The 55,421-nt window shown below is 64.0% G+C and carries 59 protein-coding genes, 2 tRNA genes and 1 pseudogene (2 of these 62 only partly in view); 26 read left to right on the plus strand and 36 right to left on the minus strand.

All coding sequences use genetic code 11. From position 1 onward, the window contains the following. The 3 genes in view from leuS to holA are tightly spaced (at most 5 nt apart) and all read left to right on the plus strand, a layout consistent with a single transcriptional unit that may run on beyond the window. Positions 1–728: the 3' end of a leucine--tRNA ligase gene (leuS, locus tag L2I41_RS07665; protein WP_237152943.1), read on the plus strand. The gene continues 1,891 nt to the left of window position 1, outside the view; 728 of the gene's 2,619 nt are visible here — the last part of the coding sequence; its start codon lies off the left edge, out of view; the stop codon is at positions 726–728. After that, a complete protein-coding gene (gene lptE / locus L2I41_RS07670; protein ID WP_237152944.1) occupies positions 715–1,239 on the plus strand; it encodes an LPS assembly lipoprotein LptE in 525 nt (174 codons plus the stop codon). The genes leuS and lptE overlap by 14 nt, the downstream gene beginning before the upstream one ends. A 5-nt stretch (positions 1,240–1,244) precedes the next feature. After that, on the plus strand, positions 1,245–2,282 hold the full coding sequence (gene holA / locus L2I41_RS07675) for a DNA polymerase III subunit delta (protein ID WP_237152945.1): 1,038 nt from the start codon (positions 1,245–1,247) through the stop codon (positions 2,280–2,282). A 148-nt stretch (positions 2,283–2,430) separates the two neighbouring features. Here the strand turns inward: holA and L2I41_RS07680 are convergent. Then, positions 2,431–2,505: transfer RNA gene (locus L2I41_RS07680), tRNA-Gly, on the minus strand. Between the two features lie 201 nt (positions 2,506–2,706). Between L2I41_RS07680 and L2I41_RS07685 the strand changes: the two genes are divergently transcribed. The 4 genes from L2I41_RS07685 (at position 2,707) to L2I41_RS07700 (ending at position 5,350) form a co-directional block, all read left to right on the plus strand. Then, positions 2,707–3,222, plus strand: coding sequence for a prolyl-tRNA synthetase associated domain-containing protein (locus tag L2I41_RS07685; RefSeq protein WP_390633956.1), 516 nt, complete (start codon positions 2,707–2,709; stop codon positions 3,220–3,222). A gap of 79 nt (positions 3,223–3,301) precedes the next feature. Further along, positions 3,302–4,234 carry a thioredoxin gene (gene trxA / locus L2I41_RS07690; protein ID WP_237152947.1) on the plus strand — a complete coding sequence of 311 codons (933 nt, stop codon included), beginning with the start codon at positions 3,302–3,304 and terminating at the stop codon, positions 4,232–4,234. Between the two features lie 25 nt (positions 4,235–4,259). After that, positions 4,260–4,940 (plus strand): LON peptidase substrate-binding domain-containing protein, encoded by a 681-nt coding sequence (locus L2I41_RS07695; protein WP_237152948.1) that lies wholly within the window; start codon positions 4,260–4,262, stop codon positions 4,938–4,940. Between the two features lie 173 nt (positions 4,941–5,113). Then, a complete protein-coding gene (locus L2I41_RS07700) occupies positions 5,114–5,350 on the plus strand; it encodes a Trm112 family protein (RefSeq protein ID WP_390633958.1) in 237 nt (78 codons plus the stop codon). Between the two features lie 17 nt (positions 5,351–5,367). On the opposite strand, the gene L2I41_RS07705 is transcribed toward L2I41_RS07700, so the two are convergent. Together L2I41_RS07705 and L2I41_RS07710 are read right to left on the minus strand one after the other, a co-directional pair. Further along, a complete protein-coding gene (locus L2I41_RS07705) occupies positions 5,368–5,682 on the minus strand; it encodes a DUF167 family protein (protein WP_237152949.1) in 315 nt (104 codons plus the stop codon). Positions 5,683–5,686: 4 nt separating this feature from the next. Next, the gene (locus L2I41_RS07710; RefSeq protein ID WP_237152950.1) at positions 5,687–5,977 is read right to left on the minus strand and encodes a YggT family protein; all 291 of its coding nucleotides are present in this window, start codon (positions 5,975–5,977) and stop codon (positions 5,687–5,689) included. Positions 5,978–6,213: 236 nt separating this feature from the next. Here L2I41_RS07710 and L2I41_RS07715 point away from each other — a divergent pair. Beyond that, positions 6,214–6,289: transfer RNA gene (locus L2I41_RS07715), tRNA-Ala, on the plus strand. A 198-nt stretch (positions 6,290–6,487) separates the two neighbouring features. Here the strand turns inward: L2I41_RS07715 and L2I41_RS07720 are convergent. The 6 genes from L2I41_RS07720 to L2I41_RS07745 form a co-directional block, all read right to left on the minus strand. Then, positions 6,488–9,376: an FtsK/SpoIIIE family DNA translocase gene (locus L2I41_RS07720; protein WP_390633961.1), complete on the minus strand. Its 2,889-nt coding sequence runs from the start codon at positions 9,374–9,376 to the stop codon at positions 6,488–6,490. A 14-nt stretch (positions 9,377–9,390) separates the two neighbouring features. Beyond that, the gene (locus L2I41_RS07725; RefSeq protein ID WP_237152951.1) at positions 9,391–10,584 is read right to left on the minus strand and encodes an aminotransferase class I/II-fold pyridoxal phosphate-dependent enzyme; all 1,194 of its coding nucleotides are present in this window, start codon (positions 10,582–10,584) and stop codon (positions 9,391–9,393) included. Between the two features lie 191 nt (positions 10,585–10,775). Continuing rightward, positions 10,776–11,114, minus strand: a complete 339-nt coding sequence (locus L2I41_RS07730; protein WP_237152952.1) for a P-II family nitrogen regulator — start codon at positions 11,112–11,114, stop codon at positions 10,776–10,778. Positions 11,115–11,384: 270 nt separating this feature from the next. After that, the gene (locus L2I41_RS07735) at positions 11,385–12,794 is read right to left on the minus strand and encodes an ammonium transporter (RefSeq protein ID WP_304610548.1); all 1,410 of its coding nucleotides are present in this window, start codon (positions 12,792–12,794) and stop codon (positions 11,385–11,387) included. A gap of 101 nt (positions 12,795–12,895) precedes the next feature. Continuing rightward, the gene (locus L2I41_RS07740) at positions 12,896–13,234 is read right to left on the minus strand and encodes a P-II family nitrogen regulator (protein ID WP_237152953.1); all 339 of its coding nucleotides are present in this window, start codon (positions 13,232–13,234) and stop codon (positions 12,896–12,898) included. 340 nt (positions 13,235–13,574) lie between these two features. After that, positions 13,575–14,453 (minus strand): acyl-CoA thioesterase, encoded by an 879-nt coding sequence (locus tag L2I41_RS07745; RefSeq protein ID WP_390633964.1) that lies wholly within the window; start codon positions 14,451–14,453, stop codon positions 13,575–13,577. A 152-nt stretch (positions 14,454–14,605) separates the two neighbouring features. On the opposite strand from L2I41_RS07745, the gene L2I41_RS07750 reads away from it, so the two are divergent. Next, entirely contained in the window at positions 14,606–15,847 is a 1,242-nt protein-coding gene (locus L2I41_RS07750) for a ubiquinone biosynthesis hydroxylase (protein ID WP_390633966.1), read from the plus strand. Between the two features lie 12 nt (positions 15,848–15,859). Here L2I41_RS07750 and L2I41_RS07755 read toward each other — a convergent pair whose 3' ends face one another. Then, the gene (locus L2I41_RS07755; protein ID WP_237152956.1) at positions 15,860–16,411 is read right to left on the minus strand and encodes a L,D-transpeptidase family protein; all 552 of its coding nucleotides are present in this window, start codon (positions 16,409–16,411) and stop codon (positions 15,860–15,862) included. A 202-nt stretch (positions 16,412–16,613) separates the two neighbouring features. Between L2I41_RS07755 and L2I41_RS07760 the strand changes: the two genes are divergently transcribed. Continuing rightward, entirely contained in the window at positions 16,614–17,297 is a 684-nt protein-coding gene (locus L2I41_RS07760) for a response regulator transcription factor (RefSeq protein ID WP_237152957.1), read from the plus strand. 154 nt (positions 17,298–17,451) lie between these two features. After that, on the plus strand, positions 17,452–17,910 hold the full coding sequence (locus L2I41_RS07765; RefSeq protein ID WP_237152958.1) for a Crp/Fnr family transcriptional regulator: 459 nt from the start codon (positions 17,452–17,454) through the stop codon (positions 17,908–17,910). A 54-nt stretch (positions 17,911–17,964) separates the two neighbouring features. On the opposite strand, the gene L2I41_RS07770 is transcribed toward L2I41_RS07765, so the two are convergent. The 7 genes and pseudogenes from L2I41_RS07770 to ffh form a co-directional block, all read right to left on the minus strand. After that, entirely contained in the window at positions 17,965–18,777 is an 813-nt protein-coding gene (locus L2I41_RS07770) for an exodeoxyribonuclease III (RefSeq protein ID WP_237152959.1), read from the minus strand. A gap of 187 nt (positions 18,778–18,964) precedes the next feature. Beyond that, positions 18,965–19,410 (minus strand): annotated as a pseudogene (rplS, locus tag L2I41_RS07775) (50S ribosomal protein L19); the annotation flags it as partial. 128 nt (positions 19,411–19,538) lie between these two features. Then, a complete protein-coding gene (gene trmD, locus L2I41_RS07780; RefSeq protein ID WP_237152961.1) occupies positions 19,539–20,246 on the minus strand; it encodes a tRNA (guanosine(37)-N1)-methyltransferase TrmD in 708 nt (235 codons plus the stop codon). After that, the gene (rimM, locus tag L2I41_RS07785) at positions 20,243–20,800 is read right to left on the minus strand and encodes a ribosome maturation factor RimM (RefSeq protein ID WP_237152962.1); all 558 of its coding nucleotides are present in this window, start codon (positions 20,798–20,800) and stop codon (positions 20,243–20,245) included. Before rimM ends, trmD begins: the two co-directional genes overlap by 4 nt. A 127-nt stretch (positions 20,801–20,927) precedes the next feature. Then, complete coding sequence (gene rpsP, locus L2I41_RS07790; RefSeq protein WP_237152963.1) at positions 20,928–21,275, minus strand: 30S ribosomal protein S16; 348 nt, start codon at positions 21,273–21,275, stop codon at positions 20,928–20,930. Positions 21,276–21,307: 32 nt separating this feature from the next. Continuing rightward, entirely contained in the window at positions 21,308–21,601 is a 294-nt protein-coding gene (locus tag L2I41_RS07795) for a chorismate mutase (protein ID WP_390633969.1), read from the minus strand. After that, positions 21,598–23,142 carry a signal recognition particle protein gene (gene ffh / locus L2I41_RS07800; RefSeq protein WP_237152965.1) on the minus strand — a complete coding sequence of 515 codons (1,545 nt, stop codon included), beginning with the start codon at positions 23,140–23,142 and terminating at the stop codon, positions 21,598–21,600. Before ffh ends, L2I41_RS07795 begins: the two co-directional genes overlap by 4 nt. Positions 23,143–23,420: 278 nt before the next feature. Here ffh and dapF point away from each other — a divergent pair, with 278 nt between their 5' ends. The 7 genes from dapF to L2I41_RS07835 all read left to right on the plus strand — a co-directional run bounded on the left by dapF (position 23,421) and on the right by L2I41_RS07835 (position 28,894). Then, positions 23,421–24,281 (plus strand): diaminopimelate epimerase, encoded by an 861-nt coding sequence (gene dapF, locus L2I41_RS07805; protein ID WP_237152966.1) that lies wholly within the window; start codon positions 23,421–23,423, stop codon positions 24,279–24,281. Positions 24,282–24,393: 112 nt separating this feature from the next. Further along, entirely contained in the window at positions 24,394–24,684 is a 291-nt protein-coding gene (locus tag L2I41_RS07810) for a hypothetical protein (RefSeq protein ID WP_237152967.1), read from the plus strand. A 90-nt stretch (positions 24,685–24,774) separates the two neighbouring features. Beyond that, complete coding sequence (gene mtaB, locus L2I41_RS07815; protein ID WP_237152968.1) at positions 24,775–26,031, plus strand: tRNA (N(6)-L-threonylcarbamoyladenosine(37)-C(2))-methylthiotransferase MtaB; 1,257 nt, start codon at positions 24,775–24,777, stop codon at positions 26,029–26,031. Further along, a complete protein-coding gene (gene ftsY, locus L2I41_RS07820; protein ID WP_237152969.1) occupies positions 25,955–27,142 on the plus strand; it encodes a signal recognition particle-docking protein FtsY in 1,188 nt (395 codons plus the stop codon). Before mtaB ends, ftsY begins: the two co-directional genes overlap by 77 nt. A 227-nt stretch (positions 27,143–27,369) precedes the next feature. Continuing rightward, positions 27,370–28,110, plus strand: a complete 741-nt coding sequence (locus tag L2I41_RS07825; protein WP_237152970.1) for a heme ABC transporter permease — start codon at positions 27,370–27,372, stop codon at positions 28,108–28,110. Further along, on the plus strand, positions 28,107–28,310 hold the full coding sequence (ccmD, locus tag L2I41_RS07830) for a heme exporter protein CcmD (protein WP_237152971.1): 204 nt from the start codon (positions 28,107–28,109) through the stop codon (positions 28,308–28,310). Before L2I41_RS07825 ends, ccmD begins: the two co-directional genes overlap by 4 nt. Further along, complete coding sequence (locus L2I41_RS07835; RefSeq protein WP_237152972.1) at positions 28,307–28,894, plus strand: DsbE family thiol:disulfide interchange protein; 588 nt, start codon at positions 28,307–28,309, stop codon at positions 28,892–28,894. Before ccmD ends, L2I41_RS07835 begins: the two co-directional genes overlap by 4 nt. A gap of 68 nt (positions 28,895–28,962) precedes the next feature. Here L2I41_RS07835 and L2I41_RS07840 read toward each other — a convergent pair whose 3' ends face one another. Next, positions 28,963–29,634, minus strand: coding sequence for a YggS family pyridoxal phosphate-dependent enzyme (locus tag L2I41_RS07840; protein ID WP_237152973.1), 672 nt, complete (start codon positions 29,632–29,634; stop codon positions 28,963–28,965). A 190-nt stretch (positions 29,635–29,824) separates the two neighbouring features. Between L2I41_RS07840 and L2I41_RS07845 the strand changes: the two genes are divergently transcribed. Then, positions 29,825–30,484: a LolA family protein gene (locus L2I41_RS07845; RefSeq protein ID WP_237152974.1), complete on the plus strand. Its 660-nt coding sequence runs from the start codon at positions 29,825–29,827 to the stop codon at positions 30,482–30,484. A 155-nt stretch (positions 30,485–30,639) separates the two neighbouring features. Further along, positions 30,640–31,251, plus strand: a complete 612-nt coding sequence (locus tag L2I41_RS07850) for a septation protein A (protein WP_237152975.1) — start codon at positions 30,640–30,642, stop codon at positions 31,249–31,251. Positions 31,252–31,377: 126 nt separating this feature from the next. On the opposite strand, the gene L2I41_RS07855 is transcribed toward L2I41_RS07850, so the two are convergent. The 8 genes from L2I41_RS07855 to hemE all read right to left on the minus strand — a co-directional run bounded on the left by L2I41_RS07855 (position 31,378) and on the right by hemE (position 40,572). After that, on the minus strand, positions 31,378–32,253 hold the full coding sequence (locus tag L2I41_RS07855) for a ParB/RepB/Spo0J family partition protein (RefSeq protein ID WP_237153011.1): 876 nt from the start codon (positions 32,251–32,253) through the stop codon (positions 31,378–31,380). A 25-nt stretch (positions 32,254–32,278) separates the two neighbouring features. Next, positions 32,279–33,115, minus strand: coding sequence for a ParA family protein (locus L2I41_RS07860; RefSeq protein ID WP_237152976.1), 837 nt, complete (start codon positions 33,113–33,115; stop codon positions 32,279–32,281). A gap of 25 nt (positions 33,116–33,140) precedes the next feature. Next, positions 33,141–33,746 (minus strand): 16S rRNA (guanine(527)-N(7))-methyltransferase RsmG, encoded by a 606-nt coding sequence (gene rsmG / locus L2I41_RS07865; protein ID WP_390633984.1) that lies wholly within the window; start codon positions 33,744–33,746, stop codon positions 33,141–33,143. A 65-nt stretch (positions 33,747–33,811) separates the two neighbouring features. Beyond that, positions 33,812–35,692 carry a tRNA uridine-5-carboxymethylaminomethyl(34) synthesis enzyme MnmG gene (gene mnmG / locus L2I41_RS07870; RefSeq protein WP_237152978.1) on the minus strand — a complete coding sequence of 627 codons (1,881 nt, stop codon included), beginning with the start codon at positions 35,690–35,692 and terminating at the stop codon, positions 33,812–33,814. A 344-nt stretch (positions 35,693–36,036) separates the two neighbouring features. Further along, positions 36,037–37,347 carry a tRNA uridine-5-carboxymethylaminomethyl(34) synthesis GTPase MnmE gene (mnmE, locus tag L2I41_RS07875; protein WP_237152979.1) on the minus strand — a complete coding sequence of 437 codons (1,311 nt, stop codon included), beginning with the start codon at positions 37,345–37,347 and terminating at the stop codon, positions 36,037–36,039. Positions 37,348–37,564: 217 nt separating this feature from the next. Beyond that, positions 37,565–38,830 carry a transcription termination factor Rho gene (gene rho, locus L2I41_RS07880; protein WP_237152980.1) on the minus strand — a complete coding sequence of 422 codons (1,266 nt, stop codon included), beginning with the start codon at positions 38,828–38,830 and terminating at the stop codon, positions 37,565–37,567. Positions 38,831–39,112: 282 nt separating this feature from the next. Continuing rightward, the gene (gene hemJ, locus L2I41_RS07885) at positions 39,113–39,550 is read right to left on the minus strand and encodes a protoporphyrinogen oxidase HemJ (protein WP_237152981.1); all 438 of its coding nucleotides are present in this window, start codon (positions 39,548–39,550) and stop codon (positions 39,113–39,115) included. Beyond that, positions 39,547–40,572: a uroporphyrinogen decarboxylase gene (hemE, locus tag L2I41_RS07890; protein WP_237153012.1), complete on the minus strand. Its 1,026-nt coding sequence runs from the start codon at positions 40,570–40,572 to the stop codon at positions 39,547–39,549. The genes hemJ and hemE overlap by 4 nt, the downstream gene beginning before the upstream one ends. 557 nt (positions 40,573–41,129) lie before the next feature. Between hemE and L2I41_RS07895 the strand changes: the two genes are divergently transcribed. The 6 genes from L2I41_RS07895 (at position 41,130) to L2I41_RS07920 (ending at position 45,386) form a co-directional block, all read left to right on the plus strand. Then, on the plus strand, positions 41,130–41,987 hold the full coding sequence (locus tag L2I41_RS07895) for a pyruvate, water dikinase regulatory protein (RefSeq protein WP_237152982.1): 858 nt from the start codon (positions 41,130–41,132) through the stop codon (positions 41,985–41,987). A gap of 5 nt (positions 41,988–41,992) precedes the next feature. Then, positions 41,993–42,586, plus strand: coding sequence for a Maf-like protein (locus tag L2I41_RS07900; RefSeq protein ID WP_237152983.1), 594 nt, complete (start codon positions 41,993–41,995; stop codon positions 42,584–42,586). Continuing rightward, positions 42,583–43,401: a shikimate dehydrogenase gene (locus L2I41_RS07905; RefSeq protein ID WP_237152984.1), complete on the plus strand. Its 819-nt coding sequence runs from the start codon at positions 42,583–42,585 to the stop codon at positions 43,399–43,401. Before L2I41_RS07900 ends, L2I41_RS07905 begins: the two co-directional genes overlap by 4 nt. Beyond that, a complete protein-coding gene (coaE, locus tag L2I41_RS07910) occupies positions 43,398–44,000 on the plus strand; it encodes a dephospho-CoA kinase (protein ID WP_237152985.1) in 603 nt (200 codons plus the stop codon). Before L2I41_RS07905 ends, coaE begins: the two co-directional genes overlap by 4 nt. Before the next feature lie 32 nt (positions 44,001–44,032). Next, on the plus strand, positions 44,033–44,740 hold the full coding sequence (gene dnaQ, locus L2I41_RS07915) for a DNA polymerase III subunit epsilon (protein ID WP_237152986.1): 708 nt from the start codon (positions 44,033–44,035) through the stop codon (positions 44,738–44,740). Positions 44,741–44,855: 115 nt separating this feature from the next. Next, positions 44,856–45,386: an NUDIX hydrolase gene (locus L2I41_RS07920; RefSeq protein WP_237152987.1), complete on the plus strand. Its 531-nt coding sequence runs from the start codon at positions 44,856–44,858 to the stop codon at positions 45,384–45,386. A gap of 14 nt (positions 45,387–45,400) precedes the next feature. On the opposite strand, the gene cysK is transcribed toward L2I41_RS07920, so the two are convergent. The 10 genes from cysK to L2I41_RS07970 all read right to left on the minus strand — a co-directional run. After that, on the minus strand, positions 45,401–46,366 hold the full coding sequence (gene cysK, locus L2I41_RS07925; protein WP_237152988.1) for a cysteine synthase A: 966 nt from the start codon (positions 46,364–46,366) through the stop codon (positions 45,401–45,403). A gap of 163 nt (positions 46,367–46,529) precedes the next feature. Beyond that, positions 46,530–46,988, minus strand: coding sequence for a dUTP diphosphatase (gene dut, locus L2I41_RS07930; RefSeq protein ID WP_237152989.1), 459 nt, complete (start codon positions 46,986–46,988; stop codon positions 46,530–46,532). A gap of 40 nt (positions 46,989–47,028) precedes the next feature. Next, complete coding sequence (gene coaBC / locus L2I41_RS07935; protein WP_237152990.1) at positions 47,029–48,243, minus strand: bifunctional phosphopantothenoylcysteine decarboxylase/phosphopantothenate--cysteine ligase CoaBC; 1,215 nt, start codon at positions 48,241–48,243, stop codon at positions 47,029–47,031. Between the two features lie 115 nt (positions 48,244–48,358). Beyond that, the gene (phoB, locus tag L2I41_RS07940; protein ID WP_237152991.1) at positions 48,359–49,051 is read right to left on the minus strand and encodes a phosphate regulon transcriptional regulator PhoB; all 693 of its coding nucleotides are present in this window, start codon (positions 49,049–49,051) and stop codon (positions 48,359–48,361) included. Positions 49,052–49,058: 7 nt separating this feature from the next. Next, on the minus strand, positions 49,059–49,769 hold the full coding sequence (phoU, locus tag L2I41_RS07945) for a phosphate signaling complex protein PhoU (protein WP_237152992.1): 711 nt from the start codon (positions 49,767–49,769) through the stop codon (positions 49,059–49,061). A gap of 23 nt (positions 49,770–49,792) precedes the next feature. Further along, positions 49,793–50,605 (minus strand): phosphate ABC transporter ATP-binding protein PstB, encoded by an 813-nt coding sequence (gene pstB / locus L2I41_RS07950; protein ID WP_237152993.1) that lies wholly within the window; start codon positions 50,603–50,605, stop codon positions 49,793–49,795. A 110-nt stretch (positions 50,606–50,715) separates the two neighbouring features. Beyond that, entirely contained in the window at positions 50,716–52,038 is a 1,323-nt protein-coding gene (gene pstA / locus L2I41_RS07955; protein WP_237152994.1) for a phosphate ABC transporter permease PstA, read from the minus strand. After that, positions 52,035–53,492 (minus strand): phosphate ABC transporter permease subunit PstC, encoded by a 1,458-nt coding sequence (gene pstC / locus L2I41_RS07960; protein WP_237152995.1) that lies wholly within the window; start codon positions 53,490–53,492, stop codon positions 52,035–52,037. The genes pstA and pstC overlap by 4 nt, the downstream gene beginning before the upstream one ends. 79 nt (positions 53,493–53,571) lie before the next feature. Then, positions 53,572–54,609 carry a substrate-binding domain-containing protein gene (locus L2I41_RS07965; RefSeq protein WP_237152996.1) on the minus strand — a complete coding sequence of 346 codons (1,038 nt, stop codon included), beginning with the start codon at positions 54,607–54,609 and terminating at the stop codon, positions 53,572–53,574. Positions 54,610–54,774: 165 nt separating this feature from the next. Next, positions 54,775–55,421, minus strand: partial view of an ATP-binding protein gene (locus tag L2I41_RS07970; RefSeq protein ID WP_237152997.1) — the 3' end only. 685 nt of this gene lie beyond the right edge of the window; the window shows 647 of its 1,332 coding nt (coding positions 686–1,332); its start codon lies off the right edge, out of view; its stop codon occupies positions 54,775–54,777.

Genomic DNA, 55,421 nt, shown 5'->3' on the forward strand with positions numbered 1-55,421 from the left:
CGAAGAAGAACACGGTCGACCCCAACGACATCCTCGAGAGCTTCGGCGCCGACACCGCACGCTGGTTCATGCTCTCCGACAGCCCGCCGGAACGCGACGTGGAATGGACCGACGCCGGCGCGCAAGGCACCGCCCGCTTCCTGCAGCGCGTCTGGCGCATCGTCTCGGAAACCTCCGAACTGGTGCCGGCAACCGGCACGGCTGAAGGCGGCGACAAGCTGGCGCTGACCCTGCGCAAGGCGGCGCACAAGACGCTGGCCATGGTCGAGGAAAACATCGAGGGTCTGCGCTTCAACGTAGCCCTGGCCAAGATCTATGAGCTGGTCAACACCATCGGCAGCGCTCTTGCCAACGAGCGTGGCACGCTGGAAGGCGACCTCGCCGCCAGCAACGCCCTGCGCGAGGCCGTTGGCATCCTCGTGAAGATCATGGCCCCGATGACGCCGCATCTTGCCGAAGAGAGCTGGGCCGCCCTTGGCCACGATGGCATGCTCGCCCTCTCCGATTGGCCCGTGCTCGAAAAGAGCCTGCTGGTCGAGGACGAGATCACGCTGCCCGTCCAGGTCAACGGCAAGAAGCGCGCCGACGTCACCGTGTCCCGGACCGCCGGCAATGCCGAGGTCGAGGCGGCGGCGCTTGCGCTTGAACCTGTCATCCGCGCCCTCGAGGGCAAGAGCCCGAAGAAGGTGATTGTGGTTCCCGGAAGGATCGTCAATGTCGTTGCATGACAGCACAAGGCGGGCCTTTGTCCTGGCGCTTGGCGGCGGCCTTCTGGCCGCCTGCCAGGTTCGCCCCGTCTACGCCCCCGTAAACGGTACCAGTCCGACATTGGCCGGCCTTGGCTCCATTGCCATCGAAGTTCAGACCGACCGGGTCGGTCAGGTCCTGATGAACGAGCTGGTCTTCGCCCTCCGGGGCGGCGCTGCGCTCGTCACGCCTGCCCGCTACACACTGCACCTGATCGTCACGTCGCGGGCGACCGATCTGGCAATCGAAACAGGCAGCGACCTTCCGTCCGCCAAGCTGGTCGCCCTGACGGTGACCTACACGCTGACGGAAGTCGCCACCAGCCGCGCCGTGACAACCGGCAACGTCTACCAGACCACCTCCTACGACTTCTCGTCCCAGCGCTATGCCAACGTGCGCGCTGAGCGCGACGCCGAGGATCGGGCGGCCAAGGCAGCCGCTGCCGACATTCGCCTGCGCCTGTCGAGCGCCCTCATGGCCGACGGGGGCTGACGCCGATGGTCGCCGCCAAGGCGTCGGACGCAGACCGGATCGCCGAAAAGCCGCCGCGCGAAATAGCCTTCTATCTTGTCTACGGCCCGGACAGCGGGCTTGTCTCCGAACGGGCGCGCAAGATCGCCGCCGCCTTTTCCGATCCCGGCGATCCCTTTTCGCTCGTCAAGATCGACAGCAGCGAGCTTGGCGCAGGTTCCACACGCCTCGCTGATGAAGCCTATGCCGTCTCCATGTTCGCGAGCCGCAAGGCCATCCTTGTGCGTGATTCGGGCCGCGTGGACATCTCCGGTCGATTGAAGCCGCTCTTCACCGAGCGACCGCAGGACACGGCGGTCATCGTCGAGGCCGGCGATCTTAAAAAGACCAGCCCCTTGCGCACGCTCTTCGAGCGCGAGAAGCAAGCCTATGCCATTGCCTGCTACGTGGACGATGAGGCGGCGATCGGCCGCCTGATCGATGACGAGGCCAAGACAGCCGGCATTGCCGTCTCCAGCGAAGCCCGCGCCGCCCTGATCGATCTTCTCGGCGGCGACCGCCTGATGACCCGCGGCGAAATTCAGAAACTTTGCCTCTATGCGCGCGGCAAGCCGCGTATCGAGATCGAGGACGTCGAGACGCTGATCGGCGACAGCTCGGCCATCGCCCTCGACGAGATCGTCGACGCCGCCGCCACGGGCAATGCAACCGAACTCTGTCTTCTCCTCGCCAAGGCACGCGGTGAAGGCATCGACGCCGGCCAGATGATCGGCACGGCGCTCAGGCATTTCATGATGCTCGATGAGCTCAGGGCCGAGATGGACCGCGGTCGCCCCCCCGGTGACGCGGTGGAATCGGCAAGGCCACCGATCTTCTTCAAGCGCAAGGCAAAGGTGGAACGCGCCTTGTCGCTCTGGCCCGCACAGCGCCTGGAACGGGCCGTGACGGTCCTGGGCGAGGCTGCCCGCGACACCCGCCTCAACGCGGGGCTGGCAGCCGATCTTGCGGGCGAGACCCTGCTCACGTTGGCACGCGTCGCCGCCCAAGGCGCCCGCAAGCGCTGACCCTCCAACGGATCAACTAAGACGTCTGAGCCCATGCCGAGAACCGTTCGGTGGGCCCAGGCCAATTGCCAATGCTCGGGACACCAAGACAACAAAAAAGCCGCCTTGCGGCGGCCTATTTGCAAGTCCTTGCCATGCAAGGAGAAAATGGAGCGGGCGATGGGATTCGAACCCACGACCCTAACCTTGGCAAGGTTATGCTCTACCCCTGAGCTACACCCGCGCTCCGCTTTTTCAAGCACTCCGTCGCCGGAGCGAGGCGGTATATGGACCAGATCGAAGGCGATTGCAACAGGGAATTTCCATTTTTTTTGACCCGCTGGAAAAGCCGCGGAAAACCGCCATTTGTCTTGTCTCTTTTTGCAATGGCCTTTCCTTCTCGCTCGCCCTTGCGATAAAAGACGGCGAAATTTCTCATCAAGAGGTGTCTCCTTCGATGGCTGTGACTCGCGCCGAACTCTTCGCCCACCTCGACAAGCTGGGCCTTGCCCATTCCACTGTCGAACACGAGCCTCTCCACACCGTCGAAGAAAGTCAGGATCTCTATGGCCGTGTCCCCGGCGGCCACGCCAAGAACCTCTTCGTCAAGGACAAGAAGAGCCGCCTGTTCCTGATCTCGCTGCGCGCCAACGCAACCATCGACCTGAAAAAGGTGCACGAGACCATCGGGGCCTCCGGCCGTGTGTCCTTCTGCTCGGCTGATCAGCTTTGGGAGCATCTCGGGCTGCGCCCCGGGTCGGTGACCCCCTTTGGCGCCATCAACGACACGGCAGGCGCCGTGACGGTGATTCTCGAGAAGACGCTGATGGAAATGACGCCGGTGAACTTCCATCCGCTCGAGAACACCGCGACAACCTCGATCGCACCGGCGGACCTCATCAGCTTCCTCAACGCCATCAATCACGCCCCGACGATCCTGGACCTGCCGACGACGGAGTGATGATGCACGATGACGGCTGTTAAACAGGGCTCCGCCGTCCTATATAGGCCTCAACGATCCGCTTGCACCGAGTAGTTCCATGAGCAATCCCACCTTTACCTTCGGCAACGGTCTTGCCAGCGCCGCGGCCCCGGCAGCCCAGAACGACACGATCAAGGACACGACCACCAAGGACTTCGTGTCCGACGTGATCGAAGCCTCTCAGGCCGTTCCGGTTCTGGTGGACTTCTGGGCGGCATGGTGCGGCCCGTGCAAGCAGCTGACCCCCGTTCTGGAAAAGGTGGTCAAGGATGCCAAGGGCAAGGTTCGTCTGGTCAAGATGAACATTGACGATCACCCGCAGATCGCCGGGCAGCTGGGCATCCAGTCGATCCCAGCGGTGATCGCCTTCGTCAAGGGGCGCCCTGTCGACGGCTTCATGGGCGCGCAGCCCGAAAGCCAGATCAAGCAGTTCATCGAGCGCCTGTCCGGCCCCATGGGGCCGAGCGATGCAGAACGTCTCATGGAAGCTGGCTCCGCCGCGCTGGCCGAAGGTGACTTCGGGGTTGCCGCCGAAGCCTTCATGGCCCTCCTCGACCTGGAGCCCGAGCATGTCGGCGCTCTGGCCGGTCTGGCGCGGGCCCTGATTGGCGCGGGCCAGCTCGATGACGCACGCACCGTGCTGGAACGCGTGCCAGCCGCCAAGGCTGGTGACGCCGCTGTAGCCGGCGCCCGGGCCGAGCTGGAACTGGCCGAGCGGGCTTTGAGCGTCGGCGACACCGCCGACCTGGTCCGACGCGTCGAGGCGAACCCCGCCGACTTTCAGGCCCGCTTCGAACTCGCCGAGGCGTTGGCCGCCCGTGGGGAGCGCCAGCAGGCCGTGGATCATCTCGTCGAAATCGTCCGCCGAGACCGCAGCTGGAACGAGGATGGCGCGCGCAAGCAGCTTGTCCAGTTCTTCGAGGCCTGGGGCATGACCGACCCGATGACCCTCTACGGCCGGCGCCGCCTGTCGTCGGTCCTCTTCTCCTGACGAACGTGCGAGGATCCAGCTCTTGATGACTGCCGGCAACGCAGCCTACGACGGCCCGGAGGATCTGCCTCTCGATGTTCCGTTGTTCCCCTTGGCTCGGGTGCTGCTGTTGCCGCGCAGTCCGCTGCCGCTGATCATCTTCGAGCCGCGCTATCTCTCCATGATCGACGCCGCGCTCGCCGGACACCGTCTCATCGGCATCATCCAGCCGCGCCTCGACCGTGAGCCGGGCCAAGACGAGGGAACCGCCACCCTCTGCGAGGTTGGCTGCCTGGGACGGATCACCTCCTTCAGCGAGACCGGGGACGGACGCTACCAGGTGACGTTGACAGGCGTCGTGCGCTTTCGCATCGAGGACGAACGCCCCTCGGGCCGGCTTTACCGCGTTGCCCGTGTGTCCCCCGCCTTTGCCGTCGATTTCGAGGCACAGGCCGGCGAAAGTGAGGTCGACCGCAGCGCATTGCTCAAAGCCTTCGCTGCCTATCTCGACGCCAACGGCCTCGAAGCCGACTGGGACAACGTTCAGAAGACCTCGACGGAAACGCTGGTCAACAGCCTCTGCATGATGAGCCCCTACGGCGCTGCCGAGAAACAGGCCTTGCTGGAGGCACCCGACCTCAAGACCCGGGCGGAGACCCTGATCGCCCTGACGGAGATCGCTCTCGCCCGCGGACGCGGCAAGCGGGAACCGACGACGCTGAACTGAGGCAGGACGCAAGAGACGTGCAATTGCACTGCGGCTCAGCCCGCGAGACGCTCGGTTGGCCAAGGCTCTGGGAGAAAGCTGCCCCTCGAGGATTGACCGTGAAACGCCCTGGCTCATACCAGTGAGCGTCAACCGTGGGACGGTGGCTTGACGGCAGCGGCAGATAGGCCAACATGAACCGTGTGCTAAATCAGGGAGCGCAGACCATGGAAGGCGAACCGCGCCGTTCCGGCGAGATCGACCCAAGGCTGCTCGAGATCCTCGTCTGTCCTTTGTCCAAGGCAACGCTGGAATGGCGACCGGAATCGCGCGAGCTGATCTCCTGGCCGGCTCGTCTCGCCTTCCCTGTACGCGACGGCGTGCCCATCATGCTCCCGGAAGAAGCCCGCGCCCTCGATCCGGACGAATAGAGCCTGGCGACGCCGCCTCACGCTTCGCCAATCGATTGGCGCAGGCGTTTCTCGGCTTCAGGGCTGGCTTGCGAAAGCCTCACCGTCTTCAGCCGCGCTGTCGCGCCAGAGACCACCGCCGCACTGGATTTCGGCAGACCGGCCACGGTTGCCAGCAACAGGGCTATTGCCGCGTTGGCCTTGCCGTCTTCCGGCACGGCCCGCACCCGCGCTGCCAGGACGATGCGACCGTCCGACAGTTCCTTGAGGCCGTTCAGCGCATCCTTACCCCCGCGCGGCGTGAGGCGCACGTCAACCAGAAGATCGGCGCCCTCACGGCGAATCGCAGTCATGGGATCAGGGGACGATCGGCAGGATGTAGAGAACGATGATGTACTTGATCAGTATGATGCCGAACCACAAGACCAGGAAGGACAGGTCAATGCCGCCGGTGTTGGGCATGTGGCGGCGGATGGGCCGAAGCACCGGCTCAGTCATCTGGTAGAGGAAGTTGCCAATCATGGCGACGACCTGGTTGCGGGCGTTGATCACATTGAATGCGAACAGCCAGGACATGATGGCGGAAGCAATCAGGATATAGGTGTAGAGGTCGAGAACCTGCAACAGCACAAGAAAAACGGCTTGCATCGCGAAACTTTCTGTTCGGGGCGCGGGGACGTGTTCTGATGTATCCATGCGGACCACGCGCTTCAACCCCCGACAATTCGAGGCGTTTCCGTAATATGCGAATTAGGTTAAGTCCCGTCTCCGCGTTTGCGCCTGACTTTGCTCCAGGTCCGGGTTGATCGCTCTGATTTTTTCCCATTCGCCGGGAATCGCTTGACAGAACTTTCGCGATCCGCCAAAAAGCGCCTCACCTGAATGGGGCCGTAGCTCAGATGGGAGAGCGCTGCAATCGCACTGCAGAGGTCAGGGGTTCGATTCCCCTCGGCTCCACCAGTATCCAACCAAATCCTGCTGATTTTTGATCTGTTTGCGCCGTCGTCTATCGTGGCGATCGGCAGGGCACGCCTCTTCATTTGCCACCCATTCGTGTGTGGGATGGAGCCACGCGCAGCTCTTCTTGATGCTCAAAGGGCGCTGCCTTCCGAAGAAGGCAACGCCCCATGACTTTCCCTATCCAAGAGCGCTGTGGCCTCACTCTTCCCGTTCGATCAGGATCTCGCGCTTGCCGGCATGATTGGGCGGCCCGACCAGGCCTTCCTTCTCCATGCGTTCGATCAGCGACGCAGCCCTGTTGTAGCCGATCCCCAGGCGACGCTGGATGTAGCTGGTGGTCGCGCGCTTGTCGCGCAGTACAAGGGCCACCGCCTGATCATAGAGATCCCCGCCCTCCTCGCCGCCAGAGGCGGCAGGCGCCGAGGACTCTCCGCTGTCCTCTTCATCGTCAGCCGTAATGGCTTCGAGATAGTCCGGCACGCCCTGCGTCTTCAGATGCGCGACGATGGCTTCCACTTCGCCGTCCGCCACGAAGGGACCGTGGACACGCTGGATGCGGCCACCGCCCTGCATGTAGAGCATGTCGCCCTGTCCGAGCAGTTGTTCGGCACCCTGTTCACCGAGAATGGTGCGGCTGTCGATCTTGGACGTCACCTGGAAGCTGATTCGGGTCGGGAAGTTGGCCTTGATCGTGCCGGTGATCACGTCCACGGATGGACGCTGCGTCGCCATGATCACATGAATGCCGGCGGCGCGGGCCATCTGGGCCAGACGCTGCACGGCGCCTTCGATCTCCTTGCCCGCGACCATCATCAGGTCCGCCATCTCGTCGATGATGACGACGATGAACGGCAACGGCTTCAGCTCCATCTCCTCGGTCTCGAAGATGGGCTCGCCGGTCTCACGGTCAAATCCGGTCTGAACAGTGCGGTTGATGGTCTCGCCCTTCTCGATCGCCTGTGCCACGCGGGCATTGAAGCCTTCGATGTTGCGGACGCCCACCTTGGACATCTTCTTGTAGCGGTCCTCCATTTCGCGGACCGTCCATTTGAGCGCCACCACCGCCTTGCGCGGATCGGTCACCACGGGCGACAGCAGATGCGGAATGCCGTCATAGACAGACAGCTCCAGCATCTTCGGATCGATCATGATCAAGCGGCATTCGGCCGGCGTCATCCGGTAGAGCAGGCTGAGGATCATCGTGTTGATCGACACCGACTTGCCCGAACCGGTGGTGCCGGCCACCAGCATGTGCGGCGTGCGCGCGAGATCGATGATCACCGGTTCACCGCCGATGGTCTTTCCGAGCGCCAAAGCGAGTCGGCCCTTGAACTTCTCGAAGTCCTGGCTGGCGATCAGCTCGCGCAAATACACCGTCTCGCGCCGCTGGTTGGGCAGCTCGATGCCGATGGCGTTCTTGCCGGGAATGACGGCAACGCGGGCCGCAATCGCGCTCATCGAACGGGCGATGTCGTCGGCAAGGCCGATCACGCGGCTCGACTTGATACCGGGCGCCGGCTCCAGCTCATAGAGCGTGACGACAGGGCCGGGGCGCACGTTGAAGATTTCGCCCTTGATGCCGAAATCCTCAAGCACACCTTCCAGCAGCCCGGCATTCTGCTCGAGACTGTCCGGCGTATATTGCGTGCCGCCCTGGTTCCTGGGCTCCGCCAGCAGTTCGATCGCCGGAAACTCGAAGGCGTCCGGATCGAGCAGCGACAACTGGGTCGGCGCCTTCGAACGCTTGGCCTGCTGCACAGGGGGGGCGGGCGGCTGCACACGCTGTGAGGCTCGCTCCGGCGGCGCTTCTGCCTTGCCGATGCGCGACGCCGGGCCACGGAGCGGCGCCGGGCGCGGCGCCACCTTCTGCAGCGGCTCCACGGGAACGGGACGCGGCGGCGCGATCGGCGCGGCGAAACCTTCGGTCTCGTCAAAATCGGCCATGCGATCGTCAAGATCGAAGGGCGGCGGATCGTCGTCCTCGATCTCGTCCTCTTCCGCCTCGTAGACGGGAGCTGGCGGCGGGGCGGCAAATGTCTGCGCATTCGCGCGTGACGTTGGCTGCGGCGCCGCAGCAAAGGACGGTTCGACACGGCTGCGCGATGCCACGGGCGGCGGCAGGGGCAGATCGTCGTCCTCGTCTTCATCGTCGGCCCATTGGTGGGTCGGCATCGACGAAACGCGTGGAGCAGCCACCGTACGGGGCTGCTGCGCCGGCGCGGCACGACGCATGACCGGCTCTTCCGGCATGTCGTCGTCGATCTCCTCGCCGGGATAGGCCATCGCCGGCAGACGGCCAAAGCCAAGACGACGACCAATCGACGACTTCGCGGTCAGCCACCAATGCTCGAAGGCACCATAGAGCGCTCCGAAGCGGCTATCGGCTTCGTCATCATCCTCATCTGCCATGTCAGGCAGCGGCTCGGCATCGATCGGACGCCCCGGAATACCCGAGGCGTAGAGCATGGCTGCAAGGGCAAGAGGCCCGAAGATGATCAGGCAAACAAGGCGCCCGGTGTCGGTGAGGACGCCTCCGTTGAACACGGCCGGGATCTGCAGCAGCAGATCCCCGATCGCGCCCCCCAAACCGGTTGGCAACGGCCAGTTCACCGTCGGCGGCAACGCACTCATGAACGCCGCGCCGAAAGCCGTACCGCCAAGCCAGGCAATCAGTCGATTGCGCGCCACGCGCGGAATGCGACCAATCATCAACTGCCAGCCCCAGATCACCACCGGGGCGAGAAACACGGCCGCATTCAGCCCGATGAGCTGCATGATCAGGTCGGAAACGACGGCCCCCGGCGTTCCCAGCACATTGCGGATCTCGCCGGTGGTGCTGTGGCTCCAGCTGGGATCGTCCACCGACCACGTCGCCAAGGCTGCTGCGAGGGCGGCAACAAAGCCGATCAGCAGCAGACCACTGGCGCCGGCGATGTTGCGCATCAAGGCGTGCTTCAGCTTGCGATCCTGCGCCGCAAGACCGGACGGCGCATAACCCCGATCAAGCTGCTGCAGATTGGCAGCCCGGCGGGCGTTGGGCGGCCGAGGAACAGGGGCCGCCTCCATCCGAGGTTCGCGTCGAGACATGCGGGCCTCTGCTCTCATGAAAACACCTCCGCCATGCGGATCAACGCCTGTTCCGTCGTCTCCAGGCTCTCCACCATGGCTACGCGAAGAAAATCACTGCCCGGGTTCGACCCGGTTGCGTCACTGGCTGAAAGAAAGGCTCCGGGAACGGTGCGAACCCCGGCTTCCCGCCAAAGTCTTTCGGCAACAACCTCGCCACCGCCCCAGCGGGCCACATCCAGCCACAGGAAAAAGCCGCCTGCGGGTGTGAGGTCGGCAAAGCGTCCCGCAAGGATGCGTTCGGCAGCAGCAAACTTGGCGTCGTAAAGCCGCCTGTTCTCGACCACATGCGCCTCGTCCGCCAGAGCTGCGACGGCCAGCTTCTGCACCGGAACCGGCACCTGCGGCGCAGCGATGTTGCGGAAGGTGGCCCAACTCTTGAGGAAGGCCGGATCGCCTACCGCAAAGCCGCAGCGAGCGCCAGGCAGATTGGAGCGTTTGGACAACGAGTTGAACGCAACGACACGGTCGAAGCCGCCGAGCCTATCGGCGGCTGTCAGGACGCCGGCTGGCGCTTCGCCGCGCCATATCTCGGAGTAGCACTCGTCGGCAAACAGCCAGAAACCATACTGCCGAGCCAACTCCACCAACCTGATCCACGTGGCCAGACTGGCGACGACACCTTGAGGATTGGCCGGCGACGCAAAATAGACGGCGACCGTGCGCTTGAGCAGGCTGGGATCAAGACCCGCGACATCAGGCAGGAACCCGGTGGAACGATCGGCCGGCAACAGGACCGGCTCGGCGCCCGCAGCTTCCGCCGCAGCGGCGTAGACGGCATAGAACGGGTTGGGCAGCAGCACCGCCGGCCGCTCTCCCTTGCTGCCAGCCTCAAGACGCACGGCATGCAGCGATGCATAGAACAGACCTTCGCGCGAGCCGTTGAGCGGCAACACGCCGTCTTCCCGGTCAATGGGCGTACCAAGACCGAACCGCTGCTCGGTCCAGCTGGCAACCGCCTCGCGAAAGGCCGGAATGCCCTTGATCGGCGGATAACGTCCGAAATCTGCGAGACTGGCGCTCAGCACGGGGCCCACGAAGTCGGGAACACCGTGCCTCGGCTCGCCAACCGTAAGGTCGATCGCCGACTTGCCGGGCGCGATGGCGGCAAGCATCGCGCCGAGACGCTGGAACGGCGAGGCGGCAGGCGGCGGAGCGGTCTTGGTCACGGAACAAGCTCGAATTCTGGCGGTGAAACACAGGATCGGCAGTCTCCCGCCGATGGCCTGCAGCATAGGCGCGCAAGGTTAAGCGGTCTTTAACCTTACGCTGGCGCTCCGATCCCGATCCGCAAAATCACGCAAAAATGGGGCGCCCCAAGGGAGCGCCCCATTTCAAAAATCAGCTGTGAAATCAAGGTTCAGAGCGCGTCGTTGTCCTGCTCGCCGGTACGAATGCGCAAGGCGCGTTCGATCGAATACACGAAGATCTTTCCGTCGCCGATCTGGCCGGTGCGAGCGGCGCTCGAAATGGCCTCGACCACCTTGTCCGCATCCGGGCTCGACACGGCAACCTCGATCTTCAGCTTCGGAAGGAAGCTGACGGCATATTCGGCGCCGCGATAGATCTCGGTGTGCCCCTTCTGTCGGCCATAACCCTTGACTTCGGTTACGGTCAGGCCGTGCACGCCCAGGGACGTCAGCGCATCGCGCACTTCATCGAGCTTGAAGGGCTTGATGATGGCAGTGACGATCTTCATGTGGGTCACCTCTTCAAGTCAGCTTCCGCGACCCATTCCAGTCGGGGCGGAGGCAAGAACCAGATTGAATCTGCAATATGCCGGAACCATAGCGCGGTTCGACGACGATCCAAGAAAAAAATACACGCCACGCAGGTGACGGCCTTCGTTTGGATCAAACTTCGACAAAAGTCTACGCCCAGGCCACCGGCGGGACGCGCGCTTGGCACCATCCAAACGAAAACGGGGCGGCCAGTGGCCGCCCCGCAGAGATATGGATCCCGATCAGGATCAGTTGTAGGCGCGCTCGCCATGTTCGGCGATGTCGAGACCCTCGCGCTCGCGGGCTTCCGTGACGCGCAGGCCAACCAGAGCCTTCACGATCAGGAGCGAGACGAAGGACACGACGCCCGACCAGATGATGCAGGTCAGCACCGCCTGGATCTGCACCCAGACCTGATGGCCCATGGTGTAGCCGGCGAGCGGATAGCCGCCCAGCGAATCAGAGGCGAAGACACCGGTCAGGATGGCACCGACGATACCGCCGACACCATGCACGCCGAAAACGTCGAGGCTATCGTCATACTTGAAGATCGCCTTGAGCTTGATCACGGCGAACAGGCAGACGAAACCGGCGATGGCGCCGAGAGCGATCGAGCCCATCGGGCCGGCAAAACCGGCAGCCGGGGTGATGGCAACGAGGCCGGCGACGGCACCCGAGGCGCCACCGAGAGCGGAGGCGTGACCGCGGACGATCTTTTCGCCGAGCGACCAGGCAAGCGCAGCGGCAGCCGTGGCGACGGTGGTGTTGAGGATCGCCTCAGCCGCAAGGCCGGTCGATTCCAGGTTGGAGCCGGCGTTGAAGCCGAACCAGCCGACCCACAGCAGCGTGGCGCCGATATAGGTCATCACCACGTTGTGGGGAGCCATGTTGTCCTTGCCGAGGCCGACGCGCGGGCCGACCATGATGGCGGCAACCAGACCGGCGATACCGGCGTTGATGTGCACCACGGTGCCACCGGCGAAGTCATAGGCGCCCTTGGCGAACAGGTAACCCGACGGAGCATTCGGAGCCGACGGACCACCGAACCACCAGACCATGTGGGCCATGGGCAGGTAGGAGAAGGTGAACCACAGCACCAGGAACAGCAGCACGGCCGAGAACTTCATGCGTTCAGCGGTGGCACCGATGATCAGCGCCGGCGTGATCGCAGCGAAGGTCAGCTGGAAGATCACGAAGGTCAACTCGGGGATGTAGACGCCAGCGGTGAAGGTCTCCGACAGCGTCGAGATGTTGACGCCATGCAGGAAGGCCTTGGAGAAGTCACCGAAGAAGGGCGACAGCCAGGTGGCTTCGGACGGGCCGGCGAAGGCCAGCGAATAGCCGTAGATCACCCACAGAACCTGGATCAGCGCGAAGCCGCAGAGGACCTGCATCAGGATCGACAGCACGTTCTTGGAACGAACGAGACCGCCGTAGAAGAGTGCCAGACCGGGGACGGTCATCATGATCACGAGGATGGTGGAGATCATCATCCAGGTGGTGTCGCCCTTGTCAGGCGTCGGCGCGGCGGCGGCTGCAGCGGGAGCGGCAGCAGCGACAGCCTGAGTGGCAGTCGTCGCTGCGTCCTGGGCGAAGGCCGCCACGGCCGACAGCGCCAGCACGGGCGCCGCGGCGAGGAGAGGCTTGAGATACTTCATCGAAATCCTCTTCAATGGTTTCGTCTGATGCCCGTCTGGCGGATTGCGCGCGGACCGGGCTTGTTCGTTGATCCGGCACAGGAACGCGCCGGCGCGGGAAATCAGAGCGCGTCGCCGTCGGTCTCGCCGGTACGAATGCGCACGGCATGTTCGATGGAGGTCACGAAGATCTTGCCATCGCCGATCTGGCCGGTCTTGGCTGCCGACGAGATGGCCTCGACCACCTTCTCGACCTGATCGGAGGCCACGGCGACCTCGATCTTCAGCTTGGGCAGGAAGCTGACGGCATATTCGGCGCCGCGATAGATTTCCGTGTGCCCTTTCTGGCGGCCGTAACCCTTCACTTCGGTCACCGTAAGGCCGTGCACGCCAAGGGCGGTCAGGGCATCACGCACCTCGTCAAGCTTGAACGGCTTGATAATTGCCATGACGATCTTCATGGGGTTCCTTCCATCCGTTGTTTCCGAACCGTCTGGGGTCCGTGGCGACTAGCGAGACTCACGTCGGGCGCGCCCGGTATCAGAACCGGACCCTCCGGGCGCACCTTCCGACACACCCTTGTGGAACTCGATGCCTGGATAGAATCAATCTTTGTGCCAACTGACCGCCGTTAAGGCAAAAAAGTGGAATCCCGCCGATCTGACCTTGATTTTGCCGAATTTCAGCGGCGCGGCACACCCGATCCTGAACAATTATGCGTCAGATTGGCGTTAGTGCGTATTGAGTAATCAGAATCCACCGCATCGCATGCCTATTTTATGCGCAGATGGCGGACAAGTGTTAACGTCGACGGCGGATCAGTCCCTCTTGCGCCACGGAGGCAATCAGAATGCCGTCGCGGGAGAACAGGGAGCCACGGGTGAACCCGCGCGAGCCCGAGCCGGACGGACTTTCCTGCACATAAAGAATCCAATCGTCGACCCGCGCCTGTCGATGGAACCACATGGCATGATCGAGACTTGCCACCTGCAGTCTCGGATCGAACACGGAAAGGCCGTGGACGACCAGCGACGTGTCCAGGAGCGTCAGGTCCGACAGATAGGCAAGGACGATCCGGTGCAGCAACGGATCATCAGGCAGCGGCGCGGAAGTCCTCACCCAGAAATATTGCCGCGGATCGGTCACCGGCCCACCGAGGTAGCGGGTCATGTCCGTCGGGATGAGGACAAGCGGCCGCGGCCGCCGCCAGTAGCGCTTGATCGGCTCGTCCGCATGCGCCTCAACAAGGGCGGCAAACTCGCGCTCATCCGGCAAGGCCTCCGGTGGCGGCACCTCGGGCATGGCGATCTGGTGCTCAAGCCCTTCTTCGTCAACATGGAAAGACGCCGACAGCGTGAAGATGGGGCGATCATGCTGGCTTGCCGTAACCCGGCGTGTCGAAAAGCTGCCGCCATCCCGGATGCGCTCGACCACAAAAGTCACCGGTACCTGGGGATCGCCACCCAGGAGAAAATAGCAGTTGAGCGAGTGCGGCGGACGTGACGACGCCACCGTGCGCGTCGCAGCGACCAGCGATTGGGCAATCACCTGCCCGCCAAAGATGCGTTGCCAGCCGAAGCGCGGACTCTCCCCCAGAAAGCGATCCTCGCCGAGATCCTTGAGATCGAGCACGGCCAGCAGCTCTTCGACGGCATTCATCCTGCGCCTCCTCCTTGCCATGAGCGGTCATGGCGGACGCCTCGCCCATCTTGATCAACAGACGCGTCCGCCCCTGCACGCCTTGTCGCCTTTACGAACAAGGTCAAGTGGCGTCGAGCCCGCATTTTGATTATGTAGGAACACGAGGTCTGCGTATTGGCAGACCCGGGCACATGGAGCAGGCAATGACCGCGGCTGACAGTTTTGACATCACCATCGCCGGCGGCGGTTATGTCGGTCTCTCGCTGGCCCTCGGTCTCGCGCGCTCGGTACCGGGTGTCAAGATCGCCGTGATCGACCCGAAACACTGGACCGCGCTCGCCGGCGACCCGCGCGCTTCCGCCATCGCCGCAGCCGCCCGCCACATGCTCGACGCGCTCGGTGTCTGGAACGGCATCGCTGCGGAGGCCGAACCCATCCTCAGCATGATCGTCACCGATTCCCGCCTGGGCGACGTCGTCCGGCCGGTCTTCCTCACCTTTGACGGGACCACGGGAAGCGGCGAGCCCTTCGCCCACATGGTTCCGAACGGCCGTATGGTCGCGGAACTCGGCAAGGCCGCCGAAGTGGCCGGCGTGCACATGATCGGCGGCGACGAAGTCGCCGATTGCAGGATCACCGCAGCAACGGCCGAGATCACGCTGAAGTCCGGCCGCAACATTGTCACGCGCCTGCTTGTGGGAGCCGACGGCGCCCGCTCGCGCGTGCGCAGCCTCGCCGGCATTGGCGTCAACGAATGGAGCTACGGCCAGTCCGGCATCGTCACCACCATCGCCCATGACCAGCCGCACAATGGTCGCGCCGAAGAGCATTTCCTGCCCTCCGGCCCCTTTGCTACCCTGCCGCTCAAGGGGGGCTATCAGTCGTCGCTGGTCTGGTCGGAGAAGACCGAACTCGCCGACAGGCTTGTCGCAGGCGACGAGCTCGTCTTCGAAGCCGAGCTCGTCAGGCGCCTCGGTCACCACCTCGGCGACATCAGGGTCGTAGGCCGGCGGGCGGCCTACCCTCTCGGCCTCAAGTTGGCGCGGGCTTTCGTCAGCCCTCGCCTTGCTCTTGTCGGCGACGCCGCCCATGCCGTGCACCCGATTGCCGGCCAGGGACTCAACCTCGGCTTCCGCGACGTCGCCGCACTGATCGAGGTGCTTGCCGAAGCCCTGCGTATCGGCAGAGACCCCGGTGCCATCGATGTGCTTGAGGACTACCAGCGCTGGCGCCGGTTCGACACGCTGAAAATGGCCATGGTCATGGACACGCTGACACGGCTGTTCTCCAACGACCTGGCGCCGGTTCGCAGCCTGCGCGATTTAGGTCTCGGCCTCGTGGATCGCCTGCCGCCGCTCAAGCGTTTCTTCATCGGCGAAGCAGCCGGCAGCTCGCCGCGCCTGCCGCGCCTGCTCAAGGGCGAGCCGGTCTGAGCTGACACCCGATCAGGGGAAGACGACGCAGGCCCGGCGGGCGAGCCGATCGAGAAGGCGCAGCATATCCCGGCGCCTGACCGCAACACACCCGGCAGTCGGCGCAAAATCGGCTTTCGAGAGATGGAAGAAGATGGCGCTGCCGGCACTATGACGACGGCGGGTGAAGTTGCAGTCGAGCACCAGTACGATGTCGTAGAGATCATCGTCCCGCCAAAGCCGCTCATGGCTCGCCGGATAGGCCGTGCTTACGGGGCGATTATAGTTGCGATCGCCAGGAGCGTCGCACCACCCATCCTGAGACCTCAAGCGTTGCAGACCGACGCCGGCCCTCGGCCGAACCGCGAACCTGTCCGGTCGATAGAATCCGCCGACAATCGGGAACACCCCTTTTGGACTGGCCCCATCCCCTTCCCGCTTCATCGCCGATATCCCGCTGCGACCGATGGCGCAGGGCACCGAAAGGTTCGCCCCGGTGAGACGCCCCTGATGCCGAGCTGCAGAGATCACACGCACGTGAAGACGCGTGATCAGCGAGGCCTTGGGCTTCACTTTGACGTGCATGTTTCGCACAGGCCTTGAAGTGAACGTAAACACATATAACTCTTGGGAGAATTTCGTGATCGGCGCGTGATGGCCATGGTAGGCTAGCACATTGATCGAATCGCGACTGTCCTGGCAAGACCTGATCGGCGTGACATCGCCAGACGAAAGGCCGCCCGGGATTTTCGCAATCGAGCGCCGCAGCCACTCTACGGGGTAAAAAATGACCGCTCGCAAGATATTGATTGTCGACGATGATCCCGACCTGCGCGAAGCCCTTGTCGAACAGCTGTCGCTGTTCGAGGAGTTCGAGCCGCTGGAGGCCGAGTCCGCCACCAAGGGCGTGCAGGCGGCTCGCGCAGCCCACGTCGACCTGGTGCTGATGGACGTCGGCCTGCCCGACATGGATGGCCGCGAAGCCGTGAAAATCCTGCGCAAGGGCGGCTATGCCGGTCCGGTCATCATGCTGACCGGCCATGACACCGACAGCGACCAGATCCTCGGGCTCGAGGCCGGCGCCAACGACTATGTGACCAAGCCCTTCAAGTTCGCGGTCCTGCTCGCTCGCGTGCGCGCCCAGTTGCGTCAGCACGAGCAGTCGGAAGAGGCCGTCTTCACCATTGGGCCCTATACTTTCCGCCCCTCGGCCAAGCTCCTCGTCGACGCCAAGGGCGGCAAGGTGCGCCTGACCGAAAAGGAAACGTCGATCCTGAAATATCTCTATCGCGCCGGCGACAAGGTGATCACCCGCGATGTGCTGCTGCATGAGGTCTGGGGCTATAACGCCGGCATCACCACGCACACGCTGGAGACCCACATCTACCGCTTGCGCCAGAAGATCGAAAAGGACCCGGCAAACGCCCAGCTGCTGGTCACCGAAGGCGGCGGCTACAAACTGATTCCTTGAGCCGGGATTTTTGATTCTGCTGTGCAATCGGGGCCAACCGACGATTTGCCCGATTCACCTCCAGCCTCGTGCATGCTAACAAGATGAACCGGTCCGGGCTTCTGCCCGGGACCGGATCGGCATGTTGCCGGCATTGCGATGGCTTGACCCCTTCATGAGTCTCGAAAACGACATTCACCTGCTTGGTCAGGTGCCAATCTTGTCGGACTTTTCCGAGGACAAGCTGCGTCTGCTCGCCTTCTCGTCAGAAAACCGCAGCTATCGGGACGGCCAACGTCTCTTTGCGGCTGGCGACCGAGCCGACTGTGCCTTCATCGTGTCGCAGGGACAGGTGGCGCTCAGTCCGCCGGACAACGCGGCACTGCCCACGAGCATCGTCGGGCCAGGTGAAATCATCGGCGAGCTATCGCTGATTGTTGACGGAGAGCGCCCCTATTCGGCAGTCGCCCGCGGTGCCGTGACCGTCATCCAGATCCGCCGGCCGTTGTTCCGGCGCATGCTCGATGAGTTCCCTGAAATCGCCGAAAGCCTGCAACAGCGTATTGCGGAAGGTCTGCGCGGCACCTCGGCCGCGCTGATGCGCGTGCGCGACCGCATTGATCGCATCGGCTGACGCTGCCCGCAAAGGCGTGCGGGCTGCCATCTCCTTCTGCGCCCTGCACTCGGATCAGAACTTGAAGCTGGCGATCACCGGCGCATGGTCGGACGGGCGATCCCAGTCGCGGGCGTCTTTCAGCACACGCAGTCCAGTCGCCTTTTCCGCAAGAGCCGGATGCGCCCAGATATGATCGAGGCGGCGCCCCTTGTCGGCGGCACGCCAGTCCTTGGCGCGATAGCTCCACCACGAATAGAGCTTGTCGTCCATCGGCACGAACTTGCGCATCACGTCGACCCAGCCGCCCGCTTCGCGCACGGCCTCCAGCTTCTCGCACTCGATCGGCGTATGGCTGACGATCTTGAGGAGTGCCTTGTGCGACCAGACGTCCTGCTCATAGGGCGCCACATTGAGGTCACCCACCACGATATCGGGCATGTCGGGCGAGGCTGTCGGCAGCCACGCCTTCATCTCGTCGAGAAAGCGCAGCTTGTGCTCGAACTTGTCGTTGATGGCCGGATCCGGCTCGTCGCCACCGGCGGGGACGTAGAAGTTATGCACCCGCAGTTTCTGCCCACCCACCTCGACGGCCACCGAAACATAGCGCGGATCTCCACCCTTGCCGCAGAAGTCGCGGCTGTGGACATCGACGAGCGGCAGACGCGAGATCACTCCGACACCGTGGTAGCCGCCCCGTCCGCCGTTGAGGGCGAAATGGTCATAGCCGAGCTTGCGAAAATCGGAGGAAGGGAACTGGGCGTCCTGGCACTTGGTTTCCTGCAGGAACAGAAGATCCGGCGCTTCCTCGTTGAGAAGCCGCTCGACGATCAAGCGACGCATGCGAACGGAATTGATGTTCCAGGTGGCGATCTTCAGCGAAGTCATCAACGAGCCCTCATTCGTCGGCTGGTCCGCCGACAGCGAACCCTTGCAAACCGTCTATCAGCCTCTACTGCCAGAACCTGACAACTGCATTCGTCAGGTCGGCCATGGCCTGCACCCAAAAGAAAAGGCTCGCACGGTGACCGCGCGAGCCTTGAACTTCTTCATGCCTGAGATCGGCAGATCACTTGGCGGCCTTGGCAGCTTCGTTGAGCTTGCGGGCGCGGGCGTTGGTGGCCTCGAAGATACGGGCCGACTTGCCGCGCAGGTCGCGCAGATAGTAGAGCTTGGCGCGACGGACCTTACCGCGGCGCACGACGTCCAGCGACTCGATCAGCGGCGAGTAGACCGGGAACACGCGCTCCACGCCTTCGCCATAGGAGATCTTGCGAACGGTGAAGCTCTCGTTGAGGCCGCCACCCTTGCGGGCGATCACGACGCCTTCATAGGCCTGCACGCGGGTGCGGTTGCCTTCGGTGACCTTCACGTTGACGCGAACGGTATCGCCGGGGGAGAACTGCGGCAGCACGCGCTGCGCAGAAATGGCGGCGATCTGCTCGGCTTCGAGTTCCTGGATGATGTTGCTCATCGCGGGTATTCCTTCTTGCTTGGTTGAGACGACCAGAGCGCCCGCACAAATCGTCAAGCGACGGGGGCGAATACGTCGATCATCGCGGATGATGCGAGATATGGGCCGGGTCCATACACGAGCCCGGAGCGTTTGTCGACTCCACGGCGCCAAAAATCGCTGAGCGACCGGCGATTCAGGTCTTTTTGGCAGCCTGATGCGCAAGCCAGAGGTCAGGGCGCCGGGAGGCCGTGGTTTCCTCGGCGTTGCGCTTGCGCCAGGCATCGACCTTGGCGTGATCGCCGGAGAGCAGGACGGGCGGAATGTCCTCGCCTTCGAACACCGGCGGCTTGGTATACTGGGCGTGTTCGAGAAGCCCGGTCTCGAAACTCTCGGTCAGACCGGACTGGTCGTTTCCCATGACACCGGGCAGCAGCCGGACGATGGCATCGAGCACCACGGTGGCCGCCACTTCGCCGCCCGACAGCACATAGTCGCCGATCGACACTTCCTCGAGGCCGCGACGGCTGATAACCCGCTCGTCGACGCCTTCGAAGCGGCCGCACAGGATGACCACGCCCGGTCCGGCCGCGAGGTCACGCACGCGGGCCTGCGACAGCGGACGGCCACGTGGCGTCATGACAAGGCGCGGCCGAAGATCGTCTGCAGGGCAAACGGCGTCGACCGCCCGCGCCAGCACGTCCGCCCGCATCACCATGCCAGGCCCACCGCCGGCCGGGGTGTCGTCCACATGCCGATGCTTGTCGAGAGCAAAGTCCCGGATCTGCGTCGTTCTGAGCGACCAGACGCCCTCAGCGAGCGCCCGCCCGGCAAGGCTGTGGCCAAGCGAGCCCGGAAACATCTCCGGATAGAGCGTCAGCACATCGGCGACAAAGCCCGTCATGCCTCACCTCCCTGCCCCTCAGCGTCGGCGGGCGGCTCCTCATCAACCAGCAAGCCTTCCGGCGGATCGATCAGCAAACGACCGCCGGCAAAGTCCAGCGTCGGCACCACCGCACGAGTGAAGGGGACATAGATCGACTTGGCGCCGGGCCGCTTGACGTCGAGGAGATCATCGGCCCCGAAATTCACGACCGCCGTGACGACGCCGACCTTGTCGCCCGCCAGCGTCTCTACCGACAGGCCAATCAGATCCGCATGGTAGAACTCATCTTCCTCCGGCTCGGGCAAGGCGGAGCGATCGACATATAGCTTGGTGCGCGTAAGCCGTTCGGCAGCCGTACGGTCGGCAACCCCCTCGAAGGCGACCACCAGCATATCGTCCTTGAGGGGACGCAGCGACTTGACGCGAAAGACATTGCCCTTCGCATCATGCAGCGGGCCATAGTCAGCAAGGGCTTCCGGCGCTTCCGTATGCGACTTCACCCGAACCTCACCGCGCACCCCATGGGCAGCGCCGATTTCGGCGAGCAAGACCTGCGACTTGTCGAGGCTCATGACAGTTCATCCCGTGCAAGCAAAAAGGACCGCCCCGCACAGGCGGAACGGTCCAAACGTCGGCCATGACTGCAAGCGCCGGGATACCCCACGGCGCTCACCCGTCAGAACCAATCTCCACCTCCGATCACTCGGAAGCAGCGGCCTTCTCGGCGCGCTCGGCGGCGCGTTCCTTGGCCTTGGCACCCGGCTCGGCCTTGTTGGGGTTGTTGCGGGCTTCGCGCTTGACGAGGCCGGCCTTGTCGAGGAAGCGCAGGACACGGTCGGTGGCCTGGGCGCCCTGGCCGAGCCAGTACTGGGCGCGCTCGGTGTTCAGAACCACGCGGCCTTCGGCGTCGTCGGCCAGCATCGGGTTGAAGGTGCCAATCTTCTCGATGAAGCGGCCGTCGCGCGGGGCGCGGGCGTCGGCGATGACGATCGAATAGTGCGGACGCTTCTTGGCGCCACCACGGGCGAGACGGATCTTGAGGGACATGTTTCTACTCCAGTTTCAGTTTGTCCACCGCGTCAGCGGCGGAAGGCTTCGTGGTGCCGGATGACTTCCTTGATGATGAAATTCAGGAAAGTCTCGGCGAAGTCGGGATCGAGATTGGCCGAAACGGCCAGCGACCGAAGCCGCTCGATCTGGGCTTGTTCCCGCGCCGGATCGGCGGGGGGCAAATTGTGTTCGGCCTTGAGCTTGCCCACCTTCTGGGTGCACTTGAAGCGTTCGGCCAGCATGTGCACCAGCGCTGCGTCGATATTGTCGATGGACGCCCGCAGGGACAAAAGCTCGTTCATGACGGGATCGGTAAGGCTCATTTCTTCGTGGGCCCCTTGCCAAAACCGGGAAGGCCGGGAAGTCCCGGCAGTTTGCCGCCCGGCAGACCGGGCAGACCGCCGGGCATCGGCGGCAGTCCTTTGGGCAAGCCCGGCGGCAATCCGCCCGGGCCGACGCCCATGTCCTTGGCCATCTTCTCAAGCTGGGCCGGATCCATCTTGGACAGATCGGGCATGCCGCCACCGCCCAGCATCGAGCCCAGCTTGCCGAACAGGCCGCCCTTCTGCTTGCCCATGGCCTTCATCACGTCGGCCATCTGGCGGTGCATCTTCAGCACCTTGTTGACCTCGGCCACATCCGTGCCCGAACCTGCGGCAATGCGCTTGCGACGCTTGAAGTCGATGATGGCCGGCTTGACCCGTTCCTTCTTGTTCATCGACTGGATCACGGCAATCTGCCGGCCGATGAAGCGATCATCGATGCCGGCGGCAGCCAGCTGGCCCTTCATCTTGCCCATGCCAGGCATCAGGCCGAGAATGCCACCCATGCCGCCGAGCTTCTGCATCTGACGGAGCTGATCGGCGAGATCGTTCATGTCGAACTCGCCCTTGCTCATCTTGGCGGCCATCTTCGCCGCCTTTTCGGCGTCGATATTAGCAGCCGCCTTCTCGACCAGGGCGACGATGTCGCCCATTCCGAGAATGCGATCGGCAACGCGCGAGGGATGGAAGTCCTCGAGCGCGTCAGCCTTTTCGCCAACGCCCATCAGCTTGATCGGCTTGCCGGTGACGGCGCGCATCGAGAGCGCCGCACCACCACGACCGTCACCGTCGACGCGCGTCAGCACGATGCCGGTGATGCCGATCTGACCGTCGAAGGCGCGCGCGGTATTGACCGCGTCCTGACCGGTCAGCGCATCGGCGACCAGCAGCACTTCATGGGGATTGGTGAGCCGCTTGACCTCGGCGGCCTCGCTCATCAGCGCGTCATCCACCGTCACGCGGCCAGCGGTGTCGAGGATCACCACATCATAGCCACCAAGCTTGGCGGCGGTAATGGCCCGCTGGGCGATCTCGACGGCAGACTGGCCTGCCACGATCGGCAGCGTCTCGATGCCATTCTGCTGGCCAAGGATCTTGAGCTGCTCCATGGCCGCCGGACGACGCGTGTCCAGCGAGGCCATCAGCACCTTCTTGCGCTGACGCTCGGTGAGACGACGGGCGATCTTCGCCGTCGTCGTGGTCTTGCCCGAACCCTGCAGACCGACCATCAGGATCGGCACCGGAGCCGGCGCTTCGAGATCGATCGGCGAAGCATCCGAGCCCAGCATCTCGATCAGCTGGTCATGGACGATCTTGACGACCATCTGGCCGGGAGTGACCGACTTCACCACCTCGACGCCGACGGCGCGCGCCTTCACCTTGTCGGTGAAGGACTTGACCACATCGAGCGCCACATCGGCCTCGAGCAGGGCGCGGCGTACTTCACGCATCGCCTCGGCGACGTCAGCCTCCGACAGCGCACCGCGGCGGGTGAGCTTGTCGAATATGCCGGACAGGCGATCGGAAAGGCTTTCGAACATCGTCGGGTTCCTGTGCGAGCGGGACGGGTCCAGCTCATATGGTTCCGCATCCGCCAAAACCAAGCGCCGCTTGCACCCGCGGGCGCGCAGCGCTGGCGGGTGTTGACCTCCGGGATCATGGCCCCGGTCGGCGGCTCGCTTTCGGAAAATGCGAGAATTGAGCAGTCGACTAGCGCGTCCGCACCGACTTGTCAAGGAAATCGGCCGAATTTTCGCAACCACACTTCCTTTGCTCACGCACATTCTTCTATATGGAGCGGAGAAAATGAGGTCGCGACATGACGGCGGGCATACCCTTTGTGAAGATGAACGGCATCGGCAACGAGATTGTGGTGCTGGATCTGCGTGACCGGCCTGAGCGCGTCAGCCCCGAGGCGGCCCGCGCCATTGCTGCCCGTGACGGCTCCTTCTTCGACCAGCTGATGGTCCTCTACCCGCCCCGCACGCCGGGCACCGACGCCTTCATGCGCATCTTCAACGTCGATGGGTCCGAGAGCAACGCCTGCGGCAACGGCACCCGTTGCGTCGGCCGTCGCCTGTTCGACGGAACGGGCAAGACCCGATTGACCCTCGAGACCAAGGCCGGTCTTCTGGGCGTCAACGACAACCCGGACGGTCTCGTCACCGTCGACATGGGTGAACCGCGCTTTGACTGGAAGGACATCCCCCTGTCGGAAGCCTTCCACGACACCCGCGCCATTGAACTGCAGATCGGCCCGATCGATGCTCCGATCCTGCATTCGCCGGCAGTGGTCAATGTCGGCAATCCGCACGCCATCTTCTGGGTCGACGACATCGCCGCCTATGATCTTGCGGCCATCGGTCCGCTTCTCGAGAACCACCCTATGTTTCCCGAGCGCGCCAACATCTCGCTTGCCCATGTCACTGCGGCGGACGCGCTGACACTGAAGGTCTGGGAACGTGGCGCCGGGCTGACGCGCGCCTGCGGTTCAGCCGCCTGCGCTGCTGCCGTGTCCGCAGCGCGTACCGGACGTACCGGGCGGACGGTACGCGTCAGCCTGCCAGGCGGAGATCTCGTCATAGAATGGACGCAGAACAATCGCATCCTGATGACCGGCGCCACGGAACTTGAACACACCGGCATCCTTCCGGACGAAATTTTCGGTTTAAAACAATAGCTTATCTAATAAATTCGATCATTTGAATGTGATTCTGGTCCTTGGGCAGACCGTAAGTGGTGGCCAAGCCCCGACCGGGGCCACCCGTCACTTGCACAAAAGGAAGACCGACATGTCCAAGCTCATTGCCCTGATCGTCCTGGTCGCCGCCGGCCTGCACGGCTATTTCTATCTTCAATACAAGACCGTAGACGCCTGCCAGGTGTCGGCCATCCGCCTCAAGAACGAAGTGCTCGGCACCATGCAGCTGCCGCCGGCGCTCAACCCGGCCGGCGCCGAGGGCGACGTCGTCAAGACCATCGCCAACAGCATCCGCGAAAAGAGCGGTATCGCCGAATGCTACCGCGGGGCCGTCTTCGCCCCGGATGCCAAGGCCATCGGCATCCCCCTGCTCCGAGGCTGAAATCACGCGAAATTCCGCGGGGGGCTGGCATTTTGCCAGCCTTTCCGCCATATAGCCTGCCGTCACGCAACAATCGATCGGATCGACGGGATGGCTATCGACGTGATCACCTTCGGCTGCCGGCTCAACACGGCCGAGTCGGAGGTGATGAAGAACAAGGCGCAGGCTGCCGGGCTGGAAAACGCTGTCCTGGTCAACACTTGCGCCGTCACCGGCGAAGCGGTTCGCCAGGCGCGGCAAGCCATCCGCAAGGCCCGGCGCGCCAATCCCGACGCCCGCATCATCGTCACCGGCTGCGCCGCCCAGACGTCTCCCGAGGTCTTCGCCAACATGGCCGAAGTCGACCTCGTGGTCGGCAATGCCGACAAACTCACTGAAACTGCTTACAATTCCGTCCCGGACTTCGGCGTGTCCGCCTCCGAGAAGACCCGCGTCAACGACATCATGAGCGTGCGGGAAACCGCGCTGCATCTGGTCGACGGCTTCGAAGGACGCACCCGTGCCTTCGTGCAGGTCCAGAACGGTTGCGACCATCGCTGCACCTTCTGCATCATCCCCTTCGGCCGCGGAAATTCGCGCTCCGTCCCCATGGGCGAGGTGGTTTCCCAGATCCGCAGACTGGTCGAGAACGGCTATCGCGAGGTGGTGCTGACCGGCGTCGACCTCACCTCCTACGGCGCCGATTTGCCCGGAAATCCGCCACTTGGACGGCTGACCCGAGCGATCCTCAAGGACATTCCCGAGCTCTCCCGGCTCAGGATTTCCTCCATCGATTCGATCGAGGCCGACCCCGACCTGATGGCCGCCATCGCCGAGGAAGAGCGGCTGATGCCGCACATGCACCTGTCGCTGCAGCATGGCGACAACCTCATCCTCAAGCGCATGAAGCGGCGGCATTCCCGCGAGGACGCGATCCGATTCTGCGAGGAAGCACGCAGACTTAGGCCGGACATGGTCTTCGGCGCCGACCTCATCGCCGGCTTCCCGACCGAGACCGAGGAGATGTTTGCCCGCTCGCTCGCCATCATCGAGGACTGCGGCATCACCCATGCCCACGTGTTCCCCTACTCGCCCCGTCCGGGCACGCCGGCAGCCAAGATGCCGCAAGTCGCCAATGTCACGGTTAAGGAACGCGCGGCCCTGTTGAGGGCGGCGGGAATGTCGGCATTTTGTCGCCATCTCGAGGCGCAGCAGGGACAGCGCCATCTTGTCCTGATAGAGAAGGACGGCATCGGCCGCACCGAGCAGTTCACGCTCACCGAAATCGACTGTGGCAGCGCCGGCGACATCATCCCCGCCGTCGTGGTGGGGCACACCTCCCGCGGCCTCATCAGCCGCGCCGCCTGACGACCTGAGCCTGCACGCTGAACCTGATCGGCGGCCGCTCCAGAAAGAACGCCACATGAGCGACGACAAGAAGCCCGGATTTTTCGGCCGCCTGTTCGGCAAGCACGACACCCCGCAAGCCGCCCCCGCGACGCCCCCGGCTGAGCCCGTCGCCGTTGAGGCAGTTCCTGCTCCCGTACCGGAACAACCGCGCCTCACCTGGTTCCAGCGCCTCAAGTCCGGCCTCGCCCGCTCGTCCGGAGCGCTCGGCTCCGGCATCGTCTCCATCTTCACCAAGCGCAAGCTCGATGCCGAGACGCTGGAAGAACTGGAAGACGTCCTGATCCAGGCCGACCTCGGTGTCGCTGTTGCCTCGGCCATCACCGAACGCCTCGCCAAGGACCGCTTCGGCAAGGACATCACCGACGGCGAAGTGAAGGCCATCCTCGCCGAGGAAGTCGAAAAGGTCCTTGCCCCCGTCGCCGTGCCCTTCGCCTACCGTCCGGAGCAGCGCCCGCATGTAGTGCTGATGGTCGGCGTCAACGGCTCGGGCAAGACCACCACCATCGGCAAGCTGGCGCAGAAGCTGAAGGCCGAGGGCCGCTCGGTGATGCTCGCCGCCGGCGACACCTTCCGCGCCGCCGCCATCGATCAGCTGAAGGTCTGGGGCCAGCGCACCGGCACGCCCGTGATTGCCCGCGACGTCGGTGCTGATGCCGCTGGTCTCGCCTTCGACGCGCTCACCGAAGCCCGCACCGACGGCACCGATGTGCTGATGATCGACACCGCCGGGCGCCTGCAGAACAAGACCGAGCTGATGGCCGAGCTGGAAAAGGTCGTCCGCGTGCTGCGCAAGATCGACCCCACCGCGCCGCATGACGTGCTGCTGGTGCTCGACGCCACCACCGGCCAGAACGCACTCGGCCAGGTCGACATCTTCGGCAAGGTCGCCGGCGTCACCGGCCTCGTCATGACCAAGCTCGACGGCACCGCCCGCGGCGGCATCCTCGTCGCCATCGCCCGCAAGTTCGGCCTGCCCGTGCACTTCATCGGTGTCGGCGAAGGTGTCGACGACCTCGAGCCCTTCGAGGCCCGCGACTTCGCGCGCGCCATCGCCGGCCTCGACGACTGAGCCCGTGGCGGAGCTGGTGCCTCCGCAACGCAATCGCAATGGCTTGATCGACCGCAAGGACGTCACCTTGCAAATGAGAACAGTTCCAATCTGATGGAAAGCCGTCGGTTGGCTGTCGCGGGGGGTGAGGAAAGCACTCCTTCGCCCCGCCTGCGCTCGATACCGCATTGCGGGCGCGCCGAACTGCGGCTATCCATCCTCGGTCCGTTCTTCGCGGGATGCCCTAGATGCCCTTGTTGTCGCAGATCTCAGCCCTGGCCAACCCGACGCGCTTCCTGAGCCTCGTCAAGGTGCTGGTGCCCGTTCTCACCGTGCTGACCTTGATCCTGTTCGCCGTCGGCATGGTCATGGTGGCCCGTTCGCCCGCCGACTACCAGCAAGGCGAAACCGTGCGCATCATGTATCTGCACGTGCCCGCCGCCTGGCTTGCCATGTTCACCTACGGCATCATGACCGTGGCCGCGCTCGGCACTCTGGTCTGGCGCCATCCGCTGGCTGACGTCGCAGCCAAGGCCGCCGCCCCCATCGGCGCCGCCTTCACCTTCATTTCCCTGTTCACCGGCTCGCTCTGGGGCCGCCCCATGTGGGGCACCTGGTGGGAATGGGACGCACGCCTCACCTCGGTGCTGGTGCTGTTCATCATGTATCTCGGCCTGATCGCGCTCTGGCGCACCATCGAGGATCCGGTGACTGCCGCCCGCGCCGCCGCCGTGCTGATCCTGGTCGGCTCGATCAACCTGCCGATCATCAAGTTTTCGGTCGACTGGTGGAACACGCTGCATCAGCCGGCCTCGGTCTTCCGCATGGGCGGGCCCACCATCGATCCCTCCATGCTCTGGCCGCTTCTGATCATGGCCGTGGCCTTCACCACGCTGATGCTGACCTTGCATCTCCTGGCCATGCGCAACGAAATCCTGCGCCGACGCATTCGCGCGCTTGGCCTGATGGCCGCGGGAGATGCCCGATGATCGACACCCTCGGCCCCTATGCCGGCTTCATTCTCGCAAGCTATGCCGCAACGGCAGGCGTGGTGCTGGCGCTGATCGTCTGGATCATTGTCGACCACGCGCGCCTCAGCCGGCAGCTCAGCAGCCTGGAACAGCGCGGCATCCGCCGCCGCTCGGCCCGCAGCGCTGCCACCCTCACCGAACGGACGGACACACCGTGACCGATACCCAGCCGCCGCGGCGCGCTTCGCGCCTTCTGATCGCCCTGCCCGTCGTTGTCTTCGGCGCCATGGCCGTCCTGTTCTACAGCCGGCTCGGCGCCGGCGATCCCTCGGAAATCCCCTCGGTGCTGATCGGCCAGGACGTGCCAGCCTTCGACCTCAAGCCGCTCGCCGGCCTCACGGCCAACGGTGATCCCGCCCCCGGCCTCAAGTCCGATGACCTCAAGACTGGCGTCACCCTGGTCAACGTCTTCGCCTCCTGGTGCGTGCCCTGCCGCTCCGAGCATCCGCTGCTGCTGAAGCTTGCCGAAGACAAGCGCATCCGTCTGGTCGGCATCAATTACAAGGACACAGACGATCAGGCCCTGCGGTTCCTGAGCGCGCTCGGCAATCCCTATGCCGCCGTCGGCATCGACGCGTCGGGCCGGGTCGGCATCGACTGGGGCGTCTATGGCGTGCCGGAAACCTTCGTGGTGGCCAACGGCCGCATCGTCTACAAGCACGTGGGCCCCATCAGCGAAGACAGCCTCGCGACCGTGCTGAAACCGGAAATCGAAAAGGCACTGGCGAAACCCGCCGGCTGAACGGACAGCGGCAAAGGCATCCGCCACATGCGCCGGCGAGAGGCAATCCCCCTCGCGCGGCTGCATGATCAGGCCGGATAGTCGCGGTGGCCGAAGATGGCGCTGCCGACCCGCACCAGCGTTGCCCCGTGGCGGACCGCCGTCTCGTAATCCTGCGACATGCCCATGGACCGCTCGGCAACGCCGGCGCGGCGACATAACTCATCCAGCAAGGCAAAATGCAGGGCCGGAATGTCGCCCACCGGCGGGATGCACATCAGCCCCGCAATGGCGAGGCCATGCTCCGTGCGGCAGCGCGCGACGAAATCAACAGCCTCGCGCGGCGCAATGCCGGCCTTCTGCGGCTCTTCCCCGGTGTTGACCTGCACCAATAACTGTGGCGTCCGCCCCTGCGCCCGCATTTCGGCTGCGAGCGCGCCGGCGATCTTGTCCCGGTCGACCGTATGGATCACATCGAACAGCGCAACGGCTTCGCGCGCCTTGTTCGATTGCAGTGGGCCGATGAGGTGAAGTTCGAGATCGGCAAACTCGGCCCGCAGCGCCGGAAACTTCTGCATCGCCTCCTGCACCCGGTTCTCGCCGAACACCCGCTGCCCCGCGGCGATCGCCTCGCGCACATCCTCCTGCGGAAAGGTCTTCGACACCGCCACGAGCCGAACGGCTTGCGCATCACGCCCCGCCTGCCGGGCGGCCTCGGCTATGTCGGCGCGAATGCGGCCGAGGGCTTCGGAAATGGTCATCGGAATCTCCGTCGTCTCTTGAGGGGCGGGCCGTCCACTGCGGGACGGGCACCGTGCCAGCGTTCTTGCGGGCAGGAGTGTCAGGCTGCCCGCGAAATTTCAAGGTCCCAACCTTGTTTCGCCATCTTCCGCTCGCTAATTCTGAATCCGCAACCGGCCGTGATTCCGGCGAAGAAGAAATGGGACGAACATGACTGGCAGCCTGGCAAACGTGATCCGTGGACTCAAGACGTCCCTCAGTGCGGCCTTGCTCGCCTCGGGCCTCTGCCTCGGCGCGCTGGCGCCGGCGGCGGCAACCCCCAATCTCTCGGCCCTCTCGCCGGCTCAGCTCAACACTGTCAAGGCGGTGAACCAGTATTTCAACGGCATCACCTCGATGGAAGGCAAGTTCCAGCAGACAGCGCCGGACGGTTCGGTCACCAACGGCTATTTCGTCATCGACCGGCCGGGCAAGATGCGCTTCCGCTACTATCCGCCGGCCAAGATCGACATCACCGTCGACGGCAAGACGGTGGCGGTCGACGACAAGGGTCTTGGCGAGCAGACGATGTATCTGCTGTCGGAAACACCGCTGCGCTTCCTGCTCGACAAGAACATCAACCTGCTGGAAGAGGCGGTGGTGCAGTCGGTGAGCGCCGACAGCGACCTCATCGTCATCACGATGCAGGACCCCGGCACTTTCGTCACCTCGCACCTGACGCTCTATTTCGACGCTCGCACCATCGAGCTGAAGCAGTGGACGGTGACTGACGATCAGGGCCTTGAGACCACAGTGGCCGTCTACGAGACCAAGATCGGCCAGCCGACCAAGCCCGAATGGTTCACCATCGACTATAACAAATATCGTTGAGACCTTGTCCCGACGGCGGTCCGGCCGCGCGGCAAGGCGGAGCCCCCTAGCAAAGGGTTGACCGCGCCGCCCGGCGCTGCATAAGGGAGATGGCCGCTCGGCACCGACTTGCAGCTTGCAGGACGCCGGAGCGCCGCAGTCAAGGATCGCACTCCATGCAATTTGAAAAGGGTCCCGGCGAAACCACGACGCCGCCCGAAAATCCGGTCGTCAAGCTGATCCTGGAACTCGGTCCGCTGGCCGTCTTCTTCTTCGCCAACGCCAAGTTCGGCATCTACGTCGCCACCGGCGCCTTCATGGCCGCTGTTGCCGCCGCGCTCATTGCCAGCTGGGTGCTGACGCGGCGCCTGGCGATCATGCCGCTTGTCACCGGCGTGGTGGTGGCCGTCTTCGGCACGCTCACCATCGTGCTGCACGACGACACTTTCATCAAGCTGAAGCCCACCATCGTCAACGGCCTGTTCGGCGTGATCCTGCTCGGCGGTCTCGCCTTCGGCAAGGCGCTGCTCGGCTATGTCTTCGACAGCGCCTTCAAGCTGGACGAGACCGGCTGGCGCAAGCTGACCTTCCGCTGGGGCCTGTTCTTCCTGTTCCTGGCCGTGCTCAACGAAGTGATCTGGCGCACCCAGACCACCGATTTCTGGGTCGCCTTCAAGGCCTGGGGCATGATGCCGATCACGCTTGTCTTCACGGTCTTCCAGCTGCCGCTGATCACCCGCCACGCCATCGAACCCATCGGCGGCAGCAAGCCGGACAAGGCGGACTGAGATTCATTCCGCTTCCGAATCGGAGGCGCCGTAGTGCCTCTCTGCCACAAGCGATCGACCAAAGGAAAAGGCCCCGACCGGTTCGACCGGCGGGGCCTTCTTCACATGATTTCGGAAGCGGAAAGGTCAGCCTTCCAGGCGGCGAATGATCTCGTCGAGCTGGTCCAGCGACCGGTAGCGCAGCCGCACCTCGCCCGAACCGTTGGGCTTGTGGGCGATTTCCACAGCAAGACCCAGTGCGTCGGAGAGACGCTTTTCCAGCGCGCGCGTATCGGCGTCCTTGTCGGGCTTGGGCGTCTTGGCCCGGCCATGCGGCTCGGTGATGGTCGATTGCGCCAGCGTCTCGGCCGAGCGGACGGTCAGCCCCTCCTCGACGATCTTGCGCGCCAGCGCCTCCGGATCGGGCGCGGCGATCAGTGCGCGCGCGTGACCGGCGGTAAGCGCACCGTCGTTGAGATATTGCTTGACCGGCTCGGGCAGCTTCAGCAGGCGCAGCGTGTTGGCCACATGGCTGCGGCTCTTGCCGATCACCGAGGCGAGATCGTTCTGGGTATAGTCGAATTCCTGCAGCAGCTGCTCGTAGCCCATGGCTTCTTCGAGCGGATTGAGATCCTGCCGCTGCACGTTTTCGATGATGGCGATTTCCAGCGCTTCACGATCGGTGACATCCTGGATGATCACCGGGATCTCATGCACGCTGGCCCGCTGCGCCGCCCGCCAGCGCCGCTCGCCGGCGATCAGCTCGAAGCCGTTGCCGCCGCCCGGAGCCGGACGCACCACCACCGGCTGGATCATGCCATGCTGGCGGATCGAACCGGCCAGCTCGTCGATATCCTCGTCCTTGAACAGCCGGCGCGGGTTCTTCGGATTGGCGGTGATCTGGTCGATCGACACCTTGCGCACACCGCGCACCCGCTCGACCACCTCGAATTCGGAACTCGCATCCCCGATCAGGGCCGCCAGCCCCCGTCCGAGGCGCCGCCGCCCCTGCTCATCCGTCACGCTGCTCATAGTCTGTCACCTTCCCTCAGGCGGCCACGGCCCGAAAACGACGTTCCCGCTGGATGATCTCGGAGGCAAGCTTCAGATAGGCCTGGCTCCCGCTGCATTTGAGATCATAGAGCAGCGCCGGCTTGCCATAGGACGGCGCTTCGGAAACGCGAACATTGCGCGGAATGACGGTCTCATAGACCGTGTCGCCCATATGGGTGCGCACGTCCTGCACCACCTGGGCCGACAGGTTGTTGCGGCCGTCATACATGGTCAGCACGATGCCGTGGATCGTCAGTTCCGGATTGAGCCCGCGCCGAACCTGCTCCACCGTGCTCAGAAGCTGCGACAGACCCTCGAGGGCGAAGAACTCGCATTGCAGCGGCACCAGGATGGAATGCGACGCCGACAGCGCGTTGATGGTCAGAAGATTGAGCGACGGCGGGCAGTCGATCAGCACATAGGTGAAATGCTTGTGCCGGCCGGCGACGTCGCGCGCCACCAGCTCGGCATGATCGGCGATCGCCTTGCGCAGCCGGAAGGCGCGGTCGTTGGACGAGGCGATTTCCAGCTCGACACCCAGATTGTCCAGCGTCGAGGGCGCCACGGTGAGCCGCGGCACTGCCGTCTCCACCAACGCCTCGTGCAGGCGGGCGTCGCCCACCAGCACGTCATAGGTGGAGATCTTGCGCGACTTGCGATCGATGCCGAGTCCGGTGGACGCGTTGCCCTGCGGGTCGAGGTCGACGATCAGCACCTCCTCGCCGATCGCCGCCAGGGCGGTGCCGAGGTTGATGGCCGTCGTGGTCTTGCCGACGCCGCCCTTCTGATTGGCGAGGGCCAGGACGCGGGGAAGTTCGGGAAGATGGGCCATGGATGCCTTCCTGCTGCTCGACGGTTCAGGCTGTTTTTCGGCGAAGATTGGAAATGACCGCGATCACGCTGTCGCTCTCGATCCGGCTCTCATGTTTTACCATGTCGAAGACCCAAGATTGAGTGGCTTCCTGCCATTCGGACACAAAATCTTGGCCCTTGTGGAAAACGCCGAGGGCTCCGTTGCTGAGCCAGGGCTCGGCATATCCCAGCAACTTGTCGAGCGAGGCCAGCGCCCGGGCCGAAACGGCTTCGATTCCATCGAGCGAGCCAGCCTGTCGTTGCGCAACCGATTCGATCCGGTCCGACAGAACCCGCACCGGCAGGCGGAGCTCACGGGCCACGGCCATCAGGAACGCCGCCTTGCGGCCGTTGGACTCAACGAGTGTCACCGAGGCGCCCGGCTCGTCGGCGAGGAAGGCGGCGGTCACCAGGCCCGGAAAGCCGGCACCCGAACCGAGGTCGAGCCAGCGCCGCGCTTGCGGTGCCGCAGCGAGCGCCTGCGCGCCATCGGCCACATGCCGCCGCCACAGATCGGGCAGCGTGGACGGCGCCACCAGGTTCTTCACCGGCTGCCACTTTCGCACCAGGTCCACATAGGTTCTGAGCCGCTTCTCCACAGCCTCGGACATCGGCAGCACTGCCGAAACGATCGAGGGATCGTCGTGAAAATCAGCGTCCGCCACGGATGTTTTCCTCACGATGCCACTCCCACTGCGGCCGAAGCACCGCCCTTGCGCAGATTGGCGAGCAGCAGGGTCAGAGACGCCGGCGTCACGCCATCGATGCGGCCGGCCTGACCCAGGGTCATTGGCCGCACCGACTTGAGCTTCTGGCGCACTTCATTGGAGAGACCCACCACAAGATCGTAGTCGAAATCATCGGGAATGACCCGGCTCTCGTCCCGCCGGAAGGCGGCGATGTCGGCCTCCTGGCGGTGCAGATACACCGCGTAGAGCGCCTCCGTCTCCAGCGCCTCGCTCGTTACGGCGTCGAATCGACCAAGTTCCGGCCAGATGACCGCCAAGCGCTTGAGATCGATCTCCGCATAGGCGAGGAGATCATAGGCCGAGCGCCGCACGCCATCCTGATTGAGCGCGAGACCATGAGCGGCGGCCTCCCTGGGCGACAGGGTGAGCCCCTGCGCAAGCGCACGCGCCGCCTCCAGGGTCGCCATCTTGGCACCAAATGCGGCCGCCCTGACAGTCCCCACCAGACCAAGGTCCAGGCCGAGGGCCGTCAGCCGCTGGTCGGCATTGTCGGCCCGTAGCGACAGGCGATATTCGGCGCGCGAGGTGAACATGCGATAGGGCTCACTGACGCCCTTGGTGACGAGATCGTCGACCATCACCCCGAGATAGCCGCTGGCCCGGTCAATGATCACGCCATCGGCGCCCGACGCACGCCGGGCCGCGTTGAGACCGGCAAGCAGGCCTTGCGCCGCCGCCTCCTCATAGCCGGTGGTGCCATTGATCTGGCCGGCCAGAAACAGCCCGACCACGCGCTTGGTCTCCAGCGTCGGCAGGAGATCGCGCGGATCCACATGATCATATTCGATGGCATATCCCGGCTGGGTGATCACCGTGCGCTCAAGACCGGGAATGGAGGCGATGATGGCCGCCTGCACATCCTCCGGCAGCGAGGTGGAGATGCCATTGGGATAAACGAGCGGCGTGTCGAGACCTTCCGGCTCCAGAAAGATCTGGTGGCCGTCCCGATCGCCGAAGCGGACGATCTTGTCTTCGATCGACGGGCAATAGCGCGGCCCCCGGCTCTCGATCTGGCCGGAATACATCGGCGAGCGGTGAATGTTGTCGCGAATGACCTGGTGTGTCGCCTCGGTGGTGCGGGTGATGTGGCAACTCACCTGCGGCTGGGAGATCGACGTGGTCAGTGTGGAGAAGGGCACGGGCTCGTCGTCACCGGGCTGCGCCTCGAGACTGGCCCAATCGATGGTGCGTCCATCAAGCCGCGGCGGCGTGCCGGTCTTGAGACGACCGAGCCGCAGCCCGGCCCGCGCCAGAGCCTTCGACAGTCCGAGCGCCGGCGCTTCGCCCACACGACCGGCCGGCGTCTTCTTCTCGCCGAGATGGATGAGACCGGTGAGAAAGGTGCCGGTGGTGAGCACGATCGAACCGCATCCGAATCGACGTCCATCGGCCAGGGTCAAGGCAACGATGCGACCGTCACGGACCTCGAAATCATCCGCCTCGCCTTCGATCACGCTCAGTCCGGCGACGGCGCGGATCTCCTCCTGCATGGCCGCGCGATAGAGCTTGCGGTCGGCCTGGGCACGCGGACCGCGCACGGCGGGCCCCTTGCGGCGATTGAGGAGACGAAACTGGATGCCGGCCCGATCGGCCACCCGTCCCATCAGTCCATCGAGAGCATCCACCTCACGCACCAGATGGCCCTTGCCGAGGCCACCGATGGCGGGATTGCACGACATGACGCCGACGGTTTCGAAACGATGGGTCACCAGAGCGGTGCGTGCGCCGACGCGCGCTGCCGCCGCCGCCGCCTCAACGCCGGCGTGGCCGCCACCAATCACGATCACGTCGTAGTTTGCTGCGTCCATGGCTCGATCAACAGGTCCAATGCTGTGCAGGAAAGGGGCCCAACGTCTCTGGCGACAGCTGGCCGGTGGGGCACATTTAGTGCAAAGCGCCCGCATCGTCAAAGCACGACACCGCGGAAACAGTCGGTTTAACCGCGCCGGGGATCAATCCGGCAGCGTTTTGGGCCGGTGGACGGGCATCGGATCGGAAGCGAATCGTCGGACGTTATCCACAGCCTGTGGAGTGTTTCACGTGAAACACTTTGGATTTCGTGCGAGTTCGTAGGGTGGGGGCGCCGCCGGTGTGGTTCCAGAGGCGCCGTCACAAAGGCGGCCACGGACTCGTTTCGGATAGGAATCGGATCCTACTTACCGATGCAGAAGCTTGAGAAGATGGATCCCAGCACGTCTTCCACATCAATGCGCCCGGTCAGCCGGCCAACTGCGTCGGTCGCCCGCCGCAGACTATCCGCAACCACCTCCAACGGGAGCCCCCCTTTCAAGGCCGCTTGAATCGCCGTGGCCGCGTCCTCGACACAGCGCCGCTGCCGCTCGCGCGAGATCAGCGCCGTCTCTCCCCCCATGCCGTCAGAGGCCCGTTGGGCAATCACGTCGATTAGCCGAGAAATCGAAGCATCGTCCTGAACCGACACGGACAAGACGGCAGACCCGAGATCCTCGTTACCGCCAAGGTCCGCCTTACTGCGAATGGCGATCAAGGGCACACCGAAGGCCACCACGTCCTCAGGCGCCAGCTGCCCCGTGTCCGATAGCCAGAGGATGAGATCAGCCCCGGCGCCCCGCCTGCGGCCGCGCCTGATACCCTCTGCCTCGACAACATCCATGGCCTCGCGCAAGCCGGCTGTATCCACCAGCGTCACCGGATAGCCGCCGAGATCAAGGTGGACTTCAAGAATGTCCCGTGTGGTGCCAGGCACGTCGGTGACGATTGCCACGTCGCGGCGAGTCAGCGCGTTGAGCAGGCTCGACTTGCCGGCGTTCGGCGGCCCCATCAAGGCGACCGTGAAGCCATCGCGCATGCGCTCGCCGTGCAGAGCGTCCGCGAGGATGCCTCGCATGTCGTCGAGTACCGCCCGTGCCGCCTCGAAGGCCGCAGCCGAAAGGCTGTCCGGCACATCCTCTTCGTCAGAGAAATCGAGTTCCGCCTCGACGGCTGCGCGAGCCGCAAGAAGACCTGACCTCCAGCCATCCGCCCGCCGGGCAAAGGCCCCGTTGGCGCCATTGACGGCCTGCCGGCGCTGGCCCTCGGTCTCGGCGGCGATCAGGTCGCCCAGCGCCTCGACCGCTGTCAGGTCCATCTTGCCATTCTCGAAGGCGCGTCGCGTGAATTCTCCCGGCTCGGCAACACGCACCCCGTCGAGAGCACCGAGCGCCTTGACGCAGGCGGCGACGACGGCGCGTCCACCGTGCAGCTGAAACTCCGCAGAATCCTCACCAGTGAAGCTCCCGGGTCCAGGCAGAAACAGCACCAGACCACGATCGATCACCTGTCCATCGCGAGGATCGCGCAAACTGCGCAATGCCGCCACCCGCGCCGACGGCACGGACCCTGTCATCATTTCGACCACGAATCGAGTCCGTGGGCCGCTGAGGCGAACGACAGCGACGGCGGCTGGCGGATGACCTGAGGAAAGGGCGAAGATCGTATCGCTCACGACTCGATTAATCCGAACTGGTAAGGGTCAAGATGAGAGGTTGGGCCAGCGGGGTACGAAAGCAAGCGGATATCTATGTGCGCTGGCCCTGCCCTTCCGCGCGGCGCAAGGCCTCAAAAGCGAAATGGCCCACGCGGGGCCATTTCATTTCGTTTCTGAATCGACTCGCGAACCGAAATGATTCACGTGAAACACTCCAGGATCGACTGTGCGATCCTCAGGTGTTCATGGAGTCGAAGAAGTCCGTGTTGGTACGCGTCTGGCGCAGCTTGTCGATCAGGAACTCGGTGGCATCGGTGGTGCCCATCGGGTTCAGGATGCGGCGCAGAACGAAGGTCTTCTTGAGCTTGTCGTTCTGAACCAGCAGGTCTTCCTTGCGGGTACCCGAACGCTGGATGTCGATGGCCGGGAACACGCGCTTGTCGGAGATCTTGCGGTCGAGGATGATTTCCGAGTTGCCGGTACCCTTGAACTCTTCGAAGATCACTTCGTCCATGCGGCTGCCGGTGTCGATCAGCGCCGTGGCGATGATGGTCAGCGAGCCACCCTGCTCGATGTTGCGTGCTGCACCGAAGAAGCGCTTCGGACGCTGCAGGGCGTTGGCATCCACACCACCGGTCAGCACCTTGCCCGAAGACGGCACGACGGTGTTGTAGGCGCGGCCGAGGCGGGTGATGCTGTCGAGCAGGATGACCACGTCGCGACCATGCTCAACCAGACGCTTGGCCTTCTCGATGACCATTTCGGCCACCTGCACGTGACGCGTCGCCGGCTCGTCGAAGGTGGACGAAATGACTTCGCCGCGCACCGAGCGCTGCATGTCCGTCACTTCCTCCGGACGCTCGTCGATCAGCAGAACGATCAGGTAGCATTCGGGATGATTGGTGGTGATCGAATGGGCGATGTTCTGCAGCAGCACCGTCTTGCCGGTACGCGGCGGCGCCACGATCAGGGCGCGCTGGCCCTTGCCGAGCGGCGCGACGATGTCGATGATTCGCGCCGACAGATCCTTGCCCTGAACGCCTTCCACTTCCATGCGGAAGCGTTCATCCGGATAGAGCGGCGTCAGGTTGTCGAAGTGAACCTTGTGCCGGGCCTTCTCGGGATCCTCGAAATTGACCGTGTTGACCTTCAGCAGGGCGAAGTAGCGTTCGCCTTCCTTGGGGCTGCGGATCTGGCCTTCGACGGTATCACCGGTGCGAAGGGAGAAACGGCGAATCTGCGAGGGGGAAATGTAGATGTCGTCAGGACCGGGCAGGTAGTTGGCATCCGGTGAACGCAGGAAGCCGAAACCGTCCTGCAGGATCTCAACGACGCCTTCGCCGATGATTTCGACGTCCTGGTCGGCCAACTGCTTAAGTATTGCAAACAGAAGTTCCTGTTTGCGCATGGTCGATGCATTCTCGACTTCAAGTTCTTCCGCGACAGCCAAAAGCTCAGTCGGCGTTTTCTTCTTGAGGTCCTGGAGTTTCATCTCCGCCATGGATGACATATCTCTTGTTTGAAATCGAATCGCGTGTCAGTTCAACACGGAATCCGAACGGGGCTGGTTGAATGAAAGCTGATATTTTGGAAACGTGAGGTGGTGTTCAGCAGTGGGGAACTGCCACGGGACAGCAGGCTTGAGGTCCTGCAGACCACACTCGCGACGTTGAGGTTGGCAAGCGCTATACCCCGTTTGTTTCACGAGGGCAAGAGTGCGTGAATCCGCATGTGGGCCAGCGCAACCGGAGCCATGGTCTGGCGCCGGATGCACGCAGGCAAATCAGAACGGCTTGATGATCACCAGGATGACGATCACCAACAGCAGCAATGTCGGTACCTCGTTGATGATCCTGAAGAATCGGCTGGTGTGCGTGTTGGCGTCGGCCGCAAAGGCCTTGCGCCAGACGTCGCACAGGAAGTGAAACAGGGTGAGGCCCACCACGAACATCAGTTTCGCATGCAGCCAGTAGACGCCCTGGAACCATCCCCCGAGGACACCGATCCAGAGACCGAAGACCCAGGTGGAGATCATCGCCGGCATCATGATGCCGCGATAGAGCCGCCGCTCCATCACCTTGAAGGTGTCGGACTGCCTGGAACCGATCTCGGCGTCCACGTGATAGACGAACAGGCGCGGCAGATAGAAGATGCCGGCCATCCAGGCCACCATCGACACCACATGCAGCACCTTCAGCCAGGAATAGAGATCGGTGATCATGCGGACCTCGGCTCAGCCTTGCGGACGCGGGCGATCATCCGTTCGACATTCTCCGCCTTGCCGTCGGGCGTGATGCCGTGTCCGAGATTGAAGATCAGCGGGCCCGCGCCGAGATGGTCGAGCACGCGGTCGACGGCCCGGTCGAGCCCTTCGCCGCCGGTGACCATGTGCAGGGGATCGAGATTGCCCTGCACGGGCACGATCGGCTGCACCTGATCGCGCACATGGTCGAGCGAGGCCTGCCAGTCGACGCCGACCGCATCCACGCCCGTCCGGCGGGCATAGGAAGCGAGATGTCCGCCGGCACCCTTGGGAAAGCCGATGATGCGGGCGTCAGGCCGTCGGGCACGTACGCCTTCGACGATGCGCCGCATGGGCTCGATGGCAAAAGCCTCGAAGCCTTCGTCATCCAGAGACCCGGCCCAGGTGTCGAACACCTGCACGGCGTCGGCTCCGGCCTCGAGCTGGGCGGTGAGGTAGACGACCGAGGCCTCGACCAGAACGTCGATCAGTCGCTCCACCGCCTGCCGGTGCTCGAACAGCGCCCGGCGGGCCGGCATCTGGTCGGGCGTGCCGCGACCGGCGATCATGTAGGTCGCAAGCGTCCAAGGCGCCCCGCAGAAGCCCAGCAGGGTGGTTTCCGATGGCAGGGCAGCGCGGATGCTGCCGACGGTCTCCAGCACCGGCTGAAGGCGTTCCAGCACCGTCCCGGGATCAAGATCGGCCAAGGCATCCAGCGAGGTCTCCGCAAGTCGGGGTCCCTCCCCTTCGACGAACCAGACCTTCTGTCCAAGCGCATCCGGCACGACCAGGATGTCGGAGAACAGGATGGCAGCGTCAAAGCCGAACCGGCGGATCGGCTGCAGCGTCACTTCGGTGGCAAGCCTTGGCGAATAGCATAGATCGAGGAAGCTGCCGGCTTCGGCACGAACGGCGCGATATTCCGGCAGATAGCGACCGGCCTGGCGCATCATCCAGATCGGAGGCGGCCAGATGGCCTCCCCCGCAAGAACGGCCATCATGCGGCGCTGACGCTCGGCTGCAGGGCGCGACGATTGGGTCTCCACGACGCCTCACTTATCAATTTAAGAGTCTATCTGAAGAGATTTTCTTCTCTTGTTAGGGCGTGAATAGCAGGGATCCGCCGCCCTCCACAATCGGAACCTCTTCGCATCGCCCTTTGCCATCAAATGGGGACGGCGAGCGAGGGGTTAACAAATGGTTATGTGGATAAGTCCAACTTTCGGCGGACTCCTGGGATTCTTAACGAAAGGTTAATGGGGATGAGTGGCAAATGATAAAGGAACTCTTAAGAGCAAGTTCCGTTCGTGCACAGAGCCCACAATGGCGGCGACGATCGGCCCTCGACAGCCGACATTGTGGATGAAAATCCGGCTTCCGGGAGAGCGTGCGGCGGGCCTCGCCGAAAGGCCGATTTTTCCACCTTCCTCCCCGTCGCGCCGACAAGCCTGTGGAAAGCCTTGCCAAGTCTCTGATATGACGGGAACTTGAGCGTCTGCAAATCGGTGGCCGCAGCGGTGACAGCGCCGGCCTGACGGCAAGGGGAATGAGGCTGACCATGAAGCGTAGCGAGGTCTTCTTCCACATCCACCTTGTGTCGGATTCCACCGGCGAAACCCTTCTGGCGGTCGGCCGGGCGGCGGCGGCGCAATATGACGCCATTTCGCCGATCGAGCATGTCTACCCGCTGGTGCGCTCGCTCCGGCATGTCGAGCGGGTGATCACCGACATCGAGGCTGCCCCGGGCATCGTGCTCTATACGCTGGTGCAGAAGGATCTCGCCCAGCGCCTCGAGGAAGCCTGCCAGCTCGCCAACATTCCCTGCGTCAACGTGCTCGACCCGGTCATCGAGGTGTTCCGGTCCTTTCTGAACCTGCCGATCACCGGCCGCATCGGCGCCCAGCACGCCATGGACGCCGACTATTTCCGCCGCATCGACGCGCTGAACTTCACCCTCGCCCATGACGACGGCCTGCTGCCCGAGGATATCGAGGAGACCGACGTGGTGCTGATCGGCATCAGCCGCACCTCGAAGACGCCCACGTCCATCTATCTCGCCAACCGCGGCATCCGCACCGCCAACCTGCCGCTGGTGCCCTCCATTCCCATTCCGCCCAAGGTGATCGCCGCCAAGCGACCCCTGGTGGTCTGCCTGATGGCGACGGCCGAACGTATCATGCACGTGCGCCAGAACCGCCTTCTCGCCCTCAACGACAAGGACCAGAACTCGTCCTATGTGGACAAGGCGGCCATCGGTCAGGAAATCATCTATGCCCGGCGCCTCTGCGCCGAACACGGCTGGCCGATGATCGATGTGACGCGCCGCTCCATCGAGGAGACCGCGGCCGCCATCCTTGCCCTTTGGGACCAGCACCGATACGGCAAGATGCTTGAACGCTTCCCCGACAGCCAGTGACGCCCATGACCCTCATTCTTGCTTCCGGCAGCGCCGCCCGCGCCGCCATGTTGACCCAGGCCGGCCTGATCTTCGAACGGGCCCGTCCCGACGTGGATGAACGCGCCGTCGAGGAATCGGTGGCCGATTCCGGCATATCGCCGGAGGACATGGCGCAGATCCTCGCCGATGTGAAGGCCACCGAGGTCTCCACGCGCCACCCGGGCGCCTGGGTGATCGGTGCCGACCAGACGCTGGCGCTGGTCGACGAACTCTTCCACAAGCCGGACGATCTCGAGGCCGCACGCCGGCAGCTTCAGCGCCTGTCGGGCCGGACCCATCACCTGCACGCGGCCGTGTCCGTTGCCCGCAATGGGGAAATCCTGTTCCGCCACGTCTCCAGCGCCGCGCTCACCATGCGCGAGCTATCGCCCATGTTCCTCGGCCAATATCTGTCCATCGTCGGCGACAGCATTCTGTCGAGCGTCGGCGGCTACCAGATCGAGAGCTTGGGCATTCAGCTGTTCGAAGAGATCGACGGTGACCATTTCACCATTCTCGGCCTGCCGCTCCTGCCGCTGCTCGACTTTCTTCGCCAACAGGGACTCGTCGACGCATGAAACACGCCGCCGTCATCGGATGGCCGATTGCCCATTCCCGCTCGCCGCTGATTCACGGCCATTGGCTCGAAACCCTTGGCATCGCCGGCAGTTATGATCGCCTTGCACTCGAACCGGAACGGGCCGAAGCCTTCTTTCGCGATTTCGCCGCGTCCGGTCTCGTAGGCGCCAACGTCACCATTCCCCACAAGGAGATTGCCGCCCGCTGTGCGGTTCGGCATGACGCCATCGTCGAAAAACTTGGTGTCGCCAACACGCTCTGGCTCGAAGACGGCGTGCTCGCGGCGACAAATACCGATCAGGCCGGCTTCCTTGCCAACCTCGACGCTGGCGCACCCGGCTGGGACGCCAACCCGGAGGTCGCCCTGGTCATCGGTGCCGGCGGCGCAACGGCGGCGGTCGTCAACGGCTTGATCGAACGGGGTTTTTCGGTGCAGGTGGCCAATCGGACGGTTGAACGCGCCGAAGCCCTGGCCCTCCGTTTCGGCCACGGAACGACGGCCCATGACTTTGCTGCGATCCCCGCCTTGGCGCGGCAAGCCGGGCTCGTGGTCAATGCCACCTCGCTCGGCATGAAGGGCGAGGGCAAGGTTCCCATCGACTTCTCCCTGTGCCGCGACACCACCGTGGTCACCGACATCGTCTATGTACCGCTCGTCACAGATTTTCTCGCACGCGCCTCTGCGCGCGGCCTGCGCACCGTCGACGGCCTGGGCATGCTGTTGCACCAGGCCGTTCCAGGCTTCGAGCGCTGGTTCGGGGTTCGGCCGAAGGTCACGCCGGCGCTGCGACAGATCATCGAGGCGGACCTGTGATCATCATCGGCCTCACCGGATCGATCGGCATGGGCAAGACCACGACGGCAGGCCTGTTTGCCGCGCGGGGCATTCCCGTATTCGACGCCGATGCGGAGGTGCACCGTCTCTATGCCGGTCCGCTGGCCCAGGCGGTCGAGGCCGCCTTTCCGGGCGTTGTCGATGACGGCCGTGTCAACAGGGTCAAGCTGGCTGAGCGCGTCAGCGGAAACCGGGACGCGCTCGCCCGTCTCGAAGCCATCGTTCATCCGGTGGTGCATGCGGCCGAAAAGGCCTTCATCGACAAGGCCCGACAGGACGGCGCCCCGGCCGCCCTGCTCGACATCCCCCTGTTGTTCGAGACCGGTCGCGACCGCGACGTGGACTGCACCGTGGTCGTTTCGGCACCGGACGAGATTCAGCGGGCTCGGGTGCTGGCCCGTCCCGGCATGACCGAGGATCGCCTTGCGTCCATCCTGTCGCGACAGATGCCGGATGCGGACAAACGCTCGCGCGCCGACCATGTGATCGACACTTCGCAAGGGATTGAGGCCGCCGCCGGTGCCGTTGAGCGGCTTCTTGCCGAGATTGCCGGGGGAAAAGGCCGCATATCCGGTTGAGTGACGCGGCTGCGGCTGGCAAGACATGACCCATGCGCGAAATCGTCTTCGATACGGAAACAACGGGCCTTGATCCCAGAACCGGCGACCGCCTCGTCGAAATCGGCGGTGTCGAGGTCATCAACCGCTTTCCAACCGGCAAGATCTATCACGTCTATCTCAATCCCGATCGGCCCATGCCGGCGGAAGCCTTTGCCGTGCACGGCCTGTCCGAAGCCTTTCTTGCCGACAAGCCGCGCTTTGAAGACGTCGTCGAAGATTTCCTCGCCTTTCTCGGCGATGCCACGCTGGTCATTCACAATGCCCAGTTCGACATGGGTTTCATCAACTTCGAACTGAAGCGCTGCGGTCGCCCTGCGATCGGCAACGACCGCGTCATCGATACGCTGATGATGGCCCGCCGCAAGCACCCCGGTTCGCCGGCAAGCCTCGACGCGCTCTGCAGTCGTTACGGAATCGATTCGTCCAAGCGCGTGAAGCATGGCGCCTTGCTTGACGCCGAACTTTTGGCGGAAGTCTATCTGGAGCTGACCGGCGGCCGGCAGGCCGATCTTGGTCTGTCCGCAGCATCCGAGAAGACCACGGACGCGCGTGGCCAATCCGGCCGGGCACCGGCGCGCCCGCGTCCGACAGCCCTCGCCTCCCGCCTGACCGAGGCGGAAAAGGCAGCCCACGCCTCGTTCATTGGCGCCATGGGCGACAAGGCCCTGTGGAAGCGCTACCTGGGCGAGGACGGTTGAGCGATTGGTCGCATTTTTGTCCCGCGCGCGATTGTCGATTCTGCGGAAAAATGCTATAAATCGCGCTGGAATCCTCCAGGAAGTCACGAATCCGGACGCTATTCCGAGGTTATAATTGGCAAAAATTGCGAGACAGAAGTTCCAGCAAGTTGCCGCCCTGCCCTTTCGCCGCAGCGAGGACGGGTCAATCGATGTCGTCCTGGTTACGACACGCGACAGCGGTCGCTGGATTCTGCCCAAGGGTTGGCCCATCAAGGGCTTGAAGAAGTGCGAGGCGGCCGAGACCGAAGCCATGGAAGAGGCTGGTCTGATCGGCAAGGTCGCGCGCAAGGCCTTCGGCCAGTTCACCTATCGCAAGCAGTTTCCCAAGGGCACCGAAGCCGTCACGGTGGACGTCTACCCCCTTGAAGTGGTCCGGCAGAAATCCAGCTGGCTGGAAAAGGGACAGCGGGAAGTGCAGTTCTTCTCCGTCGAGGAAGCGGCCGATCGGGTGTCCGATGCGGGCGTCGGCGATCTGATCCGCTCCTTTGCCGAGAGCCAGCAGGGCCGCTCGACGAAAAAGGCGCCCGAGTTGGACTCGGACGCCTCAAAGGCATTTGCAGGTGCCGCCCTCACCGCCGACCAGTTCGAACTGGTCGGCCGATGAACGCCTGACCGAGGTCAGGCCAGACCTTCGAACAGAACCGTCGACAGATAGCGTTCGGCAAAGGACGGGATGATCACGACGATCGTCTTGCCTTCGTTTTCCGGCCGCTGACCGAGGCGAATGGCAGCCGCGAGAGCCGCGCCCGAGGAAATGCCGACCGGAGCGCCTTCGATCCGCGCCACCGAACGGGCGGTCACCAGGGCATCTTCCGAAGCGACCTGAATGATCTCGTCGTAGATCTTGGTGTCGAGCACGCTCGGCACGAAGCCGGCGCCGATGCCCTGGATCTTGTGCGGGCTGGGTGAACCGCCCGACAGAACCGGGCTCTCCGCCGGCTCGACGGCAACGATCTTGACGTTGGGATTGCGCGCCTTCAGCACCTGGCCGACGCCGGTGATGGTGCCGCCGGTACCGACGCCCGAGACGAAGATGTCGACATTGCCGTTGGTGTCGTTCCAGATTTCCTCGGCCGTGGTGGCGCGATGGATCTCGGGATTGGCCGGATTGGCGAACTGCTGCGGAATGACGGCACCCGGGATGGACGCGGCCAGCTCTTCAGCCTTGGCGATCGCGCCCTTCATGCCTTTGGCAGCTTCCGTGAGCTCCAGCTCGGCGCCGAGCAGCTTCAGCATCTTGCGCCGTTCGATCGACATGGACTCCGGCATCACCAGGATCAGGCGATAGCCCTTGGCGGCCGCCACGAAGGCGAGCGCAATGCCGGTGTTGCCCGAGGTCGGCTCGATGAGGGTGGACTGGCCTGGCGTGATCTTGCCGGCTTCCTCGAGCGCTTCGATCAGCGAGACGCCGATGCGGTCCTTGACCGAGGCGATCGGATTGAAGAACTCCAGCTTGCCGACGATCTTCGCCTTGACGCCGTTGGCGGCGGCCAGCTTGTCGAAGCGGACGAGCGGCGTATCGCCGATCGTGTCGACGATGGAATCGTAAATCTTGCCGCGGCCACGGCGCGAAATCTTGGTCATGATATGATCCTTCGCGGATGGAAAATCGAGCGGACCCGTCCCGTCCAATGGAAGGGATCATATCGGGGACGTCGAGCAGCAGCGAGTCATGAAGGCTCGTTCCCAGCCGATCGCTTAGGATTTTGTTCCAAAGAGAAGCCGGACGATAGAAGAAAATTTCCAGCTAGCTGTTGCCGCCCTGAAGTCCGGTGGAGCCGAAGCCGCCCTCGCCCCGATCTGTCGGTGGCAGGACGTAGACTTCCCTGAGGCTCGCCCGCGTCACCGGCGCCACCACCATCTGGGCAATGCGGTCGCCGCGCGTGACGGTGAAGGGCTCGGCACCCAGATTGATCAGGATGACCTTGATCTCGCCGCGATAGTCGGCATCCACGGTCCCCGGCGCGTTCAGCACGGTGACGCCATGCTTGGCGGCAAGGCCGGAGCGGGGCCGCACCTGGGCTTCAAAGCCCTCCGGCAGGGCGATGGCGATGCCCGTAGGAACCAGCGCGCGCGCCAAGGGCGCAAGCACGACGGGCGCATCCACCGCCGCCACGAGGTCAAGGCCGGCAGCGCCAGCGGTTTGCGCCACGGGCAGGGCGAGATCGGCGCCGTGCGGCAGGCGCTGAACGGGGATGACGAGCATGCAGCTTCTCCGGAGTTGAGGACGGTTGTCGAGGCGAGGGTCAGGCGTTGAGCCGGGACGCGAACAGGGCGATCAGCCGCTCGGCAACCTCGGTCTTGTCCATCTGCGGCCAGTGGTCGACACCGTCGCGGCTGATCACATGCACCATGTTGCGCTCGCCGCCCATGACGCCATGCTCGGGCGACACGTCGTTGGCGACGATGAAATCGGCCGCCTTGGCCTTCAGCTTGACGCTGCCATTGTCGATCACGTCATTCGTTTCGGCGGCGAATCCGACCAGGATCTTCGGCCGCTGCGAACCATGACCGACCGTGCTGAGGATATCCGGGTTCTCGGTCAGTGCCAGCGGCGGCACCGCGCCGGACCCGTCCTTCTTGATCTTGGCCGCCGCCGCCGAACGCACGCGCCAGTCGGCCACCGCAGCGGCCATGATGGCGATGTCGGCCGGCAGCGCCGCTTCCACGGCGGCGAGCATTTCAAGAGCGGTTTCCACATGCACCGTGGTCACGCCCTCGGGATCGGCGAGACGGACCGGACCCGAAACGAGCGTCACCCGTGCGCCGGCGCGAGCGGCCGCAGCCGCGATGGCGTGCCCCTGCTTGCCGGAGGAACGGTTGGCGATATAGCGAACGGGATCAATGGGTTCGAGTGTCGGACCGGAGGTGACCAGCACATGCCGGCCCGCCAACGGGCCCGTCCCGGATCTCAGCCGCAGGAAGTCTTCGATCTTGCCGACGATTTCGAGCGGCTCCGGCAGGCGCCCGACCCCTTCCTCGCCGCGCTCGGCCATCTTGCCGGCTGCAGGCCCGATGATGGTGGCGCCGTCGGCCTTGATCTGCGCCACGTTGCGCTGCGTCGCCGGGTGCGACCACATGCGGGGGTTCATCGCCGGACAGACGATGATGGGCGCGGCGGCCGCCAGCAGGCTGGCGGTTGCCAGTTCATCGGCCTGGCCGTGCGCCATGCGAGCGATCAGATTGGCGGTCGCAGGCGCGACAACGATCAGGTCGCAATCGCGCGACAGGGCGATATGGCCGATATCCTGTTCATCGGCGAGGTCGAACAGATCGGTGTGGACCTTGTTGCCCGTTAGCGCGCCGACCGAGAGCGGCGTCACGAAATGCTGGCCGCCAGCGGTCATGATGGCGCGGACGTCAGCGCCGCGCTCTTTCAGCCGGCGAATGAGGTCCAGCACCTTGTAGGCGGCGATGCCGCCGCCGATTACCAGAAGGATGCGCTTGCCCTTGAGCATCAATGGTCTCCGCCGGATCTTGCGCGGGCGACCCTACATGAGCACAGGGCAAAGTGCAAAGCGCAACAGGCATGCGGCGGGCGGGGCTAACCGTCTGATCGCAGCCGCTTTCAGGCGCTTAGCCCAGGAATTTCTCGTCGAAGGAGTAACCGGCGCCGCGCACGGTACGGATCGGATCCTTGGCGCGGCCGCGGTTGATCGACTTGCGCAGGCGCCCCACGTGAACGTCGACGGTGCGTTCGTCCACATAGACGTCGTGGCCCCAGACGCCGTTGAGCAGCTGTTCGCGCGAATAGACGCGACCGGGCGACTGCATCAGGAACTCGAGCAGGCGGAATTCGGTCGGCCCAAGATGCACCTCGCGGCTCGACCGGCGCACGCGCCGCGTCTCGCGGTCGAGTTCGATGTCGCCGGCGGTGAGCAGGTTGGACACCGTTTCGGGCTTGGCCCGGCGCAGCATTGCCTTCACGCGGGCGACCAGTTCGGGCACCGAGAAGGGCTTGACCACATAGTCGTCAGCGCCGGTGGCGAGACCCCGCACGCGCTCGGATTCCTCGCCGCGCGCGGTCAGCATGATGATCGGCATGCGCTCGGTTTCCGGCCGGCCGCGCAGGCGACGGCAGAGCTCGATGCCGGACACGCCCGGCAGCATCCAGTCGAGCAGCAGGAGATCCGGCACGATTTCCTTGAGACGGATGTCCGCATCGTCGCCCCGGAAGGCCTGCTCAACCTCGAAGCCTTCCGCTTCGAGGTTGTAGCGCAGCATCAAGGATACGGCTTCCTCGTCCTCGACGATCATCACCTTGGCCATGGCGGTCTCAGTTCGGTTGGGTCTGCGTCGCTGCGATCGACTGATCGGCCTTCGGCCGTTCGTCGGCATAGACGTTGCCGGTGACCATGTAGTGCACGGTTTCCGCGATGTTGGTAGCGTGATCGCCGATGCGCTCGATGTTCTTGGCGCAGAACAGAAGATGGATGCAGAAGGAAATGTTGCGCGGATCTTCCATCATGTAGGTGAGGAGTTCGCGGAACAGCGAGGTGTAGAGCGCGTCGATCTCGTCGTCGCGCTGGCGTACCAGATGGGCGGCCTTGTCGTCGCGGCTGCCATAGGCGTCGAGAACGGTCTTGAGCTGCAACAGGGCGATCTCGGCGAGATGCTCGACACCGGTGACCAACTGCTTGTTGGGGAAGCTGCCGGAGATGGCGGCGACGCGCTTGGCAATGTTCTTGGCGAGATCGCCGACACGCTCGAGGTCGCCGGCAATGCGCATGGCACCGACGATTTCGCGCAGGTCCACGGCCATCGGCTGGCGCTTGGCGATGGTGAGGATGGCGAGATCCTCGGTGATGTGCTGCAGCGCGTCGATCTGCGCGTCGCCGGCCACCACCTTGCGGGCCAGTTCCACGTCGATGCGCGTCAGCGCCTGAACCGAGTCGGCCACGGCGCGTTCGGCAAGGCCACCGATCTCGGTGACGCGACGCGCCAGCTGCTTGAGCTCGTCTTCATAGGCGGAAACAGTGTGTTCCATGGCGTTCGTCTCCCTGTTTCCGGTCAGCCGAAGCGGCCGGTGATGTAATCCTGAGTACGCTGCTCAAGCGGATTGGTGAAGATGTGGTCGGTCGGACCCTCCTCGACCAGATGGCCGAGGTGGAAGAAGGCGGTGCGCTGCGACACGCGCGCGGCCTGCTGCATGGAGTGGGTGACGATGACGATCGTGTAGTTGGTGCGCAGCTCGTCGATCAGTTCCTCGACCTTGGCCGTGGCGATCGGGTCCAGCGCCGAGCACGGCTCGTCCATCAGAATCACTTCCGGCGACACGGCGATGGCGCGGGCGATGCACAGACGCTGCTGCTGGCCGCCGGACAGACCGGTGCCGGGCTCCTGCAGGCGGTCCTTCACCTCGTTGTAGAGCGAGGCCTTCTGCAGCGAGGTCACCACGATTTCCTCAAGATCCGCCTTGGACTTGGCCAGACCATGGATGCGCGGACCATAAGCCACGTTGTCGAAGATCGACTTGGGGAACGGATTGGGCTTCTGGAACACCATGCCGACGCGGGCGCGCAATTCGACAACGTCGAGGTCGGTGTTGTAGATGTCTTCGCCATCCAGCGTGATCTTGCCCTCGACACGGGCGCCGACGATCGTGTCGTTCATCCGGTTGATGCAGCGCAGGAAGGTGGACTTGCCGCAGCCCGACGGTCCGATGAAGGCCGTGACCGACTTCTCGCCGATGTCGATGGAGACGCCATGCAGCGCCTGCTTGGTGCCATAGATGACCTTGACGCCGTCGGCGTGGATCTTGGTGGGACGCGGGCTGGCGTCGGGCGTTCTGATGGTCTGGAACGGAGCCGGGGAAGAGGACATGGACACGTAACTCCAGGAAAAATCGGCACTTGGATCGAAACCGGCATGTGCGCTGCGTTTTGCACGAGGCGAGAGCAACTGCCGGAACCGGTCCCTGAAAGGCGGGCGGCTTACCAGCGGCGTTCGAACATGCGGCGCAGGAGGACGGCGCAGCTGTTCATGGCGAGCAGGAAGGCCAGCAGAACCATGATGGCGGCCGAGGTGCGCTCGATGAAGGCGCGCTCGGGTTCGGTCGCCCACATGTAGATCTGGGTCGGCAGCGACGTCGCGGGATCGAGCGGCGTGGCGGGATAGTCGACCACGAAGGCCTTCATGCCGATCATCAGCAGCGGCGCGGTCTCACCCAGGGCATGGGCGAGGCCGATGATGGTGCCGGTGAGGATGCCAGGCACGGCCAGCGGCAGCACATGGTGGAACACCGTCTGCATCTTCGAGGCGCCGATGCCGAGGCCGGCGTCACGGATGGACGGCGGCACCGCTTTCAGCGCGGCGCGGGTCGAGATGATCACCGTCGGCAGCGTCGTCAAGGTCAGCACCAGACCACCGACCAGGCTGGCCGAGCGGGGCAGATGGGCGAAGTTGATGAAGACGGCAAGACCGAGCATGCCGTAGACGATCGAGGGCACGGCCGCGAGATTGTTGATGTTGACCTCGATGAGGTCGGTCCAGCGGTTCTTCGGGGCGAATTCTTCGAGATAGATCGAACCGGCCACACCAAGCGGCAGCGACAGCGACAGCACCACCAGCATCATGTAGAGCGAGCCGATCGCCGCCACGCCCACACCGGCCACTTCCGGACGCGTGGACGCACCGAAGGTGAACAGGCCCGTGTTGAAGGCGAGATGCAGGGCACCGCTGTCCTTCAGCTTTGTGATGAGGACGATGTGCTTGTCCTTGATATTGCGCTGACTTTCGGGAATGTCGGCGCGGATCGAGCCCTTGACGAAGGAGTCGACGTCACCGGTGGCGTAGAACTCGACGTCCTTCGTGGTCCCGATCAAGGCAGGATCCTGCGCCAGCATCTGACGCAGCATCGGGCTCGACCCCTTGGAGAACAGGTCGAGCGCGTCATAGAGACCGTCCTCGTCGTCGGGGCTGATCTCGAGGCTCTTCTGAACAGTGGCAGAGAACAGGTCGTCGAAGCGGAAGGCGTCGCCGCCCATGATTGCCTCGGCGCTGCGGTTGCCATCCGGCGCGACGATCGCCGGATCGAAATCCACCTTCAGCGTGATGCGGGTCTGCTCGAAGGCGGTGTAGCCGCGCGAGATGATCGAGGAGAACAGCAGCACCAGGCAGAGAATGCCGAAAGTCAGCGCGGCAATGCCATAGGCGCGGAAGCGGCGTTCGGAGCGGTAGCGACGCTGGAGTCCGAGGTCGATATGGGAGACGATCAGCGCCTGCTCGGGCGTGTTATGCGAGAGGGTCGCGGTCATTCATACTGCTCCCGATACTTCCGGACGATGGTGAGGGCGAGCACGTTGAGGGCCAGCGTCGCAACGAACAGCGTGATGCCGAGCGCGAAGGCCACCAGGGTCTGGGGACTGGTGAATTCCAGGTCGCCGGTCAGCTGGTTGACGATCTTCACGGTGATCGTCGTCATCTCGGTGAACGGGTTGAGGCTCATGTTGGCGGCAACGCCGGCAGCCAGCACCACGATCATGGTCTCGCCGATGGCACGGGAAGCTGCGAGCAGAATGGCGCCGACGATGCCGGGCAGCGCCGCGGGGAGAACCACCTGCTTCACCGTCTCCGACCGCGTGGCACCAAGGCCGAGCGAACCGTCGCGCAGGGCGCGCGGCACGGCGGTGATGATGTCGTCGCTGAGCGAGGAGACATAAGGGATCAGCATGATGCCCATCACCAGGCCGGCGGTGATCACGTTGTTGCCGGAGGTGCCGAGACCGAAGGGCACCGCCACATAGTCGCGGATCGCCGGGCCGACGGTGGTCAGCGCAAAGAAGCCGTAGACGATGGTGGGGATGCCGGCGAGGATCTCGAGGAGCGGCTTGGCCACCGAGCGAACCCGGCTGGAAGCATACTCGGACATGTAGATCGCCGAGAACAGGCCGACAGGCACCGCCACCAGCATGGCGAAGAAGGAGATGAACAGCGTGCCCCAGGCGAGCGGCAGGAAGCCGAACTGGCCGCTTTCCTGCGAACCGGCGGCCGCAAACCGCGGATCCCAGACGGTGCCGAGGAAGAAGTTGGCGGGGGACACCATGGAGAAGAAGTGCAGGGCCTGGAACAGCATCGACAGCACGATGCCGATCGTGGTCAGCACCGCAACCGACGACGCCAGGATCAGCAGCACCAGAATGACGCGCTCGACGGCGGTCCGCGCCCGCAGACGCGGCTTGATGCGGATGAAGGCGAACACCAGACACAGCGCGGTCACCAGGGAGACGGTGACATCGGTGATATCGGAGAGGGTGGCGCGGATGGCATTGAGCGAGATGGCGGCGGCGAGCTGATAGGGCTCGACATCGCCTGCCAGCGGCACGCCATGCTTGGCGAACACCGAACGCGCCGTGACGACGCCGATCTTGATGTTCTGCATCTCGTCGGGCGTGACCGTCTTCAGGCCGTTGGCCACCTGCTCGACATTGGCGATCGCCAGGGAGAGGTTGGTCTCATCGGCCAGCACATTATCGGGCAGATGGGCCCGAACGGCGTGGTCGGCGATATAGGGACGGCCGATCGACAGCAGGATCAGCACGATGACGGCCGGAATGGCGGTCCAGACCAGCACGAAGGAGCCGTAATGGGCCGGGCGCGCGGCCATTGGCTGGCGTCCTTCCCGGGCGAGGGCTACGGACTTCCAGCGCCCGATCGCAAAACCGAACAGCGAAAGACCTGCGATCAAGGCAAGCAGCCAAAGCGGTCCCATGTCACCCCCAAAAAACTACGGCATGCAAACTGTAAAACGGGGGAGTCCGGACCGGACTCCCCCGTCATCATGATGGGTATCAGAGGGTCTTGCCGGCCTTGAAGTCGGCGAGAGCGGCCTTGCGCTCTTCCTTCGGCGCCGGGACGAGGCCCTTTTCAGCGGCCGGCGAACGCGGGCCGATCATCTTGTCGTTCAGGAAGAACTCGACATATTCCTTGAGGCCGGGGACGGCGCCGAGGTGAGCCTTCTTGACGTAGAAGAACAGCGGACGGGAAACCGGGTAGGTGCCCTTGGCGATGGTCTCGGTCGACGGCGTGATGCCGGAGACGGTGGCGACCTTCAGCTTGTCCTTGTTGTTCTCGTAGAAAGCGAGACCGAACACGCCGATACCGGTCTTGTTGCTGTCGATGCGGGCGAGGGTTTCGTTATACTCGCCGTCGATGTCCACAGCCTTGCCGTCCTTGCGGATCTTGACGCAGGCCTTCTCGGCGTCGGCCTTGGCCAGACCCGAAGCGACATAGGCGTCATAGGCCTTGGTGGCCTTGCAGCCTGCGAGCAGCAGCTTCTGCTCGAAGACTTCACGGGTGCCGTGCTTTTCGCCCGGGATATAGGCGGCGATATCCCAGTCAGGGAAGCCGGCCTTGACGTCGGACCACTTGGCATTGGTGTTGTCGACCAGCTGGCCGTCCTTCAGCACCTTGGCGCCGATGGCGTTGAACCAGTCAGCCGGCTCGTAGGCGAAGTCCGGGCCCTTGATGTCCGAGGCGAAGACGATGCCGTCATAGCCGATCTTGACTTCCTGGACTTCGGTCACGCCGGCGGCCTTGCAGGCATCCAGCTCTTCGGCCTTGATCGGACGCGAGGCATTGGCGACGTCGATGGTGTCTTCGCCAGCGCCCTTGCAGAATTCCTTGAGGCCGGCACCGGTGCCGCCGCCCTCGACGATCGGGGCCTTGAAGGACGGGTTGGCTTCGGCAAAGGCCTCGGCGACGATGGTCGCATAGGGCAGCACCGTCGAGGAGCCGGCCACATGGATCTGGTCGGCCGCAAAGGCGGCGGCGGGGAAGAGGGCGGCGACGCCCAGGGCGAGGCTGCTGGCAGCGGTGGAGAATTTCACGGTTCTGCTCCCGTTGAATGGGTCGAGACAGTCGGCGGCGTCAGGTCGGATGACCCGTGCCAAGGCCGATGCGGGGCAACCTAGTGACCGCCCGCAACCGTTCTATGACAATTTTCAGAAGGATTTATGACAGTGTAAATTATTGATTTAATTGATGGTATTCCCTTATTTGTCAGAAGAGCCCTGCGCAGAGGGCAGCCAGATGTGAACCTCTGTCCCAACACCGACCTCGGAGCGGATCTTCATGAGACCCTGGTGCCGGTTGAGAATGTGCTTGACGATGGCGAGCCCGAGGCCGGTTCCCTTCTGCTCACGCGATCGGGCGGCATCAACGCGGTAGAAGCGCTCGGTCAGGCGCGGCAGATGTTCGGGCGCAATGCCGGGCCCGTCGTCGCTGACGCTCAGCGCCCAGCCAGGCTCGCCCGCGACGTCGGTTTCCCCTTCGACACGAACGCCGACCGTGCCACCTTCACGACCGTATTTGATGGCATTCTCGACGAGATTGGTCAGCACCTGCAACAGTTCGTCATGGTCGCCCACCACCAGCGCCGGCGCATCGGGCAGGTGCACGCTGATGGTCGCCTGCCGCTGGCCGGCCACCGGCGTCAGCATGTCGGCACCGCGTGCGACCATGTCCCGGAGGTCGATCCGCCCGGTCGGACGCTGATGCGCCCGCATTTCCACACGCGTCAGCGACAGGAGATCGTCGATGAGGCGGCCCATGCGCTGGGCCTGCTCCAGCATGATCTTGAGGAAGCGCTCGCGATTCTGCTCATCCTTGCGCGCCGGACCCAGCAAGGTCTCGATGAAGC

The organism is Oryzibacter oryziterrae (assembly GCF_021864535.1).
Classification (GTDB): domain Bacteria; phylum Pseudomonadota; class Alphaproteobacteria; order Rhizobiales; family Pleomorphomonadaceae; genus Pleomorphomonas; species Pleomorphomonas oryziterrae.

What these genes read in the sequence shown, in the direction of transcription:
- mnmG (WP_237152978.1), bottom strand. Translation starts at nt 35,692, where the DNA reads ATGGACGCAGCAAACTACGACGTGATCGTGATTGGTGGCGGCCACGCC.
- L2I41_RS07695 (WP_237152948.1), top strand. Translation starts at nt 4,260, where the DNA reads ATGACTGCCGGCAACGCAGCCTACGACGGCCCGGAGGATCTGCCTCTC.
- L2I41_RS07810 (WP_237152967.1), top strand. Translation starts at nt 24,394, where the DNA reads ATGTCCAAGCTCATTGCCCTGATCGTCCTGGTCGCCGCCGGCCTGCAC.
- L2I41_RS07710 (WP_237152950.1), bottom strand. Translation starts at nt 5,977, where the DNA reads ATGCAAGCCGTTTTTCTTGTGCTGTTGCAGGTTCTCGACCTCTACACC.
- pstB (WP_237152993.1), bottom strand. Translation starts at nt 50,605, where the DNA reads ATGTCCTCTTCCCCGGCTCCGTTCCAGACCATCAGAACGCCCGACGCC.
- dapF (WP_237152966.1), top strand. Translation starts at nt 23,421, where the DNA reads ATGACGGCGGGCATACCCTTTGTGAAGATGAACGGCATCGGCAACGAG.
- L2I41_RS07750 (WP_390633966.1), top strand. Translation starts at nt 14,606, where the DNA reads ATGGAGCAGGCAATGACCGCGGCTGACAGTTTTGACATCACCATCGCC.
- rpsP (WP_237152963.1), bottom strand. Translation starts at nt 21,275, where the DNA reads ATGTCCCTCAAGATCCGTCTCGCCCGTGGTGGCGCCAAGAAGCGTCCG.
- hemE (WP_237153012.1), bottom strand. Translation starts at nt 40,572, where the DNA reads ATGATGGCCGTTCTTGCGGGGGAGGCCATCTGGCCGCCTCCGATCTGG.
- L2I41_RS07905 (WP_237152984.1), top strand. Translation starts at nt 42,583, where the DNA reads ATGAAACACGCCGCCGTCATCGGATGGCCGATTGCCCATTCCCGCTCG.
- phoU (WP_237152992.1), bottom strand. Translation starts at nt 49,769, where the DNA reads ATGGAACACACTGTTTCCGCCTATGAAGACGAGCTCAAGCAGCTGGCG.
- L2I41_RS07735 (WP_304610548.1), bottom strand. Translation starts at nt 12,794, where the DNA reads ATGAAGTATCTCAAGCCTCTCCTCGCCGCGGCGCCCGTGCTGGCGCTG.
- pstA (WP_237152994.1), bottom strand. Translation starts at nt 52,038, where the DNA reads ATGACCGCGACCCTCTCGCATAACACGCCCGAGCAGGCGCTGATCGTC.
- L2I41_RS07760 (WP_237152957.1), top strand. Translation starts at nt 16,614, where the DNA reads ATGACCGCTCGCAAGATATTGATTGTCGACGATGATCCCGACCTGCGC.
- holA (WP_237152945.1), top strand. Translation starts at nt 1,245, where the DNA reads ATGGTCGCCGCCAAGGCGTCGGACGCAGACCGGATCGCCGAAAAGCCG.
- L2I41_RS07730 (WP_237152952.1), bottom strand. Translation starts at nt 11,114, where the DNA reads ATGAAGATCGTCACTGCCATCATCAAGCCCTTCAAGCTCGATGAAGTG.
- L2I41_RS07700 (WP_390633958.1), top strand. Translation starts at nt 5,114, where the DNA reads ATGAACCGTGTGCTAAATCAGGGAGCGCAGACCATGGAAGGCGAACCG.
- L2I41_RS07850 (WP_237152975.1), top strand. Translation starts at nt 30,640, where the DNA reads ATGCAATTTGAAAAGGGTCCCGGCGAAACCACGACGCCGCCCGAAAAT.
- ffh (WP_237152965.1), bottom strand. Translation starts at nt 23,142, where the DNA reads ATGTTCGAAAGCCTTTCCGATCGCCTGTCCGGCATATTCGACAAGCTC.
- L2I41_RS07895 (WP_237152982.1), top strand. Translation starts at nt 41,130, where the DNA reads ATGAAGCGTAGCGAGGTCTTCTTCCACATCCACCTTGTGTCGGATTCC.
- pstC (WP_237152995.1), bottom strand. Translation starts at nt 53,492, where the DNA reads ATGGGACCGCTTTGGCTGCTTGCCTTGATCGCAGGTCTTTCGCTGTTC.
- trxA (WP_237152947.1), top strand. Translation starts at nt 3,302, where the DNA reads ATGAGCAATCCCACCTTTACCTTCGGCAACGGTCTTGCCAGCGCCGCG.
- L2I41_RS07845 (WP_237152974.1), top strand. Translation starts at nt 29,825, where the DNA reads ATGACTGGCAGCCTGGCAAACGTGATCCGTGGACTCAAGACGTCCCTC.
- mtaB (WP_237152968.1), top strand. Translation starts at nt 24,775, where the DNA reads ATGGCTATCGACGTGATCACCTTCGGCTGCCGGCTCAACACGGCCGAG.
- L2I41_RS07840 (WP_237152973.1), bottom strand. Translation starts at nt 29,634, where the DNA reads ATGACCATTTCCGAAGCCCTCGGCCGCATTCGCGCCGACATAGCCGAG.
- ccmD (WP_237152971.1), top strand. Translation starts at nt 28,107, where the DNA reads ATGATCGACACCCTCGGCCCCTATGCCGGCTTCATTCTCGCAAGCTAT.
- cysK (WP_237152988.1), bottom strand. Translation starts at nt 46,366, where the DNA reads ATGACCAAGATTTCGCGCCGTGGCCGCGGCAAGATTTACGATTCCATC.
- rimM (WP_237152962.1), bottom strand. Translation starts at nt 20,800, where the DNA reads ATGAGCCTCGACAAGTCGCAGGTCTTGCTCGCCGAAATCGGCGCTGCC.
- rho (WP_237152980.1), bottom strand. Translation starts at nt 38,830, where the DNA reads ATGGCGGAGATGAAACTCCAGGACCTCAAGAAGAAAACGCCGACTGAG.
- L2I41_RS07745 (WP_390633964.1), bottom strand. Translation starts at nt 14,453, where the DNA reads ATGGCAAGGAGGAGGCGCAGGATGAATGCCGTCGAAGAGCTGCTGGCC.
- hemJ (WP_237152981.1), bottom strand. Translation starts at nt 39,550, where the DNA reads ATGATCACCGATCTCTATTCCTGGCTGAAGGTGCTGCATGTGGTGTCG.
- L2I41_RS07765 (WP_237152958.1), top strand. Translation starts at nt 17,452, where the DNA reads ATGAGTCTCGAAAACGACATTCACCTGCTTGGTCAGGTGCCAATCTTG.
- L2I41_RS07720 (WP_390633961.1), bottom strand. Translation starts at nt 9,376, where the DNA reads ATGTCTCGACGCGAACCTCGGATGGAGGCGGCCCCTGTTCCTCGGCCG.
- L2I41_RS07795 (WP_390633969.1), bottom strand. Translation starts at nt 21,601, where the DNA reads ATGAGCCTTACCGATCCCGTCATGAACGAGCTTTTGTCCCTGCGGGCG.
- L2I41_RS07705 (WP_237152949.1), bottom strand. Translation starts at nt 5,682, where the DNA reads ATGACTGCGATTCGCCGTGAGGGCGCCGATCTTCTGGTTGACGTGCGC.
- L2I41_RS07860 (WP_237152976.1), bottom strand. Translation starts at nt 33,115, where the DNA reads ATGGCCCATCTTCCCGAACTTCCCCGCGTCCTGGCCCTCGCCAATCAG.
- rsmG (WP_390633984.1), bottom strand. Translation starts at nt 33,746, where the DNA reads ATGTCCGAGGCTGTGGAGAAGCGGCTCAGAACCTATGTGGACCTGGTG.
- dut (WP_237152989.1), bottom strand. Translation starts at nt 46,988, where the DNA reads ATGCTCGTCATCCCCGTTCAGCGCCTGCCGCACGGCGCCGATCTCGCC.
- L2I41_RS07900 (WP_237152983.1), top strand. Translation starts at nt 41,993, where the DNA reads ATGACCCTCATTCTTGCTTCCGGCAGCGCCGCCCGCGCCGCCATGTTG.
- trmD (WP_237152961.1), bottom strand. Translation starts at nt 20,246, where the DNA reads ATGACGGGCTTTGTCGCCGATGTGCTGACGCTCTATCCGGAGATGTTT.
- L2I41_RS07770 (WP_237152959.1), bottom strand. Translation starts at nt 18,777, where the DNA reads ATGACTTCGCTGAAGATCGCCACCTGGAACATCAATTCCGTTCGCATG.
- lptE (WP_237152944.1), top strand. Translation starts at nt 715, where the DNA reads ATGTCGTTGCATGACAGCACAAGGCGGGCCTTTGTCCTGGCGCTTGGC.
- dnaQ (WP_237152986.1), top strand. Translation starts at nt 44,033, where the DNA reads ATGCGCGAAATCGTCTTCGATACGGAAACAACGGGCCTTGATCCCAGA.
- L2I41_RS07740 (WP_237152953.1), bottom strand. Translation starts at nt 13,234, where the DNA reads ATGAAGATCGTCATGGCAATTATCAAGCCGTTCAAGCTTGACGAGGTG.
- L2I41_RS07825 (WP_237152970.1), top strand. Translation starts at nt 27,370, where the DNA reads ATGCCCTTGTTGTCGCAGATCTCAGCCCTGGCCAACCCGACGCGCTTC.
- L2I41_RS07755 (WP_237152956.1), bottom strand. Translation starts at nt 16,411, where the DNA reads ATGCACGTCAAAGTGAAGCCCAAGGCCTCGCTGATCACGCGTCTTCAC.
- phoB (WP_237152991.1), bottom strand. Translation starts at nt 49,051, where the DNA reads ATGGCCAAGGTGATGATCGTCGAGGACGAGGAAGCCGTATCCTTGATG.